This window comes from Roseovarius sp. MMSF_3350, from assembly GCF_030733425.1.
Taxonomy (GTDB): Bacteria; Pseudomonadota; Alphaproteobacteria; order Rhodobacterales; family Rhodobacteraceae; genus Roseovarius.
Map to the genome: position 1 here is coordinate 1 of NZ_JASHIZ010000027.1, position 40,884 is coordinate 40,884.

41 protein-coding genes and 4 tRNA genes are annotated in these 40,884 nt (G+C 64.1%); 18 read left to right on the top strand and 27 right to left on the bottom strand.

What is annotated here, in order from left to right; all coding sequences use genetic code 11:
* Positions 1–38 precede the first annotated feature (38 nt).
* The 5 genes from RBB31_RS19185 (at position 39) to RBB31_RS19205 (ending at position 3,720) form a co-directional block, all read left to right on the top strand.
* Positions 39–863 (top strand): cobalt-precorrin-6A reductase, encoded by an 825-nt coding sequence (locus RBB31_RS19185; protein ID WP_371931349.1) that lies wholly within the window; start codon positions 39–41, stop codon positions 861–863.
* Entirely contained in the window at positions 845–1,489 is a 645-nt protein-coding gene (locus RBB31_RS19190; RefSeq protein ID WP_306130863.1) for a DNA-3-methyladenine glycosylase, read from the top strand. The genes RBB31_RS19185 and RBB31_RS19190 overlap by 19 nt, the downstream gene beginning before the upstream one ends.
* Positions 1,486–2,151, top strand: coding sequence for an alpha/beta hydrolase (locus RBB31_RS19195; RefSeq protein WP_306130864.1), 666 nt, complete (start codon positions 1,486–1,488; stop codon positions 2,149–2,151). Before RBB31_RS19190 ends, RBB31_RS19195 begins: the two co-directional genes overlap by 4 nt.
* Positions 2,152–2,481: 330 nt before the next feature.
* Positions 2,482–2,952 carry a DKNYY domain-containing protein gene (locus tag RBB31_RS19200; protein ID WP_306130865.1) on the top strand — a complete coding sequence of 157 codons (471 nt, stop codon included), beginning with the start codon at positions 2,482–2,484 and terminating at the stop codon, positions 2,950–2,952.
* Positions 2,953–2,991: 39 nt separating this feature from the next.
* A complete protein-coding gene (locus RBB31_RS19205; protein WP_306130866.1) occupies positions 2,992–3,720 on the top strand; it encodes a hypothetical protein in 729 nt (242 codons plus the stop codon).
* On the opposite strand, the gene RBB31_RS19210 is transcribed toward RBB31_RS19205, so the two are convergent.
* The 4 genes from RBB31_RS19210 to RBB31_RS19225 all read right to left on the bottom strand — a co-directional run bounded on the left by RBB31_RS19210 (position 3,611) and on the right by RBB31_RS19225 (position 7,413).
* Entirely contained in the window at positions 3,611–4,255 is a 645-nt protein-coding gene (locus RBB31_RS19210) for a hypothetical protein (RefSeq protein ID WP_306130867.1), read from the bottom strand. The two genes, RBB31_RS19205 and RBB31_RS19210, sit on opposite strands and share 110 nt — an antisense overlap.
* 273 nt (positions 4,256–4,528) lie before the next feature.
* A complete protein-coding gene (locus RBB31_RS19215; protein ID WP_306130868.1) occupies positions 4,529–5,434 on the bottom strand; it encodes an MBL fold metallo-hydrolase in 906 nt (301 codons plus the stop codon).
* 36 nt (positions 5,435–5,470) lie between these two features.
* Positions 5,471–6,355 carry an MBL fold metallo-hydrolase gene (locus tag RBB31_RS19220; protein WP_306130869.1) on the bottom strand — a complete coding sequence of 295 codons (885 nt, stop codon included), beginning with the start codon at positions 6,353–6,355 and terminating at the stop codon, positions 5,471–5,473.
* A 68-nt stretch (positions 6,356–6,423) separates the two neighbouring features.
* On the bottom strand, positions 6,424–7,413 hold the full coding sequence (locus RBB31_RS19225; RefSeq protein ID WP_306130870.1) for an NAD(P)-dependent oxidoreductase: 990 nt from the start codon (positions 7,411–7,413) through the stop codon (positions 6,424–6,426).
* Between RBB31_RS19225 and RBB31_RS19230 the strand changes: the two genes are divergently transcribed.
* From RBB31_RS19230 to RBB31_RS19240, 3 genes are all read left to right on the top strand, one after another.
* Positions 7,405–9,879 (top strand): penicillin acylase family protein, encoded by a 2,475-nt coding sequence (locus tag RBB31_RS19230; protein ID WP_306130871.1) that lies wholly within the window; start codon positions 7,405–7,407, stop codon positions 9,877–9,879. The genes RBB31_RS19225 and RBB31_RS19230 overlap by 9 nt on opposite strands.
* A 236-nt stretch (positions 9,880–10,115) precedes the next feature.
* The gene (locus tag RBB31_RS19235) at positions 10,116–11,927 is read left to right on the top strand and encodes an ABC transporter ATP-binding protein (RefSeq protein WP_306130872.1); all 1,812 of its coding nucleotides are present in this window, start codon (positions 10,116–10,118) and stop codon (positions 11,925–11,927) included.
* A gap of 11 nt (positions 11,928–11,938) precedes the next feature.
* Positions 11,939–13,099: a M20 aminoacylase family protein gene (locus tag RBB31_RS19240; RefSeq protein WP_306130873.1), complete on the top strand. Its 1,161-nt coding sequence runs from the start codon at positions 11,939–11,941 to the stop codon at positions 13,097–13,099.
* A 5-nt stretch (positions 13,100–13,104) separates the two neighbouring features.
* On the opposite strand, the gene RBB31_RS19245 is transcribed toward RBB31_RS19240, so the two are convergent.
* From RBB31_RS19245 to infC, 5 genes are all read right to left on the bottom strand, one after another.
* Positions 13,105–13,419, bottom strand: coding sequence for a TraR/DksA family transcriptional regulator (locus RBB31_RS19245; RefSeq protein ID WP_306130874.1), 315 nt, complete (start codon positions 13,417–13,419; stop codon positions 13,105–13,107).
* Between the two features lie 64 nt (positions 13,420–13,483).
* Positions 13,484–14,392 (bottom strand): ABC transporter permease, encoded by a 909-nt coding sequence (locus RBB31_RS19250; protein ID WP_306130875.1) that lies wholly within the window; start codon positions 14,390–14,392, stop codon positions 13,484–13,486.
* Complete coding sequence (locus RBB31_RS19255) at positions 14,385–15,392, bottom strand: ABC transporter permease (protein ID WP_306130876.1); 1,008 nt, start codon at positions 15,390–15,392, stop codon at positions 14,385–14,387. Before RBB31_RS19255 ends, RBB31_RS19250 begins: the two co-directional genes overlap by 8 nt.
* Positions 15,393–15,434: 42 nt before the next feature.
* The gene (locus RBB31_RS19260) at positions 15,435–17,141 is read right to left on the bottom strand and encodes a peptide ABC transporter substrate-binding protein (protein WP_371931350.1); all 1,707 of its coding nucleotides are present in this window, start codon (positions 17,139–17,141) and stop codon (positions 15,435–15,437) included.
* Between the two features lie 202 nt (positions 17,142–17,343).
* The gene (gene infC, locus RBB31_RS19265) at positions 17,344–17,889 is read right to left on the bottom strand and encodes a translation initiation factor IF-3 (RefSeq protein ID WP_371931351.1); all 546 of its coding nucleotides are present in this window, start codon (positions 17,887–17,889) and stop codon (positions 17,344–17,346) included.
* A 203-nt stretch (positions 17,890–18,092) separates the two neighbouring features.
* Here infC and RBB31_RS19270 point away from each other — a divergent pair, with 203 nt between their 5' ends.
* Positions 18,093–18,926 (top strand): translation initiation factor 3, encoded by an 834-nt coding sequence (locus RBB31_RS19270; RefSeq protein WP_306130877.1) that lies wholly within the window; start codon positions 18,093–18,095, stop codon positions 18,924–18,926.
* 78 nt (positions 18,927–19,004) lie between these two features.
* Here RBB31_RS19270 and RBB31_RS19275 read toward each other — a convergent pair whose 3' ends face one another.
* The 6 genes from RBB31_RS19275 to cysG form a co-directional block, all read right to left on the bottom strand.
* The gene (locus RBB31_RS19275) at positions 19,005–19,850 is read right to left on the bottom strand and encodes a ferredoxin--NADP reductase (protein WP_306130878.1); all 846 of its coding nucleotides are present in this window, start codon (positions 19,848–19,850) and stop codon (positions 19,005–19,007) included.
* Positions 19,851–19,921: 71 nt separating this feature from the next.
* Positions 19,922–20,353, bottom strand: a complete 432-nt coding sequence (locus RBB31_RS19280; protein ID WP_306130879.1) for a DUF934 domain-containing protein — start codon at positions 20,351–20,353, stop codon at positions 19,922–19,924.
* On the bottom strand, positions 20,350–21,096 hold the full coding sequence (locus tag RBB31_RS19285; protein WP_306130880.1) for a phosphoadenylyl-sulfate reductase: 747 nt from the start codon (positions 21,094–21,096) through the stop codon (positions 20,350–20,352). The genes RBB31_RS19280 and RBB31_RS19285 overlap by 4 nt, the downstream gene beginning before the upstream one ends.
* Positions 21,083–22,750: a nitrite/sulfite reductase gene (locus RBB31_RS19290; protein ID WP_306130881.1), complete on the bottom strand. Its 1,668-nt coding sequence runs from the start codon at positions 22,748–22,750 to the stop codon at positions 21,083–21,085. Before RBB31_RS19290 ends, RBB31_RS19285 begins: the two co-directional genes overlap by 14 nt.
* Positions 22,750–23,052 carry a DUF2849 domain-containing protein gene (locus RBB31_RS19295; protein ID WP_306130882.1) on the bottom strand — a complete coding sequence of 101 codons (303 nt, stop codon included), beginning with the start codon at positions 23,050–23,052 and terminating at the stop codon, positions 22,750–22,752. Before RBB31_RS19295 ends, RBB31_RS19290 begins: the two co-directional genes overlap by 1 nt.
* Positions 23,052–24,446, bottom strand: coding sequence for a siroheme synthase CysG (cysG, locus tag RBB31_RS19300; RefSeq protein ID WP_306130883.1), 1,395 nt, complete (start codon positions 24,444–24,446; stop codon positions 23,052–23,054). Before cysG ends, RBB31_RS19295 begins: the two co-directional genes overlap by 1 nt.
* Positions 24,447–24,591: 145 nt before the next feature.
* On the opposite strand from cysG, the gene RBB31_RS19305 reads away from it, so the two are divergent.
* On the top strand, positions 24,592–25,059 hold the full coding sequence (locus RBB31_RS19305) for an Lrp/AsnC family transcriptional regulator (protein ID WP_306130884.1): 468 nt from the start codon (positions 24,592–24,594) through the stop codon (positions 25,057–25,059).
* Here RBB31_RS19305 and tpiA read toward each other — a convergent pair.
* From tpiA to RBB31_RS19350, 9 genes are all read right to left on the bottom strand, one after another.
* Positions 25,025–25,807 carry a triose-phosphate isomerase gene (tpiA, locus tag RBB31_RS19310; RefSeq protein ID WP_306130885.1) on the bottom strand — a complete coding sequence of 261 codons (783 nt, stop codon included), beginning with the start codon at positions 25,805–25,807 and terminating at the stop codon, positions 25,025–25,027. The two genes, RBB31_RS19305 and tpiA, sit on opposite strands and share 35 nt — an antisense overlap.
* A 59-nt stretch (positions 25,808–25,866) precedes the next feature.
* The gene (locus RBB31_RS19315) at positions 25,867–26,217 is read right to left on the bottom strand and encodes an iron-sulfur cluster assembly accessory protein (RefSeq protein WP_306130886.1); all 351 of its coding nucleotides are present in this window, start codon (positions 26,215–26,217) and stop codon (positions 25,867–25,869) included.
* A gap of 28 nt (positions 26,218–26,245) precedes the next feature.
* Entirely contained in the window at positions 26,246–27,016 is a 771-nt protein-coding gene (locus RBB31_RS19320; protein WP_306130887.1) for a DUF3307 domain-containing protein, read from the bottom strand.
* Between the two features lie 56 nt (positions 27,017–27,072).
* On the bottom strand, positions 27,073–27,693 hold the full coding sequence (locus RBB31_RS19325) for a MarR family transcriptional regulator (RefSeq protein ID WP_306130888.1): 621 nt from the start codon (positions 27,691–27,693) through the stop codon (positions 27,073–27,075).
* Positions 27,694–27,764: 71 nt separating this feature from the next.
* On the bottom strand, positions 27,765–28,127 hold the full coding sequence (locus RBB31_RS19330) for an SUF system Fe-S cluster assembly protein (protein WP_057794000.1): 363 nt from the start codon (positions 28,125–28,127) through the stop codon (positions 27,765–27,767).
* A gap of 211 nt (positions 28,128–28,338) precedes the next feature.
* Complete coding sequence (gene rimK, locus RBB31_RS19335; RefSeq protein WP_306130889.1) at positions 28,339–29,745, bottom strand: 30S ribosomal protein S6--L-glutamate ligase; 1,407 nt, start codon at positions 29,743–29,745, stop codon at positions 28,339–28,341.
* A 112-nt stretch (positions 29,746–29,857) separates the two neighbouring features.
* The gene (locus tag RBB31_RS19340; RefSeq protein WP_306130890.1) at positions 29,858–30,130 is read right to left on the bottom strand and encodes an NfeD family protein; all 273 of its coding nucleotides are present in this window, start codon (positions 30,128–30,130) and stop codon (positions 29,858–29,860) included.
* Positions 30,127–31,017, bottom strand: coding sequence for an SPFH domain-containing protein (locus RBB31_RS19345; protein ID WP_306130891.1), 891 nt, complete (start codon positions 31,015–31,017; stop codon positions 30,127–30,129). The genes RBB31_RS19340 and RBB31_RS19345 overlap by 4 nt, the downstream gene beginning before the upstream one ends.
* Positions 31,018–31,103: 86 nt before the next feature.
* Complete coding sequence (locus RBB31_RS19350) at positions 31,104–32,768, bottom strand: mechanosensitive ion channel family protein (protein WP_306130892.1); 1,665 nt, start codon at positions 32,766–32,768, stop codon at positions 31,104–31,106.
* A gap of 162 nt (positions 32,769–32,930) precedes the next feature.
* Between RBB31_RS19350 and tgt the strand changes: the two genes are divergently transcribed.
* Together tgt and lon are read left to right on the top strand one after the other, a co-directional pair.
* Positions 32,931–34,061, top strand: coding sequence for a tRNA guanosine(34) transglycosylase Tgt (gene tgt / locus RBB31_RS19355; protein WP_306130893.1), 1,131 nt, complete (start codon positions 32,931–32,933; stop codon positions 34,059–34,061).
* Between the two features lie 651 nt (positions 34,062–34,712).
* Positions 34,713–37,124, top strand: coding sequence for an endopeptidase La (gene lon, locus RBB31_RS19360; RefSeq protein WP_306130894.1), 2,412 nt, complete (start codon positions 34,713–34,715; stop codon positions 37,122–37,124).
* A gap of 167 nt (positions 37,125–37,291) precedes the next feature.
* Here the strand turns inward: lon and RBB31_RS19365 are convergent, their stop codons facing one another.
* Complete coding sequence (locus tag RBB31_RS19365; RefSeq protein WP_306130895.1) at positions 37,292–37,492, bottom strand: hypothetical protein; 201 nt, start codon at positions 37,490–37,492, stop codon at positions 37,292–37,294.
* A 126-nt stretch (positions 37,493–37,618) separates the two neighbouring features.
* Between RBB31_RS19365 and RBB31_RS19370 the strand changes: the two genes are divergently transcribed.
* Together RBB31_RS19370 and RBB31_RS19375 are read left to right on the top strand one after the other, a co-directional pair.
* Positions 37,619–37,984, top strand: coding sequence for an HU family DNA-binding protein (locus RBB31_RS19370; protein WP_306130896.1), 366 nt, complete (start codon positions 37,619–37,621; stop codon positions 37,982–37,984).
* Positions 37,985–38,094: 110 nt separating this feature from the next.
* Positions 38,095–38,169 (top strand) — tRNA-Val (locus RBB31_RS19375).
* A 24-nt stretch (positions 38,170–38,193) separates the two neighbouring features.
* On the opposite strand, the gene RBB31_RS19380 is transcribed toward RBB31_RS19375, so the two are convergent.
* Positions 38,194–38,550: a hypothetical protein gene (locus RBB31_RS19380; protein WP_306130897.1), complete on the bottom strand. Its 357-nt coding sequence runs from the start codon at positions 38,548–38,550 to the stop codon at positions 38,194–38,196.
* Positions 38,551–38,766: 216 nt separating this feature from the next.
* Here RBB31_RS19380 and RBB31_RS19385 point away from each other — a divergent pair.
* Positions 38,767–38,842: transfer RNA gene (locus RBB31_RS19385), tRNA-Val, on the top strand.
* Positions 38,843–39,005: 163 nt separating this feature from the next.
* Positions 39,006–39,692, top strand: a complete 687-nt coding sequence (locus RBB31_RS19390) for a hypothetical protein (RefSeq protein ID WP_306130898.1) — start codon at positions 39,006–39,008, stop codon at positions 39,690–39,692.
* Here the strand turns inward: RBB31_RS19390 and RBB31_RS19395 are convergent.
* A complete protein-coding gene (locus RBB31_RS19395; RefSeq protein ID WP_306130899.1) occupies positions 39,675–40,403 on the bottom strand; it encodes a hypothetical protein in 729 nt (242 codons plus the stop codon). The two genes, RBB31_RS19390 and RBB31_RS19395, sit on opposite strands and share 18 nt — an antisense overlap.
* Positions 40,404–40,704: 301 nt before the next feature.
* On the opposite strand from RBB31_RS19395, the gene RBB31_RS19400 reads away from it, so the two are divergent.
* Together RBB31_RS19400 and RBB31_RS19405 are read left to right on the top strand one after the other, a co-directional pair.
* Positions 40,705–40,781: transfer RNA gene (locus RBB31_RS19400), tRNA-Asp, on the top strand.
* Positions 40,782–40,807: 26 nt separating this feature from the next.
* Positions 40,808–40,884 (top strand) — tRNA-Asp (locus RBB31_RS19405).

Consider the following 40,884-nt stretch of genomic DNA (forward strand, 5'->3'; position numbering starts at 1 on the left):
CCCCCCCCCCCCCCATCGGTCGTATTGCGCGCAGCGCAATGCGAAATTGGCCCATTGGCGCGGCAGGCTTGCCCGCCTATAGTCCGCCCGACCATGCCCGCAAGACCGCTCTTCTCACCGCAAAGGCCACCTTCGTGACGCTCCTCCTGCTGGCCGGCACGGGCGAGGCCAAGACCATCGCCGCCCAATTGCATGCGAGCGGCATCGTGGCGGTGGCCTCGCTGGCCGGCGCCTCCCGCGCGCCCGCGCCACTGGCCATCCCCACGCGCAGCGGCGGCTTCGGGGGCGAGGCCGCGTTCCGCACCTATCTGAACGATCAGGCCATCACCGCCGTGCTCGACGCAACGCACCCTTTCGCCGCCCGCATCTCGCAACGCACCGCCCGGGTCTGTGCCGACCTCGGCATACCCTATTGCCAGGTCCTGCGCCCACCCTGGACGCCGGGGCCGGGAGACGACTGGATCTTGATCGATCACGAGGAAGAGGCGGCCAGCCACATCGCCCCGGGATCCACCGTCTTTCTCGCCACCGGCCGCCAGACGCTCCAACGCTTCGCCAACCTCTCGGCCTGCACCATCATCAGCCGTCAGATCAACGTGCCCGACACGCCCTTTCCCTTCCCCAACGGCCGTTTCCTGCCCGGCGACCCACCCTTTTCGGAGCAGCACGAATACGACCTTTTCAAATCGCTCGGCATCGACTGGCTCATCGCCAAGAACGCCGGCGGCCCCACGCCCCGCACCAAGCTGGACGCCGCCCGCCGTCTTGGCATCCGCGTGGCTCTCGTCAACCGCCCCCCGCAGCCCGACGCCCCCCGCGCCGAATCCGCGGACGAGGCGCTTGCATGGGTCCGTGCCCTGTGACCGAGCGGATCATCGAAACCCATGCGGACGTCGCCGAGGGCGTGGCGCACCTCACCGCGCTCTGCCCCCGCATGGCCCATGCCTATCAGCAGACCGGTCCGCTCCCCCTGCGCCGCCGCCGCGACGGCTTCGCCGAGCTTCTCTCGGCCATCGTCAGTCAGCAGGTTTCCACCGCTTCCGCCACCGCCATATGGGCCCGCTTGAAGGCCGCCCAGCTCACCGGCCCGCGCAAGATCATGTGGGCCTCCGACGACGACCTGCGCGCCGCGGGCCTCAGCCGCCAGAAGATCCGCTATGCCCGTGCGCTCTCGGACGCAGGCATAAACTTCAGGGCGCTCCGCGATGCTCCCACCGACGAGGTCATCGCCACCCTCACGCAAGTTCCCGGCATCGGCACCTGGACGGCCGAGATCTACGCCATGTTCTCGCTGGGCCGGGCGGATGTCTTCGCCCCCGGCGACCTCGCCCTGCAAGAGGCCGCCCGCCTCCTCTACGATCTACCCGCACGCCCCCGCGACCGCGCCCTGCGCGACATGGCCATCGCCTGGAGCCCGTGGAGATCGGTTGCAGCCCGCCAGCTCTGGGCCTACTACCGTGTGGCGAAACAAAGGGAAGGCATCAGATGACCCGCGTACTTCAGGCCGGCCGCAAGGAACCCATGTCGGGCACGACCCGCTCCGTCGTCGTCTTCCTGCACGGATACGGCGCCAACGGGGCCGACCTCCTGGGTCTCGCCGATCCCCTGGCCGAACACCTGCCCGACACGCTTTTCGTCGCACCCGACGCGCCCGAGACGATCCCGATGATGCCCATGGGCCACCAGTGGTTCCCGATACCGTGGATCGACGGCTCTAGCGAGGAAGAGGCCCATCGCGGGCTGCAGGCCGCCGCGAAAGACCTCGACGCCTTTCTCGACGCGCTCATGGTGGACGAGGACGTACTGCCCGAACAGGTCGTTCTCTTCGGCTTTTCCCAGGGCACGATGATGGCCCTGCACGTCGCGCCCCGCCGCGAGGACGAGATCGCTGGCATCGTCGGCTTTTCCGGCCGCCTGCTACAACCCGAGCTTCTGGCCGACGAGGTGGTGAGCCGCCCGCCCGTGCTGCTGGTCCATGGCGACGCCGACGACGTTGTGCCGCCCCAATCCCTTCCCGAGGCCGCCGAAGCGCTGCAATCCGCCGGCTGGAAAGAGGTCTACGCCCACGTCATGAAAGGCACCGCCCACGGTATTGCGCCCGATGGCCTGTCGGTCGCGCTCGCCTTCATGCGCGACAAGCTCAGCCTCTGAAGCGAAAGCGGTTTCGCCGTCCACCTGGCGCAATCAAACGCGGTTTCACCGGCCCCCGCGTAGGGTGGGTGAAAACCCACGCGCTCCCTGGTCACTCGCCGGGCACCCCGGTCGCCACCACATGCTGAGGCCGGGCCGGTATAAACCCCACCGGCACCGCGAATTGCCCCGGCACCCCCGCGGGCGCGGCCAAGGTCCAGGCAAAGATCCCCCTGTCGCCAGCAGGACCATACGGTTAACCATGCGGTCCGTACATCCCCCCGTGGTCGTCAGCCTTGTAACGGACGCCACGCGGGCCAACCCGTTTCGAGGTGCGCTTGCGGTCAGTGCATGGAACTTGACACCACGAAATTTGATATCCTGTCCCAAACCTACGTGCGCGACGCCGACACGATCTACCTGGTCACGGCCCGCAAGCTGAAGCCGATCAAATCCGCTGACGCCGACAGCTTCACCGCCCTCGGCCCCCTTCATGGCCGGGACGCCACCACCGGCTACTTCCGCGACAAACGCATGCGGCTGGCCAAGGGCAGCGGGCCTGCGGACCTGCGTCCGCCCGGCCATGTCTACGCCACCGACAGCACGCAGTTTTATTTCAGCACTCACAAGGTGCCGCCCCCCGACGGCATTGACCTCTGCGCGCCCGGCCTGCGCCTGCGCTGGTTTGACGAAAACGAGGTGAACATGCCCCATGTCGCACTGACCGACGGGGCAGGGGTCTGGATGTCCCTGACGACCGGCCCTGACACCTGGGCCCGTCTCGACGGTGCGGATTTCGACACGCTGGCACCCTTGGGCTAGGACGATACGCTGCCCTGGCGCGCGCCCTATTTCCGCGATGTGTCGCGCGTCTGGTACCGGGGCCTGCGCCTGTCCGATGCGTCCCCCGATGCGGACCGGGTCTGCGGCGCTTCGATGCTGACCGATGGCACCCGTGCCTGGGTCGGCGCCCGCCTGTTGGACGCGCCTGCCAGTGACCTCGCCTATGTCGACCGATATCACCTGCGCGACGATGCCGGTGCTGACGGTGTCCTTCTGCATCACGGCGACCGCGTCGCTTTTCACGGCGCGGCGGACATGACTCGCACGCTCGCCACCGCACGCCCCGCGGCCGAACGCGCCGACCTGACGCAGATCCTGCGCGATCTCTTCACCACCATGGCCACGCTCTTTGCGCATTACCCGCCTCTTGTCAGCCGGGTCAGCAAGGCGCTCTCGCACATGCAGGAAAACACACCCCCGGCGCCGGAGCTGCCGGACTTCACCGCCAGGCTCACCACCCACGGCCAGATCGCGCTCGACCTCGCGGACGGCTCCACGCTCAGCCAGCCCGCGACCGCGTGGTGCACGCTGGGCTGTCATCTCTGGGCGCACACCACCGGGCGCCCCGCGGCCTTTCTGCCCTATCCGCCGCTCGGCACGATGCTTCCGCGCAGCACCGACGCCCATACGCAGCTGATCAAGGCGCACAGTGCGGGTTTTCACGCCCTGATCGGCCCGACTTTGGCAGGCCGGTCATACCGATGCGGCCCGCACGCTGGCCCATTTCACGCTCTGTCTCGCGCGTGATCACCGCGCCTTGACCGAGGTTGCCCTGCAACACCTCGCCGACCTGCCGCGCGACCTCATGCCTGCGCTGCACTACCGTCCCGCGCATTGCCACTTCGGCTCCACCACCAACCTTGCCGTCGTGCGTCTGATCGTCGCCGATGGCTGGCTCGATGCGCCGGACATACGTGACCGTATCGACGTCATCAGCACCGTGCACGGCGCGCTTCTGTCGACCAGCAAGACCGCGTATTTCTTCAAGGAGATTCTGCCCGCCGTGCAGAACCGCTTCGCCGCCGAACCCGACGCCGCCGTACGTGAACAACTGGCCACACTGCTCGACGCCTTCCTCGTCAAGGGACAGATCGACGCGGAGGTGAACCGGCTGGTGCACCACGCCGCCATGCCGCCCGTCATTGAGCTCTGCATCGCCAACGCCAACAACACGGTCTTCAACCGCGCCCGCCTTGCCGAAACCCTCTGGGCGCTGAACCGTGACGCCGAAGCCGAAGCCACCGCCGAGACCCTCATCACCGAGATCGGCGAGGAGGCGCACCTGCCGGGCGTCTACACCAACCGCCACATCTACCGCACGCCGCGCCTGTGGTCTGCGTGGCCGCGTCGACACAAGCTGGCGCAAAGCCCCCGATCTCGATACCCACAAATCCCGCATCGCCACGCTCGAAGCGGAGTACTCCGCGCTTCTCGACCGCTACGGCGAAGACGCCGCGCAATGGCCCGAGACGCAGGACATCCGCTCCGCCATCGACCGATATGCCGCGGGGATCCGCGCCGCGTAGGGTGGGTGAAAACCCACGCGCCCGGGTCGCTAGAACTTGTTCACCGGGATCTTGAGATAGCTCTTTCCGTCTTCCTCCGGCTCGGGCAGCCGCCCGCCGCGCAGGTTGACCTGCAACGCTGCCAGCATCCGGTCGGGCAGCGCCAGCGTCGCATCCCGCTTCTCGCGCCGCACCACGTACTCGGCCTTGCTCGCGCCATCCTTCAAGTGAATGTTCTCGCGCTTCTGCTGGCCCACCGTGCTTTCCCAGGCAGGCTCGTCGCGACTGTCGGTGCCGTAATCGTGCCCGATGAAAACGCGAAACGCGTCCGGATGGTCCAAAATCCGCATGATGCTGTCATAAAGCTCCGCCGCCGTCCCGCCGGGAAAATCGCAGCGCGAGGTGCCGGCATCCGGCATCATCAGCGTGTCATGGGCAAAGATCGCGTCGCCCACCACATAGGTCACGGACCCCAGCGTATGGCCCGGTGACAACATCACCTTCACGTCCAGATTGCCGATCTTGAAAGTCTCGCCCTCCGCGAACAGCCGGTCGAAATGCGGATCGACCGGAAAGGCGTCAGGCATGTTGTAATAGTCCCGCCACAGCGCCGCGATATCGCGCACCTTTTCACCGATCCCCGTGGGCGCGCCGGTCTGCTCCTTCAGCCACGCCCCTGCCATCAGGTGATCCGCATGCGGGTGCGTATCCAAAATCCACTCCAGTTCCAGCCCGCGTTCCGCGATGTAATCCAGCGCCCATTTCGCCGGCGCGAACCCGGTGGAGAAGGACTTCGGGTCCAGCGTCTGCACCACGTCGATCAGCGCCGCGTGCCGCGTCTCGGGGCAGATGCAGATATACTGGCAACTGCCTGTTTCTTCGTCATAAAACCCGATCACCTTGGGGCTTCCCGCGCCGTTCGACGCCGATATCTTGCTCAGGATGTCGTCGCTCATGCGATCCCTCCGAATGCGCCTGGAACGCGCGGTGTCTTACAACCCGTTAACAGGCACCTTCAGCACCGGGTTCCCGTCCTTGTCCGTCGGTACCTTACCCGCCCGCATGTTCACCTGCAGCGAGGGGATGATCAGCCTGGGCATGGCCAGCGTCGCGTCCCGCTCGGTGCGGAACTTGACGAATTCATCCCGCGTCTTGCCGCCCCCCACGTGGATGTTGTGCGCCTTCTCGTCGCCCACGCTGGTCTCCCAAGCGATATCGCGCCCGTTGGGGCCGTAATCATGACACATGAACAAACGCATCGCGTCGGGCAGGGCCAGCACCTTCTGGATACTGTCATACAGCTGCCCGGCGTCGCCGCCCGGAAAATCCGCCCGGGCCGAGCCGCCGTCGGGCATGAAGAGCGTATCGCCCACGAAGGCCGCGTCGCCCATCACATGCACCATGCAGGCGGGCGTATGGCCGGGTGTGTACATGGCGAAACAGGTCATCCCGCCCACCATGTAGGTGTCGCCATCCTCGAAGAGGGCATCGAACTGCGACCCGTCGCGCTGAAACTCGGTGCCTTCGTTGAACACCTTGCCGAACGTGTCCTGCACGACCATGATCTTCGATCCGATCCCGATCCTGCCGCCCAGCTTTTCCTGGATATAGGGCGCGGCGGACAAGTGGTCTGCATGGACATGCGTCTCTATGATCCACTCCAGCCGCAGGCCCTGGTCCTCGATCTGCCGGATCAATGCGTCGGCATGGTCATAGGTGATCCGACCCGCAGCGTAATCTATGTCCATCACGCTGTCGATGACCGCGCAGGCGTCGCTGGCGGGGTCCTTGACGATATAGCTGATCGTGTTGGTGGCTTCGTCGAAAAAGCCCTGCACCTGCGGCGTCACGCCCATGTTCACCGGATAGTCGGTCATCTCACGCCTCCTCTACCTCTCTGTGCCTCCCGGCAGCAGCTGCAATCTCGCCGGCCCCGCCTCGCAACTCACCCCAGCTTGCGCAGCCGCCTGATCAGGCTCGACGTGTCCCAACGCCCGCCGCCCATCTTTTGCACATCCTTGTAATACTGATCCACCAGCGCCGTCACCGGCAGGGACGCGCCGTTCTCGTCCCCGGTCTTCAGGCAGATACCCAGGTCCTTGCGCATCCAGTCCACGGCAAAGCCATGCTCGAACTGGTCGTCCAGCATCGTCTCGTAGCGGTTCGCCATCTGCCAGCTGCCCGCGGCCCCCTGGCTGATCACCTCGACCACCGCGCGACCGTCCAGCCCCGCCTTCTCGGCGAAATGCAGCGCCTCGGACAGGCCCTGCACCAGCCCGGCAATGGCGATCTGGTTGCACATCTTCGTCATCTGGCCCGCGCCGCTCTCGCCGATCCGGCGGCAGAGCTTGGCATAGGTCTCCATAACCGGCTCGGCCTTGGCATACACATCTTCGTCACCGCCGCACATGATCGACAGTTGTCCGTTCTCGGCCCCCGCCTGACCGCCCGAAATCGGCGCGTCGACATAGCCGATCCCGGCCTCTTTGGCAGCCGCGTAAAGCTCTTCGGTCACCTGCGCCGACACCGTCGTGTGGTCGACAAAGGTCGCGCCTTTCGCCATGCCGGCAAACGCGCCATCATCGCCCAGGCAGACCGACCGCAGATCGTCGTCATTGCCCACGCAGGACATCACGCACTCCGCCCCCTCCGCGGCCTCGCGCGGGGAGGGCGCGTGGCGGCCGCCATGCTCCTTCACCCAGGCCTCGGCCTTGGCCGCCGTCCGGTTGTAAACGCAAACCTCATGGCCCGCCGATGCCAGGTGCCCCGCCATCGGATACCCCATCACGCCCAGTCCCAGAAATGCCAGCTTCGTCATCGTGTTCTCCCTCGTGCCGTCGGACCGCTTTTGTGATCGGCGGCCCCATTGTCTAAGCCGGGATTTGTGACTATCCCCACCGGAATGGCAACCTAACGTGGGTGGGGCATGGCGCAAGTGTTCAAATGGCTGGTGCGGATCGCGGGCGGGATGATCCTGCTCGGCCTGATCGCGCTGCTGGGCGTCTATTTCCTGCTGTCGCGCTCGCTGCCGGACTATTCAAAGGATCTCGAGGTCATCGGCATCCTGGAGCCGGTCGAGATCGTGCGCGACAACGCCAACGTGCCGCATATTTTCGGCACCAACGACCCCGACACGTTCTATGGCCTCGGATATGCCCACGCGCAGGACCGGCTGTGGCAGATGGTAATGTTGCGCCGCACCGTGCAGGGGCGCCTGTCCGAGGTGTTCGGCCCCCGCACCGTCGAGATCGACAAGATCCTGCGCCGCTTCGGCCTCTACACGCTGGCCCAGCGGTCGGTCGAGGCGCAGGACACCCAGACGCTCGCCGCCCTGCGCGCCTATTCCGCCGGGGTCAACGCGCGTCTGAAGGAAATCAACTCCTCCGCCCTGGGTCGCGGCGCGCCCGAGATGTTCGTGTTCAACAACCCCGTGGCGCCATGGACCCCCGCCGATTCCATCGCCATCGTCAAGCTCATGGCGGTGCAGCTGTCCGCGCATCTGGAAGAGGAAGTGCTCTACGCTCACGCCGCCCTCGAACTGGACGATCCCGACCGCTTGGACGACATCATGCCGCTTGCACCCGGCACCGGCATCGCCGCGCTGCCCGAATACGCCAGCCTCTTTCCCGAAGGCACCCAGTTCGCCCGTTCCACAGGCTCCGGCATCCCCGAACACCCGCTTTCCCCCTTCAAGAAGCGCGCTTTCGCCGGCGCCTCCAACGCCTGGGCCGCCGCGCCCAAGCGCTCGGCTTCTGGCGGCACGCTTCTTGCCAACGATCCCCACCTTGGCCTCACCGCCCCCGCCATCTGGTATCTCGCCCGGCTGGAATTGCAGACGGGCGGCGTCATAGGTGCGACCATCCCCGGCGTGCCCATCGTCATGGCCGGCCGGAGCGCCGATCTGGGCTGGGGCGTCACGTCGTCATACCTCGACGATCAGGACCTCTTCATCGAACGCCTGAACCCCGACAACCCGCAGGAATACCTAACGCCCGAGGGCTACAAGCCCTTCCGCACAGAAAGCACCATCATCCGCATCGCGGACCAGGCTCCCATCACTCTGACCCTGCGTTGGACGGAAAACGGCCCCGTGCTGCCCGGCTCGCATTACAACCTGGCCGACGTGACGCCCCCGGGCCATGTCGCGTCGCTCGGCTGGACGGCGCTTTCCGACAGCGACACAACACTGTCCTCGGCCATGACCCTGATGCGCGCCGCCTCGGTGGACGAGGCGATTGCGGCGGGCGAGGGCTACATCGCCCCCTCACAGAACCTCACGCTGGTCGATCAGACCACCATCGCGATGAAGACCATCGGCGCCATGCCCCGCCGCGACGCCGAGCATGAAACCCGCGGCCGCTACCCCTCGCGCGGGTGGGAGGAAAAGAACCGCTGGCAGGGCACGCTGGCCTATTCCGCCAACCCCGAGTTCAAGGCCCCGGCGGGCGGCATCCTGGGCAACACCAACAACAAGACCGTGGACCGCCCGTTCCCCAACCACGTCAGCTACAAGTGGGGCGACACGCAGCGCGTTTTCCGCTGGCGCCGCCTGATGCAGAACCGCGAGGTGCATACCCGCGACAGCTTCATCGAGGCGCAGCTCGACACCGTCAGCTTTACCGCCCGCTCGCTTCTGCCGCTCATCGGCAAGGACCTGTGGTTCACCGGCGAAGCCGCGCCCGACGGCACGCCGGAACGCCAGCGCCAGCGCGCGCTGAACCTGCTGTCCGAATGGAACGGGGAGATGAACGAGCACTTGCCCGAGCCGCTCATCTACGCCGCGTGGCTGCGCGAACTGCAACGCCGCCTGATCGTCGACGACCTCGGCCCGCTGGCCGACGAGTTCACCCATCCCGACCCGGTGTTCATCGAGCGCGTGTACCGTGACATCGACGGCGCGTCCGCTTGGTGCGACATCCGCCAGTCCACGGTTCAGGAAACCTGCTCGGACCTCGCCCGCATCTCTCTCGACGCGGCCCTCATCTGGATCGACGAGCGCTATGGCAGCGCCCTCGAAAGCTTGCGCTGGGGCGACGCGCACCAGGCCACCCACGATCACCAGGTCCTGGGCGAGGTGCCGCTGCTGCGCTATTTCGTCAACATCCGCCAATCCACCTCGGGCGGCGACAACACGCTTCTGCGCGGCCGCACGCGCGGGCAGGGGCCCGACCCGTTCCAGAACGTGCACGGCGCGGGTTATCGCGGGGTCTACGATTTCGCCGACCCCGACAGCAGCGTGTTCATCACCGCGACCGGGCAGTCCGGCCACTTCCTCAGCCGGCACTACGACGACATGGCCCAGCTCTGGCGTCGGGGCGAATACATCCCGATGTCGCTCGATGCCGATCTCGCCCGCGCCGCCTCGGTTGGAATCACCCGCCTGACGCCCGCCACGCCCTGAGGTGGGGGCGGCATTTTCTGCGCAGAAAATGGCCCGGAAAATGCGCATTTTCCGGCTCCAGAATTTTAACAAATTCTGGCCACGACCGTCCGGTCCGTTCATTCGGCACGCCTGACAGGAACACCGTCGCGATACCGCTGCAAATACCGACGCGATACCGACGTGGTTTCGGTCGTCGATTCGCCGTTCACCTTTCCCATTTGACCTCGCCGAATGCGGCGGGTTAACTCGATTTCATGCGCGACATGCCCCTGGCCCGGATTGTAAACCTGCGCGTCTCGTTCCGCACCGACGCGGGCGTGATCGACGCCGTACGGGATGTCTCATTTGAAATCGCGCCCGGCGAAACCCTTGCAATCGTTGGAGAATCCGGATCCGGCAAGTCCGTCACCTCGCTGGCCCTGATGCGCCTCGTGGGCTTTGACGGCGGACAGATCACCGGCGGGCAGATGCTTTTCGACGCGGGCCAAGGTCCGGTCGACCTTGGAAAACTCACGCAAAATCAAATGCGTGACCTGCGCGGCGCCCGCATCGGCATGATCTTCCAGGAACCCGCCACCGCCCTAAACCCGGTCTTCACCATCGGTTTCCAACTGACTGAAGGCCTGCGCAAACACCGCCGCCTCTCGCGCGCCGCCGCGCGGGCCAGGGCCCTGGAATTGCTGCAGGAAGTCCGTCTTTCCGAACCCGCTCGCCGTCTCACGCAATATCCCCATGAACTTTCCGGCGGCATGCGTCAGCGGGTGATGATCGCCATGGCCCTCGCCTGCGAGCCGCGCCTGCTTATCGCGGACGAGCCCACCACCGCGCTCGACGTCACCACCCAGGCCGAGATCCTCGCCCTCATCGACCGCCTGCGTCGTGACTTTGGCACCGCCGTTCTGTTCATCACCCACGACATGGGCGTGGTGGCCCAGGTGGCCGATCGCGTCGTGGTCCTGAAAGAGGGCGAAAAGGTCGAGGAAGGCCCCGTTTCGCAAATCTTTTCCGCACCTTCGCATCCCTATACGCAACGGCTTCTCGCCGCCGTGCCTCGCTTGGGCGACATGCGTGGAAAACCCGGGCCCGAGCCGTTCGCGCTCGACCCCGAAAAACCGTTGAGACCCGTTCCGGGGCAGGGCGCCGAACTCATGCGGGTCGAGCATCTCACCACCCGCTTTCCCGTCACCGGCGGCCTCTTGCGCCGCACCGTCGCCCATGTCCACGCGGTCGAGGATGTGTCCTTCTCGATCAACGCGGGTCAAACCCTCGCCCTCGTTGGCGAATCCGGCTGCGGCAAGTCCACCGTGGGCCGCTCGCTCTTGCGGCTGGAGGAGCCTGATAGCGGCCGGATCACGCTGGATGGCCAGGATATCACCGCGCTGCCCGCCGGGCCGCTGCGCCGCGCCCGGGCGCAGATGCAGATGATCTTTCAGGATCCATACGGCAGCCTCAACCCCGTTCTGCGTCTGGCCGAGCAGGTGGCCGAACCCTTGCGCAATTTCACGACCCAGACCAAGGCACAACGTACCGACCGCGTGACCGCGCTTTTCGATCGTGTCGGCCTGCCGCGCAGCTATCTCGACCGTTACCCGCACGAGCTGTCGGGGGGTCAGCGCCAGCGCGTCGCCATCGCCCGCGCGCTGGCGCTTAACCCGAAATTAATCGTCGCCGACGAAGCTGTCTCGGCGCTCGATGTCAGCGTTCAGGCGCAGGTTCTGGACCTGCTGATGGAATTGCAGGCCGAGCTGGGGTTGTCCTATCTCTTCATCAGCCATGACATGGCGGTGGTGGAACGGGTCAGCCATCACGTCGCGGTCATGTTCGCCGGGCGCATTGTCGAACGCGGCCCCCGCGCCGCGGTGCTGGAAGGTCCTCGGCACCCTTACACCCGCGCCTTGCTCAGCGCGGTTCCCGTCGCCGACCCGGCCCACCGGCGACAGGTAAGTGATTTGAGTTTCAAACCGATCCCGTCCCCTGTACACCCCAAGGATCACGACCCTGGCCCGTCGCTCTATCGCACTGTGGCCCCGGACCATGTCGTTCTGACCTCGGATTGTGGATACTGAAAGGACCGACCATGCCCATCAAGAACCGCTTTGCAGAAATGCAGGATGAGATCACCGAGTGGCGCCGGGACATCCACGAAAACCCGGAAATCCTCTTTGAAACCCACCGCACCAGCGCGCTGGTTGCCGAAAAACTGCAAAGCTTCGGCTGCGACGAGGTGGTCACCGGCCTGGGCCGCACCGGCGTTGTCGCGGTCATCAAGGGGCGCGAGGCCACGTCGGGCCGCACCATCGGCCTGCGCGCCGACATGGACGCGCTGCCCATTCACGAGGCCACGGGGCTGGACTATGCGTCCAAGACCCCCGGCGCCATGCACGCCTGCGGCCATGACGGGCACACCGCCATGCTACTGGGAGCCGCCAAGTATCTGGCGGAGACGCGCAATTTCAACGGCACCGCCGTGATCATCTTCCAGCCCGCCGAAGAGGGCGGCGGCGGCGGCAAGGAGATGTGCGATGACGGGTTGATGGAGCGGTTCGGCATCCAGGAAGTCTATGGCATGCACAACTGGCCGGGGGTCGAGCCGGGCCAGTTCGCCATCCGCCCGGGCCCGTTCTTTGCAGCCACCGACAAGTTCGACATCGTGGTCGAGGGCAAGGGCGGCCATGCCGCCAAGCCGCATGAGACAATCGATCCCACGGTGGTCACCGGCCACCTTGTAACGGCCCTGCAAACCATCGTCAGCCGCAACGCCGACCCGATCCAGCAGATCGTCGTCTCGGTCACCTCGATGGAAACCTCCTCGCACACATTCAACGTCATTCCTTCACGGGTGACGCTTATGGGCACCGTGCGCACTCTCAGTAACGAGATGCGAGAGCTGGCGGCGACCCGGATGAAAGGCATCTGCGATCATCTCGGCGCGGCCTTCGGCGCGCAGATCTCGCTGGATTACGAGTACAACTACCCCGTAATGGCGAACCATGACGAACAGACGGAATTTGCCGCCGAGGTGGCAAAATCGGTGTCAGGGCAATGCGATACGGCGCCTCTGGTCATGGGGGGCGAGGATTTTGCCTTCATGCTCGAGGAACGGCCGGGCGCCTATATCCTGGTGGGCAACGGTCCTTCGGCGCCGGTGCACCACCCGGAATACAACTTCAACGACGACGTCATTCCGGCGGGGTGCAGCTGGTGGGCCGGGATCGTGGAACAGCGCATGCCCGCCTGACGCGCCTAGGACGCGCAGGCGGTGCAACACGGCGTGTCCGGCAGGAACTCCAGTCGGGCTTCCGCGATGCTTTCGCCGCAGCGTTGGCAAGTCCCGTAGGTGCCGGCCTCGATTCGCGCCAGGGCGGCGTCGATGCGGCGCAACTCGGCCATTTCCTTGAGGCCGAGCATTTCGAGAACCTCGTCGCCCTGCCGCTCCGACGCGCGATCCTCCCAATCCTTGGGCGGGGCCTCATCCAACGCATGTTCTACCGCGCTCAGATGCGCGTTCAGCTCGCCGCGGCGTTCAACCAGGGCGTCTTTTTGACGGGCAAAGTTCATGGCGGCCTCCTGTTTTCTCGCGTGTCAAAGTATCAGGCCGAAAAATGGCACACCTTGATCGGGATCAAAGCGGCGCGGCACGTCCACGCAGCCTGGGATCGAGCGCGTCGCGCAGCCCGTCGCCCATGAAATTCACACTCAGCACCGTGAGCGAGATCATCAGGCCGGGCCAGAACACCCGCCACGGAAACTCGGAGAGATAGACCACCCCGTCGCTCAGCAGCCGGCCCCAGGTGGGGAAGTCGGATGGGAAGCCGAGGCCGAGAAAACTGAGCGCGCTTTCGGTGATGATGGCGTTGGCGATGCCCAGTGTCGCCGAAACGACGATGGGCGACAGGATGTTAGGAAGGATATGGCGCGTGATAATCCGCATTTGTGTGGTGCCGGATGCGCGCGCGGCCAGCACGAACTCGCGCTCCCGTACGCTCAGCACGTCGGCGCGTACGATCCGCGCGACCGGCATCCAGCTCGTTACGCCGATGGCAATGACGATCAGAAGAAAGATGCCGGTGTTCGTGCCGACCGAGGCACTCAGCGCTTCGCGGAACAGCATCACGATGACCAGCAGCAGGGGTAACAGCGGAAGCGACAGAAATAGGTCCGTCAGCCGCATCAACGGCCCGTCGAGCCGTCGAAAGACTCCCGCCGCCACGCCGACCAAGGTGCCAAGCCCAACCGACAGCACCATCGCCGCCAATCCCACCGACAGCGAAATACGACCGCCCGCCAGCACCTGCGCCAGTAGATCTCGGCCCAGTTGATCGGTGCCGAAGGGGTGCGCGGCACTCGGGCCGGCATTGCGCGCCGAGAAATCGGGCGCGTCGGGCGCGACATCCCAAAGCAGCGGACCTGCAAGCACGCCGATCACGATGGCAGCGAAAAGGCCGGCGCCAAATACGGCGCCCTTGTGGTGCATGAACTGGCGCAGGATGTCACGCCATAGCCCGTGTGAGACGCGAAGTGGATCAGCCATAGCGTATCCTCGGGTCAAGCAGACCGTAAAGCAGATCGGCCAGCAGGTTGGCCAGCACGATCAGCACGGCGAACAGAAACGTGAGCGTGTGAACGAGCGGCAGGTCGTTAGCCTTGATCGCCCCGATCAACTGTGCCCCGATCCCGTTGATTGCAAAGACCTGCTCGGTGATGATCGCTCCGCCAAAGATGGCCGGGGCCCCCAGCGCGATGACCGTCACCACCGGGATCATCGAGTTGCGCAGCACATGCACCATCACGACGACCCATTCGCTCATCCCTTTGGCCCGCGCCGTGCGCACGTAATCCTGGCTCAGGTTGTCCAGCATCGCCGAACGCATGTAGCGGCTGATCTGGGCCGTGGTCTGCACCGACAGCACCAGCACTGGCAGGACCATCTGCTTGACCTGGTACGTGAAACTCTCCCAGTCGGTGACACGGTGGCTCGTCTCGTAAATGAACGGAAACAGATCTAACTGTACCGAGAAGACGAAGATGATCAGCGGGCCGGTCAGGAAGGGTGGCAGGGAGTATCCCACCATCGTGACGAAGGTGCTGGCGTTGTCGAAAACCGAGTATTGCCTGTAGGCAGCGAAGATACCCAGCGGTAGCGCCATAAGGATACCTACGACATAGGCCGTGCCCACCACCCACAGGGTCTGGGGCAGGGCCTGTGCGATCTCGAACATCACCGGCGCCCGGCTTTGCCAGCTCAGTACCCGCGGCTTGTCGACGGCGAGGGACGTGCCAAAGACATGGTCGATCAGCACCTGCGGCTCGACCCAGAAAAGCTGCACCATCCATTTCCAGAACCGCACGTGCAGCGGCTCACCCAAGCCCAGGGCCTCGCGCATCTGGGCTCTAACCTCGGGCGAGATCGTCTGCGGCAGGTTGCCCATCGGATCGCCCGGAGCGACATCCAGCAACAGAAAAATGACCAGCGCGATGACGATCAGCATCGGAACTGACAAAAGCAGGCGGCGCAACGCGAATGTCAGCATCCCACCCCGTCCTTTTCCGGCACGCTCATCGCGGTTGCCGGATCAATCAACCGGGATCCGGTACCAGTCCGCCGCGTTCCACAACTCGCTGTCCCAGGCATTCAGAATGACGCCACCCAGCGAATTCACATGCGCCGAGACGCGGCCGCGATGGACAAGCGGCTGGATCACGAAGTCCTGCACCAGCATGTCGTTCATGGCGCGCGCCAGCTCTGCCCGGTCTTCGAGCCCGCCTGTTTCACTCATCTCCGAGGCCAGGGCATCGTAGGCCCCGTTGCAGAACCGCGGTATGTTGGTTCCCTGCCACTGGTTCTCCGGCGTCGGGATCCGGTCGCAGGTCCAACTGGCCATATAGGCCTCGGGGTCGGTGCCATCGAACATCTGGGCGTACATCTGAATGTCGGCATAGAATTTCTGATAGGTGTCCGGGCTGTTCGGATCGCTGCCGAAAAAGACATTGCCGTCGACATTGCGCAGCTCGGTCTCGACGCCGAGTTCCGACCACCAACTCTTGATCGCGGCCTGGAAGGTCTGGCGCACGGCATTGGTCGAGGTCTGGAACAGAAGGCGCAAGGCAATCCCATCCTTGTCGCGCACCCCGTCGCCGTCGCTGTCCGTCCATCCGGCGCTGTCCAGAATCGCCTTCGCGCCTTCGATATCCTGCACCTTGCACGCCTCGTTCGCGTCCGAGGCATAAAGCTCGGGGGCAGGCAGGATGTTGCATGTGACCCGCCCGGCCTCGCCATAGCCGATCTCGACCAGGATCTCCCTGTCGATCGCCATGCTGAGCGCCTGCCGCACCGAAACGTCGGTCAGGATGGGATGCGGATGCGCGAGGGTCGACCGCGCATCCCCCAAGCCGGAGGAAGGGTCGGTCAGGTTGATCACGATACGCTCCACGAGCGTTCCAAACGCCGAGACAACTTCGCCCTTGCCGGCAGCTTGCATACCGTCCAGTACCTCGGGGGGCAACTGCAAATTCCAGGCATAGTCGTAATCCGCGGTTTCCAGCACGGCCCGGCCCGCATTCTCTGCCGTGCCGCCGCCCTTGATCATCAGGCTTGCAAAGGCCGGCTTGGCCGGGTCGCGGTAATGGGGATTGGCCGACATCCTGACGGTATCGCCGGTACGAAATTCATCCACCACGAATGGCCCTGTACCGATGGGATGGAAATTCGCCTCGGTGCAGGTGGGCGCCCGCTCGCCAAGGCAGTCCGCAAACTGGTTCGCCTGAAGGATGGGGGACGTCGCGCCGACAAAGGCGTCATATGGAAATGGCTTGGCTTCCTCGAACCGGATGGTCACCGTGCGCTCGTCCGGTGTTTCGATATCGGTGATCCCGGCGAACTTGTCGACATGCGCGCAACCGCCACCTTCCGCCGTGCAATAAGTCCAGGTGAAGGCCACGTCGGTCGCAGTCACCGGCGTGCCATCGGACCATTTCAGATCGTCCGAGAGCCGCCACGTGATCGACCTGAAATCTTCGCCGATGCCACCATTTTCGACGGTCGGGATCTCGTCCACCAGCCACGGGACCATCTCGCCGGTCTCATCGTAGCGCGCCAAGGGTTCCAGCACGAGGCTGGCCGATTCGACATCCTTGATACCGCCGGACAGGTAGGGGTTCAGGATCGAGGGTGCCTGCCAAAAGATCAGGTTGACCTGACCGTCGCTCGCCCTTTCATCGGCTGCGGCCTGTGCGACGGTACAGGCCAGCATCCCCGCGGCCATCAACTGTCCACACTTCATCCCCAATCCCCCTGTTCAGCCGGTCTCACCTCCCACAAGGCCGGTGACGGGCCTTTCATGAACCCCTGTTGTTCTGAGTGGCGGGTTCCGGGAGTGTGAAATCGGCGGTATCTGACCACCTGCTTGGCAGAAAAGCAAGTGGTCAGGCCCGATAGGCCTGACCGCACGAGCCGCAGAGCCTCGCTGCCTGAATTCTGACGTCCTACTTGGCGCCCGGTGCGATGATCATGATCATCTGGCGGCCTTCCATCTTGGGCATGTTCTCGACCTTGCCGATGTCCTTGATGTCCTCGGCCACCCGCTGCAACAGGTCGCGGCCCAGATCCTGGTGCGCCATTTCGCGGCCGCGGAACCGCAGGGTGATCTTCACCTTGTCGCCGTTTTCAAGAAAGCGGAAGACGTTGCGCATCTTCACGTCATAGTCATGCGTGTCGGTGTTGGGGCGGAATTTCACCTCCTTCACCTCAATGACCTTCTGTTTCTTGCGCGCTTCGGATTCCCGCTTCTGCTGTTCGTACTTGTATTTGCCATAGTCCATGATCTTGCAGACCGGCGGGTTGGCGTTCGGGGAAATTTCCACGAGGTCCAGACCGGCCTCTTCCGCCATGCCCATCGCGCGTTCTGGCGTCACGACGCCGACGTTTTCGCCATCCGCCCCGATCAGGCGGATTTCCGGAACGCGGATTTTATCGTTGATGCGGGGGCCGGTGTCGCGCGTCGGAGGCGCGTTGTGTGGTCTGCGGGCTATGGTTTTTGTCCTTCGATCGTTCGACGAGTTTGAGGTCGCAAGGTAACCGCGCGCAGGGGGTGTTTCAAGCGGCAAAATAGGGGCGTGAAGACTGCATCGGCGGTAATTTCCCCTTGCACGCGCCGAATTTAGGCTTCAACTCGAAGCAACTGTAAGGCAGGCTGTCACGGTCTTTAGATACCTGCCAGTTGAAGGGAATACCAATGAGAACCATTTTGTGGCTGATCGTCGCCCTTGCCATCCTTGCCGGCGGTTACATGCTGTTCACCGGCAAGTCACCGCAGGAGGTCGTCGACGAGGTGTCCGGCACCGTGTCTTCGCCCGAGGAACTGGACAGCGCCGGCGAGACCGCCGGCGAGGAGGCCGAGAACGCTGTCGAGGACACCGGTGAAGCCGTGGACGCGGCCGCCGACGATGCCGCAGAAGCCGCCGATGATGCCGCTGAGGCCGCGGAGGATGCCGTGGATGCCACGTCGGAAGCCGCCGACGAGGCCGCCGATGACGCGGCGAACTTCGCCGAGGACGCTGCCGATAACGCCGCCGACACGGCCAGCGAAGCCGCGGAGGCGGCGGCTGAAGCGGCCGCCGATGCGGCGGACGCCGTGGCCGAGACAGCCGAGAACGTGACGGAGGACACGACAGAAGCCGCCTCTGAAGCGGCGGACGCCGCTGCCGGCACCGAAAGCGATGCGGCTGATGCGACCGACGAAGCGGCCGAGGGCGCGGCGGACACCGTCAGCGATGCCGCCGCCGCGACGGAGGATGCCGCCGAGGAGGTCGTGGACGAGACCGCGGAGGCGACCGAAGACACTGCAGGCGGGACTGACGAGGTTGCCACCGAGGCCGCCGACACGCCGATCGAAGAGCTGTTGACGCTCGAAGGCTTCGACTATGACCAGGTGACCACCTACATAGACAATTCCGATCTCGATGCGGATCAGAAGACAGGGTTGAAATCCAGCCTCGAAGCGGCGCGGGACAATCCGGATATGCTGGAAAGTGCACTGGACGCGGTGCGGGACGCGCTGAACCTCTGAGTGTATCCACGCTCTGAAAAGCGAAAACCCGCGCTGCGACCAGCGCGGGTTTTTTGCTTTGCCGGCTGAACGCGTGCTTCAGTCAAGGAACGCTTTCTCGACCACGTATTCCTTGGGATCGGAATTGGCGCCCTCGCGCAGGCCGTATTCCTCCAGCATGTCCTTGATCTCGAGGTTGAAGGCCATGTTGCCGCAGACCATCGCACGGTCGCTTTCGGGGCTCAGCGGCTCCACGCCAAGGTCCGCGAACACCTCGCCCTTGCGCATCAAATCGGTGATGCGGCCCATCTTGGGACTCTCCTCGCGCGTGGTGGTGGGGTAATAGCGCAGCTTTTCGTGGAAGTTTTCGCCGATCAGCTCCTCCAGCATCTCGTCGGTGCGGATACCGTCGATCAACTCCTTGCCATAAGTCAGTTCACCCACCTCGCGGCAGGTATGGGTGATGATGACTTCGTCGTAATCGGTATAAGTCTGCGGGTCGCGCAGCAGCGACGCGAAGGGCGCAAAGCCGGTGCCCGTTGCAAAGAGCCACAGTCGCTTGCCGGGCAGCAGAGCATCATGCACCAGCGTGCCCACGGGCTTGGGCCTCAGGATGATCTCGTCGCCCGGCTGGATATGCTGCAACCGGCTGGTCAATGGGCCGTCCTGCACTTTGATCGAATAGAATTCCAGTTCGTCGTCCCATGACGGCGAGGCGATGGAATAGGCCCGCAGCAGTGGCTTTTCCTTGCCGGTCTTTTCGTCTTTCTGCAGCAGCCCGATCATCACGAACTCGCCCGAGCGAAAGCGCAGGCTGGCGGGGCGGGTGGTGCGGAAGGAAAACAGCCGGTCGGTCCAGTGCTTGACCGCCGTCACGGTCTGGGCGTCAGGCAGGGTAGGGACTTTGACGGGTTTCGCTTCGGTCACGGTCACGGTCTCGTTCATCAGCAATCATCGCCCAGGGTTTAGGCCCGGGCGTCTCCTCGTATACTTTGTTTCAGGTCAGATGACAGGGGTCATTCGGCGGGAATTTTGCCGCGTCCAGCCCCGCGCAGGCGCGACTGGTAGTCATGCGACTGCCAGTTCGCACGAAACAGCCATTGGTCCTCGGGCTGGCGTTCAGCCAGATCGTCAGAGATTTCCACCTCGTCAAAGCCTGACCGGCGCGCCATTGCGTATTGATCGGCAATCACATGGCCCCGGGCCCGCAGGCGCCCCTTGAAGCCCATCAGACGCAACTGCCGCGCGATGGTAAAACCGCGCCCGTCGGAAAAGCTGGGAAAATCGACACGGATCATCGGGATGTCCGCGATCCGCCCAGCCAGTTCGTTGGGATCGTTGCTGGACGCAAGGTCGATGGCACAACCCGGATGCGCATCATTCAGTGCGGCGATGGGGCCGTCCCAGTCGTCGCTTGTAAAGCCTTGATCGGTCACGATAACGCTCATGCCGTTTCTCCTGTTCTGACGGGTTTTCCGTTGACGAAATGAATGCCGCATTCGGACTTGTCCGTTCCGCGCCAGCGGCCCGCCCGCGCGTCCTCACCGGCGGACACCCGGCTGGTGCAGGGTGCGCATCCGATGGACGGATAGCCCTGGGCCACCAGCGGATGCCGGGGCAGGCGATTTTCTTCCATGTAGGTCTGCACGTCCTGACGCGTCCAATGCGCCAGCGGATTGACCTTCATCCGGCCCGTGGCCTCTTCGGTCTCGAAGAAGTCGAGCGCGGCCCGGTCGCCGCCGTGATAGCGTTTGCGACCGGTGATCCAGCCGTCAAAGCCTTGCAGCGCGCGTTGCAGCGGCACGGTCTTGCGCAGGGTGCAGCAGGCGTCGGTGTCGGATTGGTGCAGGTCTCCGTCCGGGTCGTGCTCGGACACCGAGTCCGCGTCGGGGCGAATGATGCGCAGATCCTTCAGGCCAAGGCGCTCGGCCAGTTCCTGCTGATAAACCAGCGTTTCGGCAAAGAGCATCTCGGTGTTGAGAAAGATCACCGGTGTGTCGCGTTTCAGCACCGAGATCATGTGCAAGAGCACCACGGATTCCGCGCCGAAGCTGGATACAAGTGCCAGTTTCCCGGCCTCGGGGCTGGCCAACGCATGACGCAGGACGGCGGTCGCGGAGTTCAGACGATACCACTCGTTCAGGCCCGAGACGCGGGTCGGCAGGCTGGTGTCGATCTTACTCTGCAGCATAGGCCTTGTCCTGCTCATAGAGGGCGGTCTTGAACGGCGCCATGCCGGCGCGGCGGTAGAATTGCAGGAACGTCTCGTCCCGATCCTGCCGCTGATCCAGGTAAGCCTCGACGATCCGCTCAACCGCCGGGATGATCTCGTCCGCCGAAAAACCGGGGCCGGTGCGTTCTCCGAGGGCCGCGTCCTGGGTGTGGTCGCCGCCCAGCGTGATCTGGTAGTTCTCAACGCCCGCACGGTCGAGCCCGAGGATGCCGATATGGCCGACGTGGTGGTGGCCGCAGGCGTTGATGCAGCCCGAGATCTTGATCTTCAGCTCGCCAATATCGTGCTCCAGCTTCAGCTCGTCGAAGCGGGTCGCGATCTGCTGGGCGATCGGGATGGACCGCGCCGTGGCCAGCGCGCAGTAGTCCATGCCCGGGCACGCGATGATGTCCGAGATCAGGCCGATATTCGCAGTGGCCAGACCGTGCTTTTTCAGAATGGCGTGCAGCGCGGGCAGGTGGGATTTGTGCACATGCGGCAGGATCACGTTCTGCTCGTGGCTGATGCGCAGCTCGTCGTGGCCGTAGAATTCGGCAAGGTCGGCCATTACCCGCATCTGGTCCGCGGAGGCGTCTCCGGGCGTTGCGCCGTGGGCCTTGAGGCTGATCTGGACGATTGAATATCCCGGCGCCTTGTGAGCGACAAGGTTCGTGTCCGCCCAGGACCGGAAGATCGGGTCGGTCTTGTAGGTGGTCTCGTAAACCTCGGTGCCGTCCTGCCGAAAGGCGGGCGGGGCGAAGGCAGCCTTGATCTCCTCAAACAGCGCGACGTCGATGCCGGAAAACGAGGGGCGGATGACCTCGAACCGCTCTTCCACCCGGGCGCGGATGTCGTCGATGCCATGCTCGTGCACGGTGATCTTGATGCGCGACTTGTACTTGTTGTCACGCCGCCCCAGCAGGTTCCAGACGCTGACCGTGGCCTCGATATAGGGCAGCAGGTCTTCCTGGCTGACGAAATCGGACAGGACCTTGCCGATCATCGGCGTCCGACCAAGGCCGCCGCCGACGAGAACGCGGTAGCCGATCTCGCCATCACGCTCGACGATCTGGATGCCGATATCGTGCGCCTTGATCACGGCGCGGTCGTTCGGGCTGCCGGTAACGGCGATCTTGAACTTTCGCGGCAGGAACTGGAATTCCGGGTGGTCGGTGGACCATTGCCGCAAGAGTTCGGCCACCGGACGCGGATCGGCGATCTCGTCCTCGGCGGCGCCGGCGAAATGGTCGGCGGTCACGTTGCGGATGGTGTTGCCGGAGGTCTGGATGGCATGCATCTCGACCTCGGCCAGTGCGTCGAGGATTTCCGGCACGTCGCGCAGTTCAGGCCAGTTGAACTGGATGTTCTGGCGCGTGGTGAAATGGCCGTACCCCTTGTCCCATGTCTCGGCGATATGGGCCAGCTGGCGCATCTGGCGCGAGTTGATCGTACCATAGGGGATGGCCACGCGCAGCATGTAGGCGTGCAGTTGCAGGTAGAGGCCATTCATCAGGCGCAGCGGCTTGAACTCGTCCTCGGTTAGGTTGCCGGCGATGCGGCGCTCGACCTGGGCGCGGAACTGGCGGTTGCGCTCGGCCACGAAGGCCGCGTCGAATTCGGAATAGGAATACATCAGTTTACCTCGGCTTGTTTGCCATGGTGATAGTTGGACGGACCGGTGCGGCGGAATTCCTCGCGGAAATGCGTCGGCTGCGGGCCGCCGTCAGAAGGTTTGGCATCGGCCAGGTAGGCCCCGACGACCAGTTCGGGCTGCCCTTCGGCCTGTGCCAGCCGCAGCTTGGCGAGTGCTTCGTCGCTGATCAGTTCAGCCTCGGAAAGGTGCCGCGACCAGCGGTCATCGGCGGTCTGATAGACGACGTCTCCTTCCAGCAGCGCGTTGGCGGTGACGACCTTTGGGGTGAATTCTCTGGGCATCAGGCGAACTCCTGCGTCGAAAGGGGAAGGTTTGCTTCGGCGGCACGGGGTGCCAGACCGATGAAGGTGAGCGCGGGGCCGGCCAGATCGGCCGCTTCCAGGTCCTGCGCCATGCGGGCCACGGTGGTGGCGACGATGCGCTGTTCGGGACGCGAGGCGTTCTCGACGATGCTGACCGGGGTGGCGCGGTCGGCGCCGTGCATCAGCAGGCGGCCTTGGATGAACCGGCTGGATTTCTTGCCCATATAGATCGCGGCCACCTCATTGGGTTGAGCGAGGGCAGCCCAGTCCTGCTCGGCGTAGCCTTTCATGTCGTGGCCGGTGACAAAACGGACGGCAGCGTTGCGCTGGCGTTTGGTCAGGCTTTGACCGATCGAGGCGACACCGGCGGAGGCGGCAGTGATCCCAGGCACGATGTGCCAGCCGATCCCGGCAGCCTCCACGGCGTCAATTTCCTCGTCCAGCCGCCCGAAGACGGTCGGATCGCCACCTTTCAAGCGCACCACCTGCGCGCCGGTGGCGGCGTGTTCGACGATCAGCGCGTTGATATCCTCCTGCGACATCGAAGGGCCGAAGCCGGTTTTGCCGGCGTCGATCAGCGTCGCTTCGCGGCGGGCAAGTTCAAGGATTTCGGGCGTGACCAGCCGGTCGTGGATCACCACGTCGGCGGCGTCGAGCGCCTTGCGGGCCTTGAGGGTCAGCAGCTCCGGGTCACCGGGGCCGGCGCCGACAAAGGCCACGTGGCCCTGGCGCTCCTCGGCCTTCACATGGGCATCCAGCAGGGCGGGCAGGGCATTGGTGACCGCGTCTTCGCCGCCTTCGTCCATCGCGCGGGGGCCAGCGTCGAAATAGTACTCCGACCAGAAATCACGGCGCTTGCGGCCCATGGGCAGAACCTCGACCGTCTTGCGGAAGGCCTTGCCGATGCGCGCCAGGGTGCCCAGCGTGGCGGGCAGACGCTCTTCCAGATCGGCCTTGATCGCGCGGGCCAGAACGGGGGCTGCGCCCTCGGTGCCGATGGCGACGGTCACCGGGTCGCGATCGACGATGGCCGGCGTGATGAAGGCACTGTCCTGCAGGTTGTCGACGATGTTCACCAGCGCGCCATCGGCGCGGGCGATGGCGGAGGTGCGGGCATCCTCGGCCTCGTCCTCGTCCGCGGCGTAAAACAGCACGGCGCAGGTGGTGTCGCCGGGTTCCATCGCGCGGCGCACGAGGCGAAGCTTGCCGGCGGTGTGCCAGTCTTCGATCTCTTGCGCGGGAGCGGGCGCGAAGACCGTGATCTGCGCTTCGGTCTTCAGCAGCAGGCGCAGCTTGGCGAGCGCTGCGTCACCACCGCCCGAAAGGACCACGCGGCGCCCTTCGAGCGCGACGAAGATGGGAAAATGTTTCACGGGGCACGCCTCCGGCTGCGATTGACTTACCCAAATATATAGAAAATATTCCCGGCATTGCGCCACCTGATGGCGCGAATAAGGACACGCGTTCCAATTCGAAAGCGCCCGATGCGGAATGTTCCGGGAAAAGGGAAAATGTGGAATGCCCGTTCGTCTCGATGATCTGGATCGGAAAATCCTTTTGGAACTGCAAAAGGATGGGGGGCAGTCGCTGGACGATATCGCCAAGTCCGTGGGCAGTTCGAAGACGCCGGTGTGGAACCGGATTCGGAAAATGCGCGAGGGCGGCGTGATCCGGCAGCAGACCTTCCTGCTGGATCCCGAAGCCCTTGGGCTGGAGGCCTGTTTCTTTGTCCTGATCCGCACGTCAGAGCATGACAAGGAGTGGCAGGACAGGTTTCTGAATGCGCTGAGAACACGGCCGGAGGTGATGGAGGCGCACCGGCTGGCGGGCGATATCGACTACATCCTGAAGGTCGTGGTCAGCAACGCGCGCGCCTACGACATCTTTTACCAGGCGCTGATTTCAGAGGTGAAGGTGCATAACGTGACGGCGCTGTTGTCGATGGAAGAGATCAAGTCGACGACGATGCTGCCGCTGCACGCCTAAACAGGCCTTCCAGAGCCTTGATAATAGGGGAAAAATCGGCGGCCTTCAGGCTTGCGCCGCCGACGAGGGCGCCATCCACGTTGTCGGTGGCAAAGATCTCGGCGGCATTGTCGGGCTTCACTGATCCGCCATAGAGCAAGGGGATGGCGGCGCCCTCGGCCTGACCGAAGCGGCGGATCATGCGGGCGCGGATGAAATCGTGTACTTCGTCGATTTGCGCGGTAGAGGGGACCTTGCCGGTGCCGATGGCCCAGATGGGTTCATAGGCGATGACCGTGTTGGCGGCGGTGCAGCCGTCGGGCAGGGAGCTGGCCAGTTGCCCGCCGATGATATCGAGCGTGTTCGACGCCTCGCGCTGCGCCAGCGACTCGCCCACGCAGACGATGGCGACGAGGCCCGAGGCATGCGCGGCCCTCGCCTTGGCGTTGACGTCGTCGCTGCTCTCGCCATGGTCCTCGCGCCGCTCTGAATGGCCGAGGATGACGTGGGTTGCCCCGGCGTCCGCCAGCATGTCGGCGGAGATGTCGCCGGTATGGGCGCCGGAAACCTGCGCGTGGCAATCCTGACCCCCGATCAGTAGCGGACCGCCATCCACCAGCGACGCCGCTGTCCGGATCAGCGTGGCAGGCGGGCATATCAGAATATCGACGGACGGATCGGGATGCGCCTTTGCAAGCGCAGAAAGTTCATCCAAGGCACCGCGTGTGCCGTTCATTTTCCAATTACCTGCCGCCAGTTTGCGCGCCATCCGTTACCTCCGGGTTAATTGACCGAATTGGTAGCGGCTCGGGCCCGGCGGGGCAACGGCTACATGTTTTCGAACTTGATCGACTCGCCGCAGCCGCAGGCCTCGGTGACGTTCGGATTGTTGAAGACGAATCCCGATTCAAGAAGCGAGGTCTGGTAGTCGATCTCGGTCCCGAAAAGGAACATCTGGGCCATGGGGGCGATCATGACGCGCGCCCCTTCCTGTTCGACGACCTCGTCGTTGGGGTCGACCTCGGTCACGTAATCCATGGTGTATTCCATGCCCGCACAGCCGCCTTTCTTGACGCCGATGCGCAGACCCTGATGGCCGTCTTTCTCCATCAGGCGGGCAATCATGGAGGCCGCCTTCGGGGTCATCGTGACCGCCTGTTTGCCTGGAATTCCGAACATGTGCCTTTTCCTTTGTCCTGCGATAAATCTAGGGCTTCGCGGCCCCGATCTCAAGAGCCGGAAGCGCGCCGATCAACGCCTGCGTACACAGCGTGGCGCCAATGGCCCAGCCGAAGGAGGCCAGCGTGCCGATGATGACGTATTCGGTCGCACGCCGGTCGTTGGAGACCGTGCCGAAGCGCAGGATGGACTTGGCGGCGACGAGAAATCCGATCGCCGCGAACTGGCCGCCGAGGATGAAGACGAAGATCAGCAGGCGTTCGAGGTGACCGATGGTCTTGCCGGCCCCGGGCAGGCCGGTGTCGCGCGGGCCCGGTTCGGTGTCGCCAGTGCCCGGCGGGGCGACGGCCGGGTGACTGTCCATCAGGTGCTGGACGGCGAAATCGCCCGCGCGCAGCGTGATGATCAGGCCGGCTAGCAATGCCATGGCGTGCAACAGGGCGACCTGCGCCGGGGGCGAGAGTTGCGCGGCGTAAATGCTCTCCGACCACAGGTTCGGGGCCCAGATCGCAAGGGCCGCGAGCGTGGCGAGATGTGCCGCCTGATCGACGAGGAAGGCGGTCAGGCCGGTGGCGCGTGTATAGGTCTTGAGACAGTCGATGGCGAGATGGACCACGGCAAGGGCAACCAACTCCGGCGTCGCCACCTGGCCCAGCGCCGCCTGAGCGGTCACGAGAACCACCGCCCCATGCAGGAGCATGACGCCGGCTTTGCGCTTGTTGCGGTGGATCCAGTCCGTCTGAAGGACGAAATCCGCCAGCACGTGGGCAAACAGGAGGGCGGTGAAGGTCTCGAGCATGGCGGGCTCCGGTTCAGGGCAGGCGGATTGGCTTGCTCTGGGCGCGAGAAAGTGGATCAAGCTGCATCTTCATCCCTTTCAGTGAGCTCGAGCGCGTCGGATATGGCGGGGAAACCGGCAGCCCAGAGCGCCTGGTTGACCGCCTGGCGGGTGATGCCGAGCTGTTCGGCGATTTCGGCGCGCGGGCCGGTGCCGGGTGGCAGGGCGGCGTGCATCGCGCGGGCCTGGGCGACGGTCCAGTCCTGGCTGATATGATCGGCCAGCCGGGTCGTCGCGGCCAGCAGACCGCCCGAGGCGTGCGCCATCTGCGCGTGGTTCGAGATATCGGCCAGCAGGCGACCCGAGGCGGTAAAGGCGGGGCCATGGGCCCCGTTGGGATCGGCATCCTCGGGCAGGGTTCCGGGGCCGCGGGCAATGGCGATCCGCGTTGACAGCGCCTTGCCTTCGCGGCGCAGGGCCGCGCGGATGAAAAGCGCGGCGCGCAGGTCCAGAACAGGGGCGCCGATGGCGCATTGCCAACTGTCGCCACCGCGGCGGGCGTGGCCCGTGACAAGCCCTTTACGCCAGCTGGCAATGGCGCTGACGGCAGTATTTATGGCGTCCAGCGCCGCGTCGAGCTGTGACGCCGTCAGGTCGCTGGAACTGACGATATCGCCGGTCAGAACAGCAAATTGCACCGGATGTCCCCTTGTGACAGTCGGGGCAAGCGTATCAGGTTTCTTTAACCGAAAGCAAGTCTTTTTGCTTGCTACATGAAGCCGAGTTCGAGACGGGCCTCGTCGCTCATCATGTCCATGCCCCAGGGTGGCTCCCACGTAAGATCAACATCAACCTGTTTAACACCGGCTAACGGCTCGATCGCCTCGGCCACCCAGCCGGGCATCTCGCCGGCGACGGGGCAGCCGGGTGCGGTGAGGGTCATGATGACGCTGACCTCGTTCTGGGGCGTGATGTCGATCGTGTAGATCAGGCCGAGGTCGTAGATATTCACAGGGATTTCAGGGTCATAGACCGAGCGGCACGCTTCGACGATCTGGTCGTAGAGCGGGTGATCCGTGCTGGAGGGCGCAATCAGCGGCGCGCCTTCGAGGGGTTCTGGCTGCTGGGTCATGTCACATCCTGTGCGGTTATCCGACTGAATATATAAGGATACGAGAGCGGCGCGTCCAGAGGGCGTGCGGTGGATTAACGGCGCGAAATCGGCCGGTTTGGGCGGGGGTGACGTGCGTGCACCCCGCGTGCACCGGGCGTGCACCGCCGCGGCGCGGCACCGGGCGGCGCGAAAGGGTTAACGCGCGCGAGGTGACGTTGCGTCGTTCGCATCATCTGGTCGACCGCCGCCGCCGCACGGGTTCGGGGCGCACGCGGGCCTCGATATCGTCGTAGAGCATCCCGACGATGTTCTTGCCGGTCGAGGTCTCGATCCCCTCCATGCCGGGCGAGGAGTTGACCTCGAGCACCTTGGGCCCGGCCTCGGCGCGCAGAAGGTCGACGCCCGCCAGTCCCAGGCCGAAGGCGCGGGCGGCGCGCAGGGCGGTTTCGCGCTCGGTCTTGGTGATGCGCACCGACTTGGCCGAGCCGCCGCGGTGCAGGTTGGAGCGGAAATCGCCCTCGGCCCCGGTGCGTTTCATCGAGGCCACGACCTTGCCGCCGATCACGAGACAGCGGATATCCTCGCCCGCCGCCTCCTTGACGAAATCCTGCACGAGGAAGTTGGCCTTGAGGCCGCGGAAGGCGTCGATCACGCTCTCGGCCGCCTTCTTGGTTTCGGCCAGCACGACGCCCTTGCCTTGGGTCGATTCCAGCAGCTTGACGATCAGGGGCGCGGTGCCGACGAGGCCGATGAGGTTGCCGGTGTCCTGCGGCGAGGCGGCGAAGGCGGTGTTGGGCATGCCGACCTTGGCGCGGGCCATGAGCTGATGCGCGTAAAGCTTGTCGCGGCTGGACGAGATACCGGCGGAGGGGTTCACGCAGTAGGTGCCGATGGTTTCGAACTGGCGCACCACGGCGGCACCGTAGGAGGTGATCGAGGCGCCGATGCGCGGGATCACGGCGTCGTAGCGGGGCAGGCGCTTGCCGTCGTAGTGCACCTCGGGCGCCAGCGTGTTGATCGCCATGTAGCAGCGGGTGGTGTTGATGACCTCGACGGAATGGCCGCGCTTCTCGCCTTCCTCGACGAGGCGGCGGGTGGAGTAGTTGTCTTCGCGCGAGAGCACCGCGATGCGCAGGGAGCGGTTGGGTTGGGCCTCGCGCATTTTCTTGGTGTGATAGACCTCGTAGTTGAGTTCGGGCTGAAGGAAGCGGTCGGTCGCGACGATCGAGATGTGATCCTTGAGCGCCGTGCGGCCCAGGAGCATCCGGCTGTTCATGGTGGAGCGGTTGGTGAGCGTGATCTCGATCGGCCAGGACTGGCCCGCGACCTCGAGCTTGCTTTCGATGACGTAGCGCAGTTCCTTCTCGCCGTTCGACGACGCCACCTCGCGCCGGTCGACGATGGGGGCGGAGCAGGGGATAACGAGGTCATCGCGGCCCGGGATCGGGTGCACGGTGAAGCGGACCTTGGGTTTCGAGGAGGGCCCGAAGGTTTCGATGTCAAAGGCGTGCAATGCCGAGGTGCGCGCGCCGGTGTCAACCTTGGCCCGCAATGCCGGCACGCCCAATCCGGGCAGGGAAATCCATTCTTCCCAGCCAAAGTTCAGGATCTCGGGACTGTCGGCGGAATTTGTCATGTGGCGGCCTTTTGGTTGTGGAACGGTCGGCGGTGGAACTGCAAGTTTCACCACGTAATCACTGTCGGCACAAGGTTACGGTAAGGTGACGGTCGCGGGGCGGTGCAAGACGCTATTTGTTGATGTCTTCGTCGAAATAGCGGGTCTGGTCGTCGGGCGACCGAAAGACGCGACGCAGTATCAGCCATGCGACCAGCGAGATCCCGGCAAAGAGCGCGATGAGCGTCGGCGGCATGAACGGGCCGAGCAGGGCCACCAGAAGCGCCATGACCGCAGCGCCGGCGGCGATGCCGAGAAAGATATAGCCCGGCATCAGCAATTCGAGAATGGCGATGGCCAGCGCGGCGCAGAGCCAGACCCACCACTGCGACAGCAGGTCGATCATGGTTTGCCTTTCAGCATGGTGAAGGCGTTGGCGAACGCCTCGACCGCGTGGGCGGGCACGATGACGGTCTGCGATGACGGGCCTTGGCCCAAGGCGTTGAGCGCCTCGACCTGTTTCAGGGCGACCTGGTATTGCGCGGCTTCCAGCCCGTTATCGGCGATGGCGCGGGCGACGACGCCGGTTGCGTAGGCCTCGGCGTCGGCTTGGATGCGGCGGGCCTCGGCGGTTTTCTCGGCGGCGTAGAGATCGGCGTCGGCGGCCAGTTCGACGGCCCGCTTGCGGCCTTCGGCCTCGGTTACCTGGGCGCGGCGGGCGCGTTCGGCGTTCAGCTGTTGCAGCATCGCCTCGCGCGTGGCCTGGTCGAGATTGACGTCGAGGATCTCGGCCCGGGTGACCTCGATCCCCCAGTTGTCGACGGCGTCCTCGACATGCTGCTTGATCGTGTCGATCAGTTGCGAGCGGTTGGCCTGCACGTCGTCGAGATCCATCTTGCCGATCTCGGCGCGCACGATCCCGGCGACGGTGGTGGCGATGGCGGCGTCCACATCGCGGATGCGGTAGACGGTCTTTTCGGGGTTGGTGATGCGGTAGAAGACGGAGGTTTCCACCTCGACCAGCACGTTGTCGCGGGTGATGGCATCCTGGCTGGCATTGGGCAGCTGGCGTTCGAGGATCGAGACGCGGTGCCGGATCTTGTCGAGGAAGGGCACGATGAAGTTGATCCCCGGTCCCAGCACCGAGCGCAGGCGGCCGAAGCGTTCGACCACGTGCTGTTCGGATTGCGGTACGATCTTGACGCCCTTGAAGATCACCAGGAACAGCAGCAGGGCGAGCAGGATGTAGGACAGGTTCGACGAGAGAAGCTCGACAATCTGGTCTTGGGTCATCTGGCGTCTCTCCGGTCAGGTCATGAAGTTTTAGGGCCGGGTGACAGGCCAATGCAAGTCTTTGTGGCGGTCTTCGGGTCCCGCGATCAGCCGTCCGGATAGTCCTGCGCCGGGCCCTGCGGCAGGAAGGGCTTGCCGGTTTCGGCCTCGAGCTCTGCCGCGCGGGCGAGCAGGCGTTCGCGGCAGGTGGTCTCAAGGTGCCAGAAGGTGGACTGATCGGGTGTTGGCAGACCGAAGAGGATCTTCTTGCCGAACACGTCCTGATCCTCGACCCAGACGCCGGCGTCATCCTTGGAGCCCAGCGTGCCATCGTCGATCTCGTCCATGATCTCGAAGAATGCCTGGCGCAGGGCCGCGACATCGGCGGTCTGGGCAAAGGTCAGGCGGATCGGCCGGGTCATCTCGCGGTCGCCGGCGGAGAGGTTCTCGAACGGGTGTTTGACGAAGTGGCTGACCGGCACGATGAAGCGGTTGCCGGTCCAGATCGCCAGCTGGACGTAGGTGAAGTGGATGCGCTCGACGGTGCAGAAGCGATCCTCGAAGATGATCTGGTCGCCGATCCGGGCCGAGCGGTTGAGCGCGATCTGCACGGCGGCCAGCAGGTTGCCCAGCACCTCGCGGGCGGCAAAGCCCAGCACGATGGTGATGGCGCCGGCCCCGGCGAGCAGGGTGTAGCCCACGGAATTGAACACCTGGACAGAGCTGAGCAGGGTGACCGCGCCGACGATGACGGCGAGGATGATGACGAACTTGCGGAAGCCCGACAGCATCGTGGCCATCGAGCGGTAATGCGCGTTGCCGGGAATGGCCAGTTCCTCGGGGCTGTTGAGGCTGACGCGGTCGAAGATCTCGTCGGCGACCCGCACGGCGGCCAGGGCGATGGCGACCACGTATCCCAGGAGGACGAGCGGACTGACGATGACGCTGATCGGGCCGGTGACCACCAGCAGGCGATTGGTGGCGAAACCGATTACGGCGGAGATCACCATGATCGTGGCCGGCAGGCGGAAGGCGCGGACGATGGACTGCACGATGCGGCGGCTGGAGAACCGGCCCAGCCAGCCGACGATGCGATAGGCGAGATAGCCCAGGACAAGCGCCAGAACGCTGATCAGCGGCAGCATCAGCCATTCCCAGACATACATGCCGAACGGGCCGCGTTCGCGCGCCCAGGGCGGCATGGCCAGTTCCAGCTCGGTCGGCTTGAACCGGTCGTAGAGGCCGGGGATGTCGCGCACGCTCTGGCGGGAAATGACCCAGGCCACCTCGCCGTTGGTGGACCTGACCCGGTTGATCCGCAGCGGCACGGGGCGCTGGTCGAGCTCCAGCGTGCTGAGCAGGATCGACCGGCGGGTGCGGCCCGTGCCGGGGTCTTCCTGCGGGCCTTCGAGCCAGCCATCGGGCCGGTCCGAGAGGTCGGACCACGGGATCAGGATCTGCCGGTCGATGACGGTCTTGAGTTCGCGCGCGAGTTCCGCGCCGCGATTGGCCTGCTGTTCGACGGGAAAGTCGGTCAGGTCCAGAAGATGGGCCGCCGCGCCGTACTGGTCGTTGTCGAGAAGTTCGAGCAGGCTTTCCATCGTGGCGCGGGGCGTGTCGCGGTCGATCGCCGCGGGCATGTCCGGCAGGCCCGGGTTGAGGAAATCGACCTCGAAATAGGGCTCTTCCTGCGCCGCGCCCGGCAGGGCAAGGCACGTGACGAACAGCAGCGCGGCGAAAAGAGCGCGCAGCGGGGCGGCGATGGCTGGCATTTGGCTGGTCACGTGTCCCGTCGTTTTATTGGCAGCTTAACCCGGCCCGGCGGGTTTTGGTTCAAAAACTTATCCCGGGTCAAGGCCGGGCGCGTGCGCGGGGTGGATTGAAGCTTTCGCCAGAGGCGTTATGGAGGGTGCAGCACGAAAGGACGGGGTGAGATGACGCAGGGCTTTGCATTCGAGCTGGGCGCGGTGGACGGGCAGGCGCGGACGGGGGTGATCAGAACGCCGCGCGGCGAGGTGCGCACGCCGGCCTTCATGCCGGTGGGGACCGCCGCCACGGTCAAGGCGATGATGCCGGAGTCGGTGCGCGAGACGGGTGCGGACATCCTGCTGGGCAATACCTATCACCTGATGCTGCGCCCCACGGCGGAGCGGATCGACGCCTTGGGTGGCTTGCACCGGTTCATGAACTGGGACCGCCCGATCCTGACCGACAGCGGCGGCTTCCAGGTGATGAGCCTGGCGGGGCTGCGCAAGCTGACCGAGGCGGGGGTCACGTTCAAGAGCCATATCGACGGGTCAAAACACGAGCTAACGCCGGAGCGGTCGATGGAGATCCAGCGCCTGTTGGGCAGCGATATCGTGATGTGTTTCGACGAATGCCCGGCGCTGCCGGCCAGCGACGAGGAGGTGGCCCGCGCGATGCGCCTGTCGATGCGGTGGGCGGCGCGGTCGAAGGACGCGTTCGGCGATCGGCCCGGGCATGCGCTGTTCGGGATCATGCAGGGCGGCGTGACGCAGGAGCTGCGCGAGGAAAGCGCGAAGGCTCTGGTGGATATCGGGTTCGACGGTTACGCGGTGGGCGGCCTGGCCGTGGGCGAGGGGCAGGCGGCGATGTTCGGGGTGCTGGACTATGCCACCGGGTACCTGCCCGATGACAAGCCGCGCTATCTGATGGGCGTGGGCAAGCCGGACGACATCGTCGGCGCGGTGAAGCGCGGGGTGGACATGATGGATTGCGTGCTGCCGTCGCGGTCGGGGCGGACGGGGCAGGCGTTCACCCGGCGCGGCGTTCTGAACTTCAAGAACGCGCGCCACCAGGACGATCCGCGCCCGTTGGACGAGGCCTGCACCTGTCCGGCGTGCCGGAACTATTCACGCGCCTATCTGCATCATGTGTTGCGCAGCCAGGAGATCATCAGCTCGATGCTGCTGACATGGCACAACCTGCATTATTACCAGGAGATCATGGACGGGATGCGCGGGGCGATTGCCGAGGGCCGTTTCGGCAAATGGGAGGCCGAGTTCCACGCGATGCGCGCCGAGGGCGATATCGCACCGCTGTGAGGGAAAGGCCGCGCTTGGCGATTGTAGTGATCGGAGCGCCAGATCGTTACCAGCCAAGGGCGAAATACCATTAGGGGAATCGGCGGATTCTCGCTTATACTATAAAGGTAGAAAGTATTTATTTTGGTGTTTCAATGGCTTATGCTGCCTTTGCCTTTAGCTGGATGACCGTCGCTTTGTTCGCTGCTGCCCTTTTGGCCTGACATTTGCGCCGTCTGACGGCATGACGTGATCCTTGCCGGCCGCATGACGTGCGGCGTGCCCATTCCCGTTAAGTTTTTTTTTCTGAACCCAAGCAGGACGTGGCGCGACCTATCGCCATCACGAAAACGTGCAGGATGGGACGCGATCACATGACTTTTACGATTTTCACCCTGAGCTGGGCCTCTGTCGCACTTCTGGCTGCCAGCCTGCTTGGCTGAACGGTTCAAGCGGGTCGCCGCCCCCCAGTGGTCGGGGCGCGTCGGTTAACAATGCGTATATTTGGTGCTTGTGCCTGTCCGGGGTGCGGGGCATGTTGGGCTCAGCCCGCAGGGGGCCGAGGTTGAAACTGGACCGTGAGCGCCCAGATTAACCTTATCGAAACGGAGAAGGCCGGTGGTTGCCGCGATGTCGGGACCGGAGCCTTCTTGCCAATACAGGAAAACGAGCATGCAAGAACCTCTCAACGCCTCTTACCCGGTCCTGCCGCTGCGCGATATCGTCGTGTTCCCCCATATGATCGTTCCGCTGTTCGTGGGCCGCGACAAATCCGTGCGCGCCCTGGAAGAGGTGATGCAGGACGACAAGCAGATCCTGCTGTCGAGCCAGATCGACCCGGGCGAGGACGACCCCGCTGCGAACGGGATCTACAATTCCGGCGTGCTGGCCAATGTGCTGCAGCTGCTGAAACTGCCCGACGGCACGGTGAAAGTGCTGGTCGAGGGCGTGGCGCGGGTAAAGATCACCGAGTACCTGGAAAACGAGAATTTCTTCGAGGCGCGGGCCGAGTACCTGGCCGAGATGCCGGGCGACGCCGCGACGATCGAGGCGCTGCTGCGCACAGTGTCCGACGAGTTTGCGCGCTATGCGAAGGTCAAGAAGAACATCCCCGAAGAGGCGCTGGCCGCCGTGACCGAGGCCGAGGATGCAGCCAAGCTGGCCGACCTGGTGTCGGGGCATCTGGGCATCGAAGTGGGGCAGAAGCAGGAGCTGCTGGAGACGCTGAGCGTCAGCGAGCGGCTTGAGAAGGTGTACGGCCTGATGCAGGGCGAGATGAGCGTTCTGCAGGTCGAGAAGAAGATCAAGACGCGCGTGAAGTCCCAGATGGAGCGCACGCAGCGCGAGTATTACCTGAATGAGCAGATGAAGGCCATTCAGAAGGAGCTGGGCGATGGCGAGGACGGCGAAGGCGAGATTGCCGAGCTGGAAGAGCGCATCGAGAACACCAAGCTGTCGAAGGAAGCGCGCGAAAAGGCCGAGGGCGAACTGAAAAAGCTCAAGAACATGAGCCCGATGAGCGCCGAGGCGACGGTGGTGCGCAACTACCTGGACTGGATGCTGTCAATTCCGTGGGGCACCAAATCCCGCGTGAAGAAGGATCTGGGCCGGGCGCAGGATATCCTGGATACCGACCACTATGGCCTGGAGAAGGTGAAAGAGCGGATCGTCGAGTACCTTGCGGTACAGCAGCGCTCGAAAAAGCTGAAGGGCCCGATCATGTGCCTTGTCGGGCCGCCGGGCGTGGGCAAGACGTCCTTGGGTAAATCGGTTGCCAAGGCGACGGGCCGCGAGTTCATCCGCATCAGCCTGGGTGGCGTGCGCGACGAATCCGAGATCCGCGGTCACCGCCGGACCTACATTGGCTCGATGCCGGGCAAGATCATCCAGTCGCTGAAGAAGGCGAAGACGACGAACCCGCTGATCCTGCTCGACGAGATCGACAAGATGGGCCAGGATTTCCGGGGCGACCCGGCGTCGGCCATGCTGGAGGTTCTGGACCCCGAGCAGAACGGGACGTTCGTGGACCATTACATGGAGGTCGAATACGACCTGTCCAACGTGATGTTCCTGACCACGGCGAACTCGTACAACATGCCGGGGCCGCTGCTGGACCGGATGGAGATCATTCCGCTGGCGGGCTATACCGAGGATGAAAAGCGCGAGATCGCCAAGCAGCACCTTCTGGCCAAGCAGATCAAGAACCACGGTCTGAAGCAGAAGGAGTTCAGCCTGGACGACTCTGCGTTGACGGCGATCATCCGGCATTACACCCGCGAGGCGGGCGTGCGGAACCTCGAACGCGAGATCAGCAAGGTCTGCCGCAAGGCGCTGACCAAGATCATCAAGAAAGAGGCCGAGCGCGTCGACGTGACATCGGAGAATATCGACGAGTTCCTGGGCGTGAAGAAGTTCCGCTATGGCCTTGCCGAGGAGAAGGACCAGGTGGGTGTCGTCACCGGGCTGGCCTATACGTCGGTGGGGGGCGAACTGCTGAACATCGAGGCGCTGCGGCTGCCGGGCAAGGGTCGGATGAAGACCACCGGCAAGCTGGGCGACGTGATGAAGGAATCGATCGACGCGGCGTCAAGCTATGTCCGGTCGATCAGCCCTCAGATCGGGGTCAAACCGCCGCGGTTCGAGAAGTGGGACATCCACGTGCACGTGCCCGAGGGGGCCACGCCCAAGGATGGCCCCAGTGCGGGTCTTGCCATGGTGACGTCGATCGTGTCGGTGCTGACCGGGATCCCGGTGCGCAAGGATATCGCCATGACCGGCGAGGTTACGCTGCGCGGTAACGCGCTGGCCATCGGCGGACTGAAGGAGAAACTTCTGGCAGCCCTGCGCGGCGGCATTAAGACGGTGCTGATCCCGCAGGAGAACGAGAAGGACCTGGCCGAGATTCCGGACAATGTGAAGGAAGGTCTGGAAATCGTGCCCGTCGAACATGTCAGCGACGTGCTCAGGCTCGCCCTGGTCGAAGCGCCGGAACCCGTGGAATGGGATGAAGCCGCCGAGGAGGCGGCGGCAGCGGAAGCCGCGCGAAAGTCCGGTGATGACGGGGCAGGGGCGGTGACCCACTGATCCTCGCCACGCAGAAACAAGAAAGGCGTCCGCAGTGTCGGGCGCCTTTCTGATTCCACAGCACGAAACTTCAGGCGATCAGCGTTGCCGCTGGTGGAAGACCGAGGTCAACATGGCCCTCCGCGCTGCGAACGCTGAGGATTTGCAGATGCCTGTGTAGGTTGGCCCTAGAACGCGCCGCCCGCGGCGGCGATGAAGAAGACGTAGAGCAGTGTTATCATCAATATGTCGACCTTGGCCGTGGAATCCTCGACCGCGGCGTCCATGACGATCTGCTGATCGAGAACGGGGTCCGACAGGTTCCCGGCGACGGCGGGTTCGATGAAAACAAGCGATGCGAAGGCGGCTGCGACAAGGATTTTGGTCACTTTGAAATCCCTTTATTTCATATCGCGAAAGTTTATGCGTCGAACCTGACCAAAGGTCAACTCTTCGGTAGCAATCGCCCTGGTTTCAGGTATCTTGTGGCAAAATTTCATGGAAAGAGGCCCAGAATGGCATCGCGCAGCTCCACCAGTTCGAAAACAGGGACTTCCACCAAGGATACGGAGGCAACGTCCAAGCCGGACCTGGAAATCGTCACCGAAACCGCCGGTGCCGATATCCTGTCCACGGAAATAAAGAAACCGGAGTTCCTTCAACTCGTTGCAGACCGCGCCGGTCTCAACAAGAACAAGGTCAAACCGGTGGTCGACGCCATGCTGGACGTGTTGGGCGACGCATTTCTGGAAGGGCGCGGGCTGAACATCAAGCCTTTGGGCAAGGTGAAGATCAACCGGCAGAAAGACGTGGGCAACGCCCGCGTCACGGTTGCCAAGATCCGTCAGAGCAAATCCGAGGCAACGTCCGGGGAAAGCTGACGCTTTCGCCGGTATGCGGGGGCATCGGAAGCGGCAGGACTGCAATCCGGTTTCCGCTGCCGCTTTGCTATTGCACAGGGGCGAAAGGGACGTTAAACAGCGGCTCCGGCGGGCGATTAGCTCAGTGGTAGAGCGCTTCGTTCACATCGAAGATGTCAGAAGTTCGAATCTTCTATCGCCCACCATTTTCCACCTTTTGCCGGCCGCTGTCAGAGTGACGACATCCGCCAGATGCCGAAGCTGATTACCAGCAGCGTCATGATGACGACTGCGGGCCAGCTCCAGCCCGGCCAGTGGCGGGGGAAGCTGCGGCGCATGACCTGAAGCGATGTGGCAAGGAACCAAGCGAGGCTGAGCGCCAAGAGGATCAGGAACACCCGGATTTGCATCCGATCCTCGCCACGTCCCCCGAACCCCAGTAGATCGATATAGTGGCCCAGCCAAAGGCACAAGAGCACGCCAGCCGCGATCAGCCCAGCCAACAGGGCCGGGCGCCCGTAGGGAAGCAGGGCCAGGGAGAGAAACAGGGCCGCGGGCACTGCGGCGGTCAAAAGGATCGGTGCCATGCTCAAGAGGTTCTTGCCGGTCTGGAGCGCAAGGTAGCCATTTTCGTGGACAGTCCGGAAATCTTTTCCTGCGCATTCGAGGCAATTGAAGATCGTTGTTGCCGTAAAACAGCTTTCGCACGAGTGGTTCCGTTCTGCGGACCCGATCCTCAGGGCAATTGGCAGAGCAATCTGTCTTGCAAGGCGCCGAAGCTGTTGCTAGAGGAACGCGGCGAGGGGCGGTTAGCTCAGTTGGTAGAGCGCTTCGTTTACACCGAAGATGCCGGGGGTTCGAGTCCCTCACCGCCCACCATTCTGCCCGTCCGCCTGCGGTGCCGTGACTGTTTCGGTAGTGGAAACATGCCGTTTTTAAGGATCGGAGTCATTCCAACCTGCATAAACGGCTGTTAACCATGTTGTGCGCCAGGTCCGACCTGGCGCGGGGATGACGGTCGGCGCAGGGGATCCAAAGCCAGATGCTGAATTCACTTGATCTGATCAAGGTAGGTGGCGCGTGTATCGACGGGTTGAGCCGGCATGGGTACCGGATCGAGACGGTGACGGACTTTGAAGAGGTGGAACAGCTGGTCCGTGCGCACGGTAAAACCAGCGTCACCGCGAAGCTGTCCGCGCATTACAACGACTTTTCCGAAACGTCGGGCTTCTGGCTGGTGCTTTGGGAGGGCGAAACGTTCATTGCCGCGGTTGCGACGCGGTACGACAACGTCGGCCGCGAGAACATGGGAGACTACATGCGCCGCACGATGCGCCGGCATTACCCGCACCCGTCAGGCGACACGCTGGTGAAGTTCACCACGGCCCTTCCGCCGGGGTTTCACGGGCGCATGGCCTACATCGGAGAGCTGTTCGTGGCCCCGGGTCAGCGCGGGTCGCGGCAGCGGCTGCGCCACCTGATGTTGCTGCTGCATTGCTGTATCGCGAGCAAATGGCCGGTGGACTGGACCTATGCGATGATGCGCGACCGCGACGTCATGGCCGGGTTCGCCACGACATACGGGTTTACGGTACAGGTGCCGGGAGTGGCGAAATGGGCCGATCCGGCGCCGCCTGGACGCGGGGACAACGAATGGCTGGTGGCGCTGTCGTCGGACCATCTGGCGCACATGATGGCGTATTACGCCGGCTCACTCGAGAGCTTGTGAGTAGTTGAGCACGTAATTATTGTTCTGCGCGTCGCGCACTGGCAGCAGCAGCCGCTTGTAGGTGAAGCGCAGCGGGAAGCTGTGACCGGGCAGCATGACGTCGATCTCTTCGATCGTCAGCTTCGGATCGCCCTTGGTGGTCTCGACATGGGCGAGGCGGACGCTTTCGCAGAGCTTGTCGTCGAATGTGGTGAAGAGATAGCGCAGGTGCTCTGCCGTCTGGATGCCGAAGCTTTCGGCGGCGAGGCTCTGATGTCCGATCTTGTAGGGCTCGGGCAGGCGGGAGTGCTCGTCCGGGGCCAGGTAGAGATCGACATGTTCGCTGAGCGTGTCGAAATTCGTCAGCACGCCGGCTTGCTGGTGCCACCAGGTCAAGACGTCATCCAGCAGCGGACGGGCGCCGCGTTGCGACAGCTTGCGGTGCGCCTCACGGGTGACGGAGGTCAGGATCCTCTCGGCCTGGGCGGTGACGATCCGATTGTCGACCTCGCCCCCGGCCAGGGTGATCTGGTCGTTGAGACCCGCGATCTGGTTCGGCGTGATCCCCAGGGCGGAGCAGATTTTCACGACGCTGGAGTAGCCCGGGTCACTTTTCGAGGACAGCAGGTTGGAGATGTAGCGTTCACCCTGACCGATCTCGAGCGACAGGCCTTTGTAATCGTAAGACGAACCCTTGATGTACGTTTTCAGGCGGTCATGGAAATCAAGCACGGGTCAAAATCCTGTTTTACGGATCGTCGGTCACTTATAAGAGGTCGATTGCATTCACGTCAAATAGCGATTGACAGTTCACCAGTAAAGTATTTAGCCCGAACCGCTGGCGTTTGCGCATGTGATTTCGGAGAAAAACACTGTTTCCCGCGCCTGACGCAACGTCACGAAACGCGGCGAAACCGTTGCTGGCAGTGCGTTTGAAAAACCTGACCTTTTGACGCGGTGAGCGCTTGACGGGGCGGGCCACGCCGCCTAAACAGCACCTCACGCTCGGGGCATGCCTCCGGGCCTGCAGCGGGCGGTTGTAGCTCAGTTGGTTAGAGTACCGGCCTGTCACGCCGGGGGTCGCGGGTTCGAGCCCCGTCAACCGCGCCACTGCTGCAGAATAGTACGACCTTTGCGCGGTTGTAGCTCAGTTGGTTAGAGTACCGGCCTGTCACGCCGGGGGTCGCGGGTTCGAGCCCCGTCAACCGCGCCA

What these genes read in the sequence shown, in the direction of transcription:
- RBB31_RS19185 (WP_371931349.1), top strand. Translation starts at nt 39, where the DNA reads ATGCGAAATTGGCCCATTGGCGCGGCAGGCTTGCCCGCCTATAGTCCG.
- RBB31_RS19190 (WP_306130863.1), top strand. Translation starts at nt 845, where the DNA reads ATGGGTCCGTGCCCTGTGACCGAGCGGATCATCGAAACCCATGCGGAC.
- RBB31_RS19195 (WP_306130864.1), top strand. Translation starts at nt 1,486, where the DNA reads ATGACCCGCGTACTTCAGGCCGGCCGCAAGGAACCCATGTCGGGCACG.
- RBB31_RS19200 (WP_306130865.1), top strand. Translation starts at nt 2,482, where the DNA reads ATGGAACTTGACACCACGAAATTTGATATCCTGTCCCAAACCTACGTG.
- RBB31_RS19215 (WP_306130868.1), bottom strand. Translation starts at nt 5,434, where the DNA reads ATGAGCGACGACATCCTGAGCAAGATATCGGCGTCGAACGGCGCGGGA.
- RBB31_RS19220 (WP_306130869.1), bottom strand. Translation starts at nt 6,355, where the DNA reads ATGACCGACTATCCGGTGAACATGGGCGTGACGCCGCAGGTGCAGGGC.
- RBB31_RS19230 (WP_306130871.1), top strand. Translation starts at nt 7,405, where the DNA reads ATGGCGCAAGTGTTCAAATGGCTGGTGCGGATCGCGGGCGGGATGATC.
- RBB31_RS19235 (WP_306130872.1), top strand. Translation starts at nt 10,116, where the DNA reads ATGCGCGACATGCCCCTGGCCCGGATTGTAAACCTGCGCGTCTCGTTC.
- RBB31_RS19240 (WP_306130873.1), top strand. Translation starts at nt 11,939, where the DNA reads ATGCCCATCAAGAACCGCTTTGCAGAAATGCAGGATGAGATCACCGAG.
- RBB31_RS19245 (WP_306130874.1), bottom strand. Translation starts at nt 13,419, where the DNA reads ATGAACTTTGCCCGTCAAAAAGACGCCCTGGTTGAACGCCGCGGCGAG.
- RBB31_RS19250 (WP_306130875.1), bottom strand. Translation starts at nt 14,392, where the DNA reads ATGGCTGATCCACTTCGCGTCTCACACGGGCTATGGCGTGACATCCTG.
- RBB31_RS19255 (WP_306130876.1), bottom strand. Translation starts at nt 15,392, where the DNA reads ATGCTGACATTCGCGTTGCGCCGCCTGCTTTTGTCAGTTCCGATGCTG.
- RBB31_RS19260 (WP_371931350.1), bottom strand. Translation starts at nt 17,141, where the DNA reads ATGAAGTGTGGACAGTTGATGGCCGCGGGGATGCTGGCCTGTACCGTC.
- RBB31_RS19270 (WP_306130877.1), top strand. Translation starts at nt 18,093, where the DNA reads ATGAGAACCATTTTGTGGCTGATCGTCGCCCTTGCCATCCTTGCCGGC.
- RBB31_RS19275 (WP_306130878.1), bottom strand. Translation starts at nt 19,850, where the DNA reads ATGAACGAGACCGTGACCGTGACCGAAGCGAAACCCGTCAAAGTCCCT.
- RBB31_RS19280 (WP_306130879.1), bottom strand. Translation starts at nt 20,353, where the DNA reads ATGAGCGTTATCGTGACCGATCAAGGCTTTACAAGCGACGACTGGGAC.
- RBB31_RS19285 (WP_306130880.1), bottom strand. Translation starts at nt 21,096, where the DNA reads ATGCTGCAGAGTAAGATCGACACCAGCCTGCCGACCCGCGTCTCGGGC.
- RBB31_RS19290 (WP_306130881.1), bottom strand. Translation starts at nt 22,750, where the DNA reads ATGTATTCCTATTCCGAATTCGACGCGGCCTTCGTGGCCGAGCGCAAC.
- RBB31_RS19295 (WP_306130882.1), bottom strand. Translation starts at nt 23,052, where the DNA reads ATGCCCAGAGAATTCACCCCAAAGGTCGTCACCGCCAACGCGCTGCTG.
- RBB31_RS19305 (WP_306130884.1), top strand. Translation starts at nt 24,592, where the DNA reads ATGCCCGTTCGTCTCGATGATCTGGATCGGAAAATCCTTTTGGAACTG.
- tpiA (WP_306130885.1), bottom strand. Translation starts at nt 25,807, where the DNA reads ATGGCGCGCAAACTGGCGGCAGGTAATTGGAAAATGAACGGCACACGC.
- RBB31_RS19315 (WP_306130886.1), bottom strand. Translation starts at nt 26,217, where the DNA reads ATGTTCGGAATTCCAGGCAAACAGGCGGTCACGATGACCCCGAAGGCG.
- RBB31_RS19320 (WP_306130887.1), bottom strand. Translation starts at nt 27,016, where the DNA reads ATGCTCGAGACCTTCACCGCCCTCCTGTTTGCCCACGTGCTGGCGGAT.
- RBB31_RS19330 (WP_057794000.1), bottom strand. Translation starts at nt 28,127, where the DNA reads ATGACCCAGCAGCCAGAACCCCTCGAAGGCGCGCCGCTGATTGCGCCC.
- rimK (WP_306130889.1), bottom strand. Translation starts at nt 29,745, where the DNA reads ATGACAAATTCCGCCGACAGTCCCGAGATCCTGAACTTTGGCTGGGAA.
- RBB31_RS19340 (WP_306130890.1), bottom strand. Translation starts at nt 30,130, where the DNA reads ATGATCGACCTGCTGTCGCAGTGGTGGGTCTGGCTCTGCGCCGCGCTG.
- RBB31_RS19345 (WP_306130891.1), bottom strand. Translation starts at nt 31,017, where the DNA reads ATGACCCAAGACCAGATTGTCGAGCTTCTCTCGTCGAACCTGTCCTAC.
- RBB31_RS19350 (WP_306130892.1), bottom strand. Translation starts at nt 32,768, where the DNA reads ATGCCAGCCATCGCCGCCCCGCTGCGCGCTCTTTTCGCCGCGCTGCTG.
- tgt (WP_306130893.1), top strand. Translation starts at nt 32,931, where the DNA reads ATGACGCAGGGCTTTGCATTCGAGCTGGGCGCGGTGGACGGGCAGGCG.
- lon (WP_306130894.1), top strand. Translation starts at nt 34,713, where the DNA reads ATGCAAGAACCTCTCAACGCCTCTTACCCGGTCCTGCCGCTGCGCGAT.
- RBB31_RS19370 (WP_306130896.1), top strand. Translation starts at nt 37,619, where the DNA reads ATGGCATCGCGCAGCTCCACCAGTTCGAAAACAGGGACTTCCACCAAG.
- RBB31_RS19380 (WP_306130897.1), bottom strand. Translation starts at nt 38,550, where the DNA reads ATGGCACCGATCCTTTTGACCGCCGCAGTGCCCGCGGCCCTGTTTCTC.
- RBB31_RS19390 (WP_306130898.1), top strand. Translation starts at nt 39,006, where the DNA reads ATGCTGAATTCACTTGATCTGATCAAGGTAGGTGGCGCGTGTATCGAC.